General features: G+C 59.2%; 42 protein-coding genes (1 of these 42 running past the window's edge). 9 read left to right on the top strand and 33 right to left on the bottom strand.

Annotated elements, in window-relative coordinates; genetic code table 11:
• From gltA to ACZO0A_RS01390, 3 genes are all read left to right on the top strand, one after another.
• A protein-coding gene (gene gltA / locus ACZO0A_RS01400; protein ID WP_302375690.1) for an NADPH-dependent glutamate synthase crosses the window boundary here: on the top strand, positions 1-374 show its 3' end. Its footprint begins 1024 nt before the window's first position; the window shows 374 of its 1398 coding nt (coding positions 1025-1398); its start codon lies beyond the left edge, outside the window; the stop codon is at positions 372-374.
• Between the two features lie 284 nt (positions 375-658).
• A complete protein-coding gene (locus ACZO0A_RS01395; RefSeq protein WP_302375692.1) occupies positions 659-1798 on the top strand; it encodes a metallophosphoesterase in 1140 nt (379 codons plus the stop codon).
• The gene (locus ACZO0A_RS01390; protein ID WP_302375694.1) at positions 1795-3132 is read left to right on the top strand and encodes a sodium-dependent transporter; all 1338 of its coding nucleotides are present in this window, start codon (positions 1795-1797) and stop codon (positions 3130-3132) included. The genes ACZO0A_RS01395 and ACZO0A_RS01390 overlap by 4 nt, the downstream gene beginning before the upstream one ends.
• Before the next feature lie 68 nt (positions 3133-3200).
• On the opposite strand, the gene ACZO0A_RS01385 is transcribed toward ACZO0A_RS01390, so the two are convergent.
• A complete protein-coding gene (locus ACZO0A_RS01385; protein WP_302375696.1) occupies positions 3201-6233 on the bottom strand; it encodes an AAA domain-containing protein in 3033 nt (1010 codons plus the stop codon).
• A gap of 314 nt (positions 6234-6547) precedes the next feature.
• On the opposite strand from ACZO0A_RS01385, the gene ACZO0A_RS01380 reads away from it, so the two are divergent.
• Together ACZO0A_RS01380 and ACZO0A_RS01375 are read left to right on the top strand one after the other, a co-directional pair.
• The gene (locus tag ACZO0A_RS01380; RefSeq protein ID WP_215691812.1) at positions 6548-7369 is read left to right on the top strand and encodes a substrate-binding periplasmic protein; all 822 of its coding nucleotides are present in this window, start codon (positions 6548-6550) and stop codon (positions 7367-7369) included.
• Positions 7359-9533: an ATP-binding protein gene (locus tag ACZO0A_RS01375; RefSeq protein WP_302375698.1), complete on the top strand. Its 2175-nt coding sequence runs from the start codon at positions 7359-7361 to the stop codon at positions 9531-9533. Before ACZO0A_RS01380 ends, ACZO0A_RS01375 begins: the two co-directional genes overlap by 11 nt.
• Before the next feature lie 87 nt (positions 9534-9620).
• On the opposite strand, the gene ACZO0A_RS01370 is transcribed toward ACZO0A_RS01375, so the two are convergent.
• The 3 genes from ACZO0A_RS01370 to ACZO0A_RS01360 are packed head-to-tail and all read right to left on the bottom strand — an operon-like array spanning position 9621 to position 14981.
• Complete coding sequence (locus ACZO0A_RS01370; RefSeq protein WP_215691814.1) at positions 9621-10208, bottom strand: TetR/AcrR family transcriptional regulator; 588 nt, start codon at positions 10206-10208, stop codon at positions 9621-9623.
• Entirely contained in the window at positions 10198-14661 is a 4464-nt protein-coding gene (locus ACZO0A_RS01365) for an efflux RND transporter permease subunit (RefSeq protein WP_302375700.1), read from the bottom strand. The genes ACZO0A_RS01370 and ACZO0A_RS01365 overlap by 11 nt, the downstream gene beginning before the upstream one ends.
• Before the next feature lie 35 nt (positions 14662-14696).
• Positions 14697-14981, bottom strand: a complete 285-nt coding sequence (locus ACZO0A_RS01360) for a hypothetical protein (protein WP_302375701.1) — start codon at positions 14979-14981, stop codon at positions 14697-14699.
• Positions 14982-15008: 27 nt separating this feature from the next.
• Here ACZO0A_RS01360 and ACZO0A_RS01355 point away from each other — a divergent pair, with 27 nt between their 5' ends.
• Positions 15009-15656 (top strand): LysR substrate-binding domain-containing protein, encoded by a 648-nt coding sequence (locus ACZO0A_RS01355; protein WP_302375703.1) that lies wholly within the window; start codon positions 15009-15011, stop codon positions 15654-15656.
• Positions 15657-15659: 3 nt separating this feature from the next.
• On the opposite strand, the gene ACZO0A_RS01350 is transcribed toward ACZO0A_RS01355, so the two are convergent.
• From ACZO0A_RS01350 to ACZO0A_RS01225, 26 genes are all read right to left on the bottom strand, one after another.
• Complete coding sequence (locus ACZO0A_RS01350) at positions 15660-16682, bottom strand: alpha/beta hydrolase family protein (protein WP_302375704.1); 1023 nt, start codon at positions 16680-16682, stop codon at positions 15660-15662.
• A 20-nt stretch (positions 16683-16702) separates the two neighbouring features.
• Positions 16703-17887, bottom strand: coding sequence for a hypothetical protein (locus ACZO0A_RS01345; protein ID WP_486845941.1), 1185 nt, complete (start codon positions 17885-17887; stop codon positions 16703-16705).
• Positions 17888-18050: 163 nt separating this feature from the next.
• Complete coding sequence (gene malQ, locus ACZO0A_RS01340; protein WP_365946726.1) at positions 18051-19535, bottom strand: 4-alpha-glucanotransferase; 1485 nt, start codon at positions 19533-19535, stop codon at positions 18051-18053.
• Between the two features lie 225 nt (positions 19536-19760).
• Entirely contained in the window at positions 19761-20765 is a 1005-nt protein-coding gene (locus ACZO0A_RS01335) for a LacI family DNA-binding transcriptional regulator (RefSeq protein ID WP_215691821.1), read from the bottom strand.
• Positions 20766-20797: 32 nt separating this feature from the next.
• The gene (locus ACZO0A_RS01330; RefSeq protein WP_294719693.1) at positions 20798-21646 is read right to left on the bottom strand and encodes a carbohydrate ABC transporter permease; all 849 of its coding nucleotides are present in this window, start codon (positions 21644-21646) and stop codon (positions 20798-20800) included.
• A complete protein-coding gene (locus tag ACZO0A_RS01325; RefSeq protein WP_291210497.1) occupies positions 21646-22497 on the bottom strand; it encodes a carbohydrate ABC transporter permease in 852 nt (283 codons plus the stop codon). Before ACZO0A_RS01325 ends, ACZO0A_RS01330 begins: the two co-directional genes overlap by 1 nt.
• Positions 22498-22693: 196 nt before the next feature.
• Complete coding sequence (locus ACZO0A_RS01320) at positions 22694-24064, bottom strand: ABC transporter substrate-binding protein (protein WP_417336538.1); 1371 nt, start codon at positions 24062-24064, stop codon at positions 22694-22696.
• Positions 24065-24532: 468 nt separating this feature from the next.
• On the bottom strand, positions 24533-25549 hold the full coding sequence (locus tag ACZO0A_RS01315) for a LacI family DNA-binding transcriptional regulator (RefSeq protein ID WP_294779608.1): 1017 nt from the start codon (positions 25547-25549) through the stop codon (positions 24533-24535).
• Positions 25550-25666: 117 nt separating this feature from the next.
• Positions 25667-28756, bottom strand: coding sequence for a transglutaminase domain-containing protein (locus tag ACZO0A_RS01310; protein ID WP_486845940.1), 3090 nt, complete (start codon positions 28754-28756; stop codon positions 25667-25669).
• Positions 28746-29702 (bottom strand): AAA family ATPase, encoded by a 957-nt coding sequence (locus ACZO0A_RS01305; RefSeq protein ID WP_486845938.1) that lies wholly within the window; start codon positions 29700-29702, stop codon positions 28746-28748. The genes ACZO0A_RS01310 and ACZO0A_RS01305 overlap by 11 nt, the downstream gene beginning before the upstream one ends.
• 3 nt (positions 29703-29705) lie before the next feature.
• Positions 29706-30710 carry a class C sortase gene (locus tag ACZO0A_RS01300; RefSeq protein WP_302149391.1) on the bottom strand — a complete coding sequence of 335 codons (1005 nt, stop codon included), beginning with the start codon at positions 30708-30710 and terminating at the stop codon, positions 29706-29708.
• Positions 30710-31588, bottom strand: a complete 879-nt coding sequence (locus tag ACZO0A_RS01295) for a class C sortase (RefSeq protein ID WP_486845936.1) — start codon at positions 31586-31588, stop codon at positions 30710-30712. Before ACZO0A_RS01295 ends, ACZO0A_RS01300 begins: the two co-directional genes overlap by 1 nt.
• 348 nt (positions 31589-31936) lie before the next feature.
• Entirely contained in the window at positions 31937-34006 is a 2070-nt protein-coding gene (locus ACZO0A_RS01290; RefSeq protein WP_302375716.1) for a SpaH/EbpB family LPXTG-anchored major pilin, read from the bottom strand.
• Between the two features lie 55 nt (positions 34007-34061).
• Positions 34062-39056 (bottom strand): SpaA isopeptide-forming pilin-related protein, encoded by a 4995-nt coding sequence (locus ACZO0A_RS01285; RefSeq protein ID WP_486845934.1) that lies wholly within the window; start codon positions 39054-39056, stop codon positions 34062-34064.
• 516 nt (positions 39057-39572) lie between these two features.
• Entirely contained in the window at positions 39573-40739 is a 1167-nt protein-coding gene (gene cytX, locus ACZO0A_RS01280) for a putative hydroxymethylpyrimidine transporter CytX (protein ID WP_486845932.1), read from the bottom strand.
• The gene (gene thiD / locus ACZO0A_RS01275) at positions 40736-41533 is read right to left on the bottom strand and encodes a bifunctional hydroxymethylpyrimidine kinase/phosphomethylpyrimidine kinase (RefSeq protein WP_215692321.1); all 798 of its coding nucleotides are present in this window, start codon (positions 41531-41533) and stop codon (positions 40736-40738) included. Before thiD ends, cytX begins: the two co-directional genes overlap by 4 nt.
• Positions 41534-41648: 115 nt before the next feature.
• Positions 41649-42293, bottom strand: coding sequence for an HAD family hydrolase (locus ACZO0A_RS01270; protein ID WP_291209397.1), 645 nt, complete (start codon positions 42291-42293; stop codon positions 41649-41651).
• Complete coding sequence (gene thiE, locus ACZO0A_RS01265; RefSeq protein WP_215692323.1) at positions 42286-42927, bottom strand: thiamine phosphate synthase; 642 nt, start codon at positions 42925-42927, stop codon at positions 42286-42288. Before thiE ends, ACZO0A_RS01270 begins: the two co-directional genes overlap by 8 nt.
• Positions 42914-43735 (bottom strand): hydroxyethylthiazole kinase, encoded by an 822-nt coding sequence (thiM, locus tag ACZO0A_RS01260; RefSeq protein ID WP_215692324.1) that lies wholly within the window; start codon positions 43733-43735, stop codon positions 42914-42916. Before thiM ends, thiE begins: the two co-directional genes overlap by 14 nt.
• Positions 43736-44013: 278 nt before the next feature.
• Positions 44014-45441 (bottom strand): serine hydrolase domain-containing protein, encoded by a 1428-nt coding sequence (locus tag ACZO0A_RS01255; RefSeq protein ID WP_302375722.1) that lies wholly within the window; start codon positions 45439-45441, stop codon positions 44014-44016.
• A 5-nt stretch (positions 45442-45446) separates the two neighbouring features.
• Positions 45447-46664, bottom strand: coding sequence for a glycoside hydrolase family 88/105 protein (locus ACZO0A_RS01250; RefSeq protein WP_484083459.1), 1218 nt, complete (start codon positions 46662-46664; stop codon positions 45447-45449).
• 25 nt (positions 46665-46689) lie between these two features.
• Positions 46690-48702, bottom strand: a complete 2013-nt coding sequence (locus tag ACZO0A_RS01245; protein WP_291209394.1) for a 3-keto-alpha-glucoside-1,2-lyase-like domain-containing protein — start codon at positions 48700-48702, stop codon at positions 46690-46692.
• Positions 48703-48783: 81 nt separating this feature from the next.
• A complete protein-coding gene (locus ACZO0A_RS01240; protein ID WP_215692328.1) occupies positions 48784-50172 on the bottom strand; it encodes an ABC transporter substrate-binding protein in 1389 nt (462 codons plus the stop codon).
• 39 nt (positions 50173-50211) lie between these two features.
• Positions 50212-51057: a carbohydrate ABC transporter permease gene (locus ACZO0A_RS01235; RefSeq protein WP_215692329.1), complete on the bottom strand. Its 846-nt coding sequence runs from the start codon at positions 51055-51057 to the stop codon at positions 50212-50214.
• A 12-nt stretch (positions 51058-51069) separates the two neighbouring features.
• On the bottom strand, positions 51070-52005 hold the full coding sequence (locus ACZO0A_RS01230) for a carbohydrate ABC transporter permease (protein WP_291232288.1): 936 nt from the start codon (positions 52003-52005) through the stop codon (positions 51070-51072).
• A 16-nt stretch (positions 52006-52021) separates the two neighbouring features.
• Positions 52022-53047, bottom strand: coding sequence for a zinc-binding alcohol dehydrogenase family protein (locus tag ACZO0A_RS01225; RefSeq protein ID WP_302375726.1), 1026 nt, complete (start codon positions 53045-53047; stop codon positions 52022-52024).
• Positions 53048-53262: 215 nt separating this feature from the next.
• Here ACZO0A_RS01225 and ACZO0A_RS01220 point away from each other — a divergent pair, with 215 nt between their 5' ends.
• On the top strand, positions 53263-54228 hold the full coding sequence (locus ACZO0A_RS01220; RefSeq protein ID WP_486845930.1) for a LysR family transcriptional regulator: 966 nt from the start codon (positions 53263-53265) through the stop codon (positions 54226-54228).
• A gap of 143 nt (positions 54229-54371) precedes the next feature.
• Here ACZO0A_RS01220 and ACZO0A_RS01215 read toward each other — a convergent pair whose 3' ends face one another.
• Positions 54372-54614 carry a hypothetical protein gene (locus tag ACZO0A_RS01215; protein ID WP_302375731.1) on the bottom strand — a complete coding sequence of 81 codons (243 nt, stop codon included), beginning with the start codon at positions 54612-54614 and terminating at the stop codon, positions 54372-54374.
• Positions 54615-54643: 29 nt separating this feature from the next.
• Between ACZO0A_RS01215 and ACZO0A_RS01210 the strand changes: the two genes are divergently transcribed.
• Both ACZO0A_RS01210 and ACZO0A_RS01205 read left to right on the top strand, forming a co-directional pair.
• Positions 54644-54814, top strand: a complete 171-nt coding sequence (locus ACZO0A_RS01210; protein ID WP_302375732.1) for a hypothetical protein — start codon at positions 54644-54646, stop codon at positions 54812-54814.
• 15 nt (positions 54815-54829) lie between these two features.
• On the top strand, positions 54830-55174 hold the full coding sequence (locus tag ACZO0A_RS01205) for a cupin domain-containing protein (protein ID WP_302375734.1): 345 nt from the start codon (positions 54830-54832) through the stop codon (positions 55172-55174).
• A 422-nt stretch (positions 55175-55596) separates the two neighbouring features.
• On the opposite strand, the gene eutH is transcribed toward ACZO0A_RS01205, so the two are convergent.
• Positions 55597-56655: an ethanolamine utilization protein EutH gene (gene eutH, locus ACZO0A_RS01200; RefSeq protein ID WP_302375737.1), complete on the bottom strand. Its 1059-nt coding sequence runs from the start codon at positions 56653-56655 to the stop codon at positions 55597-55599.
• Between the two features lie 5 nt (positions 56656-56660).
• Positions 56661-57671, bottom strand: a 1011-nt coding sequence (locus ACZO0A_RS01195) for an SIS domain-containing protein (RefSeq protein ID WP_486845929.1), incomplete at its 5' end; no start/stop codon positions are given.

The following is a 57671-nucleotide window of genomic DNA, read 5'->3' as shown; positions in this document are numbered from 1 at the left end:
CGGAGGTGCTGGGTGACGAGAACGGCTGGGTCAAGGGTATGACCTGCGTCGAAATGGAACTGGGTGAGCCGGACGCCTCCGGTCGCCGCCGCCCCCTCGTCAAGGAAGGCAGCGAGTTCGTTCTGGACGTTGATACGATGATCATGGCGCTGGGTACCAGCCCCAACCCGCTGATCCGCTCCACCACGCCGGGTCTGGACGCCGACAAGCACGGCTGCCTGATCACCAACGGTCCCGACGGCCTGACGAGCCGCCCGATGGTCTACGCCGGCGGCGACGCTGTCACCGGTGCCGCCACGGTCATTCTGGCCATGGGTGCCGGTAAAGAGGCTGCAAGAGCGATTGATGCGGCGATTAAGGCGAAGGAACAGTAAAAAGTAAAATTCAGCCCCCGTACCGCGAGGTGCGGGGGAATTTTTGTTAAAAAGGCTTCCCCGTGGGGCTGCGCCCGCAGGCGCGTGTCGGAGTGCAACCGCCGTAGGCGGCACTTGGCACGGAGACTGAAGCTGGCCGCGAAGCGGACTGATGAGGGGCGAACTTTGCCATACTATCCCCTGTATGGGTAATCACGGTATCTCCGCCCCTCATCCGTCTGCGGGCGGGACCGCAGACACCTTCCCCCAAGGGGGAAGGCATTCTCACAACAAAGGCTGACACCATGTATCATCCATTCTTTCAATTTGTCCTTCCCCGCTTGGGCCAGGCGGCGCTGGATATTTTGCTGTATCTCAACTTTTTACAGCTGCCGCCGTTGCAGCTTGTGGCCCAGTGGCCGGTGCTGTACTACGGCCTGCCGCTGGTGCTGATGGCGCTGCTGGCTTATATCAGCCGGGACCCGCTGGGCCTTGGCATCGTCTTTGTCGGGCATCTCGTCACCTTCTACTGCATCGGCACCGGCATCGGGCTGGTGCTGCGGCGTGTCGGCGGTGCGCCGCTGACTGTTTGGCATATTTTTTGGCTGGGCGGCATAACGCCGTGGCTGCTGACCGGGTTTATCATGTGGTGGGGCCGCCGCCGGGCGCTGCGGCTGTGTACCACAAAATATAACCTGACAACGCAGAAAGCCTTGCCCAATGGTCAGCTGCGTATCGTACAGATCAGCGACGTACACCCCCGGGCCTGCGCGGCCATGGACCGCACCCGCATCCCGGAACTGCGGGAGAAAGTCGCGGCCTGCCAGCCGGATCTGCTGGTGCTGACCGGCGACATCTTCGACGAGTACACCGAGAAAGAGGATTTCGACGCCTTCTGCCAGTTCTTCGGCGAGATCGATGCCCCCTTGGGCAAATACTATGTGCTGGGCAACCACGACCTGTTTCACCACTGGCGGGAGCCGAGTTTTGGCCGCGCCGAGCTGGAGCGCGCCTTTGCCGCAGCGGGTGTCCGCATTCTGGAGGACACCGCCATCACGCTGTCCTGCGGCGTGCGCATCGTAGGCCGCAAGGATCACCTATACACCAACGGCAGCCGCTTTACGGCTGCGCAGCTGATGCCCACCGGCCCGGACGACCGCTACACGGTCTGGCTTGACCACGAGCCGCGGGACTTTAAGAACGCCGCCGCAGCGGGGGCCGATCTGATCCTGAGCGGCCACACCCACGGCGGGCAGGTCTGGCCTGCGGGTGCGGTGGGCATGGCTGCCAAAAACGAGCGCAACTACGGCAGAAAACATATCACAGACCGCTGCGATGCCATCGTCAGCGGCGGCACCGGCACCTGGGGCTACAAGTTCCGCACCCAGGGCCGCACCGAGATCGTCTGCATAACCATCACGACCGAAAAGGAAACGAGCCAATGAACAAACGCGAGCGCCTGGGCAGCCGCCTGGGCTTTATCATGCTGTCCGCCGGGTGCGCCATCGGCTGCGGCAATGTATGGAAATTTCCCTGGATGTGCGGCCAGAACGGCGGCGGCAGCTTTATGCTGCTGTACATCCTCTGCCTTTTGGTGCTGGGCCTGCCCGCCATGGTCATGGAGCTGGCCGTGGGCCGCGCGGCGCAGGCAAGCCCCATTTATATGTACCAGCGGCTGGAAAAGCCCGGCCACAAGTGGGGCGTGTTCGGCGTATTCAGCCTGATTGGCAACATTGCCATCATGGCGTTTTACACGGTCGTCACCGGCTGGATTTTGTACTATTTTGTCAAATTTCTGACTGGGGACAACGCCGATTTCGGCTTTGCGCAGATGCTCGCCGACCCGAAAGTCAACGTGACCTATCTGTTTGCGGTGGTCGTGGCGGCGTTCGTACTGCTCAGCTTCAACTTGCAGGGCGGGTTGGAACGCGTGACCAAGTACATGATGACAGCGCTGCTGGTGCTGATGCTGGTGCTGGCCATCCACAGCCTGACCTTTGCCGGAGCCGCCGAGGGGCTGCGGTTCTACCTTGTGCCGGATTTTTCCAAAATCGACGGCAGCGTCATCGTGGCGGCCATGAACCAGGCGTTTTTTTCGCTGTCCGTCGGCATGGGCGGCATGGCAATCTTCGGCAGCTACATCGGCAAGGAGCGCTCCCTCATGGGCGAGTCGCTGCACATCATCGCGCTGGACACCTTTGTGGCGGTGCTGGCGGGCATCATCATCTTCCCGGCCTGCTTCACCTACGGGCTGGAAGTCACTGCCGGGCCAAGCCTGCTGTTTGACACGATGGCCGGTGTTTTCAACAACATGGCCGGGGGCCGCTGGTGGGGCGCACTGTTCTTTCTGTTCATGGTGTTTGCGGCGCTGTCTACCGTGCTGGGCGTCTGCGAGAACATCCTGGCCATGGTGCGCGAGCTGACCGGCTGGACACGCCCGAAAGGCTGTGTGGTCTGCGGCGCGGGCATCTTTCTGTTGGCGCTGACGACAGCGCTGGGGTACAGCGTACTGCACTTCCAGCCTTTTGCGCCGGGCAGCGCATGGCTGGATTTCTGGGATTTCATCGTCAGCAACAACGTTCTGCCGCTGGGAACGCTGGTTTTAGCTCTCTTCTGCTGCAACCGCTTCGGCTGGGGCTGGGAGAATTTTGTAAACGAGGCCAACACCGGCAAAGGGCTGAAAGTGCAGCCCTGGATGAAACCTGTGTTCCGGTATTTTGTGCCCTGTGCCATTGCGTTTATTTATGTGTACGGCATGGTCACGTTTCATTGGCGGTAAGCCGCAGCAAAAAAGACCTGCGTCCTGATGGGATGCAGGTCTTTTTTGTGCAGGGCTGGGGGCGGGCGTTACGGCACTTTCCTGAAGTAATTTATCAAAATACTTTTAATATAATTATACCGTCTCGCATAGCTGTTCTCCACGCGGATCAGCTCAAACCCGTGCTCACGGCAGATCTGCTCCTTCTTGCGGTCACGGCGCTGGACGGCGGGGTCGTCGCGGTGCTCGCGGCCGTCCAGCTCAATGGCTAGGATCGGCATCAGGCGGCGGCCCTCCCGCTGGTAGACGACAAAATCAAACCGCCCGGTGTAAAACAGATCTGTGTAGCTGGGGTTATTCTCAAACACCTGGGCAATGGGGACTTCCTTGCGCACGGTGCAGCGGCTGCCGTCCAGGAAAGCGTTGTCCAGCGCGTGGTTCAGGTTCTCCAAAAAGGCGTCCTCGGTCCTGGTGCTGTACGGCTTGATGCCCAGTGCCCGGCTGGCGGCGGGCTTCTCGGTCACGTCAGACACGCCGTTGGTGCGCACGTACTGCACCAACTCGTAGATATCATCATCCACCGCGCCCGCGTGCAGGCGGTCCAGTTCCTTCTGGCTGGACAGGATGACAAGCTGATCCCGCGCACGGGAGGTCGCCACGTTGATAAGCTCCTTGTTGGTTTTCAGCCAGGCGTAGGTCTTTTCCCGGGTCTGGTCGGTCAGCGCCAGTGAGAAGATGACCACATCCTTCTCGTCGCCCTGGAATGCGTGTACTGTGCCGCAGCTGGCGTTGTCGTAGTGGTTGGCCCGCAGCATCGCCTCAATGGCGGCACGCTGCCGCGCAAACGGCGTGATGATGCCCACCTGCTTATCCGGGTGGCGGCTCAAGTAGGCGTCGATGCGGCGCACCTCCTGCGGGGCAGTGTTGCGCTCGTCGGTGGTGTTGTCGGGCACATCCACATAGACCAGCGGCTCGGGGTTGTGCTCCTGGCTGGCAATGTGCAGCTTGTGGTTGTAGTATTTGCGGTTGTTGAACTCAATGATGCGCGGGCTGCACCGGTAGTGGTAGCTTAACAGCGTCTCGTCACTGACGGCGTCGCAGGCCAGGAAACACTTGTAAATCGAGTTTTCGATGTAGTCGTATTCCTCGGTCACGCTGTACTTGCGGCGCAGGGCCTTGTTGTCGGCGGGGTCCAGCAGAATAACCGGGGAAAGCTGCTGCGGGTCGCCGACAAGCATCAGCGACCGGCCGCGCAGAATCGGCACCAGCGACATGGCCGTGTTGCACTGGCTGGCTTCGTCCATAATGACCATATCAAAGCTCGGCTCGGGGTCGCCCAGGCGGTGGGCGGAGATACAGGTCGTTGCCACGATGGGGAAAACGCGCAGCAGCTTTTTCAGGTTTTCCGGCTCGGAGATGTACTTGTTGAAAGTCGCTGCCTTCTCCTTATCGTTGTCGGCGCTGCGGACAATCTCCATCAAATCCTCATATTTCGGTTCGGCCAGGCGGCGGATGTACTGCACCGACGTGTAGTAGAGGTAGCGCAAAAGTTCGCCCTCGTTGCGGTCCAGCAGGGCCATGGCGTCGGCGGTGTCAATATCGCCGTAGACGGCCAGCTCGCGGTTGACTTGGGGCAGCTGCCCGGCCTCCAGCTCAAAGCGGAAGTTCATCTGGCTGCGGGCTTCCAGCAGGCGCTCGATGGTCTCCTTGCGCTCCCGCAGGTCAAGCACCCGCTCATAGCGTTCCAGCAGCTCGGTCAGCTGTTTGGCGCGGGCTGTGCGGTCGGCGTGGTTTTTGTCCAGCAGCTTTTCCGGCACCGGGAGCTGGATGCACTGGTCATACAATTTGGCGATGGTCCGCAGCGCTTCGGCGGTCTTTTCGGCGTTGCCAAGCCGCAGAATCGGGAAGGGCACCGTATGGCCGTGGTAGTCGATCTGCTGCAATTTTTCCACCACGCCGTCAATCGGGTGATTGTTGTAACTGGCAAAAAGCACCGTGCGCTCGTTGAAAAACGCCGTAGTCAGCGTGTTGACGATGGTGTTGGTCTTGCCGGTGCCCGGCGGCCCCTGCACATAGGCCAGGGGATAGCGCATGGCATTGTTGATGGCAAGCAGCTGGTCCAGGTTGACTTTGTTGTTCAGCAGCGCCAGCGGGTAGGATTTGCGGCGTCGGGGCCGGGCCGTCATCTCGCCAAAGAAAGCCCGCAGCGGTGCGGTGACCGTCTCGCCGGAGGGATCCTCGAACATATTGAGGATGCCGCGGTACTCGTGCTCCAAATCCACCGGGCAGTCGCGCCCAATGGCGATCAGGTAGGGCATATCGTCCACGCCGCGCACCTGCGGGTTGCCCCGGGTGATACGATCCTTGATGGTCTCCTGATTTTTGTAAAAGTCGTCCAGCAGCGCGTGGTCGTCGGCGTCCAGAAATTGATGGATGCTCAGCTTTGCGCCGTTGATGGTGAACTCCCGGCAGATGACCGGGTCGGCGTCGGCCCGCAGCGTGCGGCGGCGCACATCCAGCCGCAGCGGGCGATAAGCCAGCACATACAGCCCTTTGTTGGTGTTTATGCTGATAAGGTTCAGCCCCAGCTGCGGCAGACTGGGCCGGGCGGCGTTCTGCCTGCGGTCATCCACCCGGCGCTGGAACCGCTGCACCAGCTCCCGGAACTGGTCGTCCCCCAGCTCGATGGCGTCCTCGGTCCCCTCGTCAAATCGATCCGCGTCGATGGCGTGGACGAGGCTGTAATTGGTCTGGTAGGGCGTGGCATCCAGCCGGTTGCAGGCGGCCAGGTAGTCCAGCACCCGCAGATTGGCCGAGTTTGCGAACAGCGCTGTGTATTTGCCGGGATTATCCCGGATATCGGCAACGAGGGTCTCATTCACCGGGCACCAGGAGCCGTCCACAACTTCGGCTGCCTGGATGCGGTCAATGTGGATGGTCAGGTCCTGGACGGTCAGCAGTTTCAGGTGCAGGCCGTCCACCGTCAGCGTGCGGGTGCGGGGGTTCAGCCCCTTGACGGCGACCCAGTATTTTGTCTGCTGGGTCTGCTGGTTTTTGTACTCGATGCTGAGCCACTTGCCCTCATGGATGGCGCGGAAAATGCTGCGTGTGACGTTGTTCATCTTCCGCTCCTTTCCGCTGTGATGGCAAAATTTTACATTGTTATTGCTATTATAACATCACACCCGCACCGGGGCAACTGTTTTGCCGAAACAAACGCGGCTGATCGGCACAGGCGACGCATATCCTGGTATGATGTGGTTTGCAAAGGCTGCAGGGCGGCCAGTCCCCTGGCCGCCGTAAAGTTTCTTCTATTTTTTGTCAAATCATGCAGCTGCCTTTCTTGACTGTATCGGCGTCCGATGCTACAATAAATATTATTTTCCCAAAGTGTTACTCTCTGTAATATTCCAACCAATATAGAGGATCTTTGCGTATGAAGCACCACCGCCCCAGACTGCTGTTTTTGCTGGCCGTGCTCTGCCTGGCCGTCTGCCTGCTGGCGGGCTGCGCCGCGCGGGCCGCCACAGCCGACCCGGATGCTGACCTGCCCACCATCGTCATCGGCAGTGACAGCTACCCGCCCTTCAACTACCTGAGCGCCGACGGCCAACCCACCGGCATCGATGTGGAGCTTGCCACCGAGGCATTCCGCCGCATGGGCTATAAGGCGCAGTTCGTCACCATCGACTGGGTCGACAAAAAAGAGTTGGTAGAGAATGGCACCGTCGACTGCCTGTGGGGCAGCTTTTCCATCGACGGGCGCGAGGATGAGTACCGCTGGGCCGGGCCGTACATGGTCAGCCGCCAGGTCGTGGCCGTCATGCCGGGCAGTGATATTGAAACCCTGGCCGACCTGGCGGGCAAGACTGTCGCCGTGCAGGCCACCACCAAGCCGGAAGCGCTGTTTCTGGATGGCGGCGATCCCCGCATCCCCGAGATCCGCGCCCTGCTCTCGATGCAGAAACGCGAGCTGATCTACGCCTATCTGAGCAAGGGCTACGCCGACGCTGTGGCCGCCCATGAGACCTCGATTTTGCAGTTCATGTCGGATTTCGGCATCGAGTACCGCATCCTGGACGAGCCTTTGCAGGTGGTGGGGCTGGGCGTGGCCTTTGCCCTGAACGATGACCGCGGGCTGGATACCGCGCTGAACGCTGCCCTGGCCGATATGCGCACCGACGGCACGACCCGGGCTATCCTGGCTAAGTACCTGCCCGACCCGGACAAATATCTGGAGGTGGACTATGGCCGCTAAACGTCTGCCCCGTCTCAATGGGTTCTGGCTGCTGTCCGTGCTGATCGGGGTGCTGCTGCTCGTCTCCATCTCTTTTTACTCGGCCAACACCGACATCGCCACAGCCGAGGATGCGCTGTCCACCCGCGTGGATTACATCAAGGAACAGTGTGCCGATTACAGCAGCCTGAATCTGGCATCCGAGGCCAAGAGCCTGCTGCGCGTGACCGAAAGCGCCCAGCAGTGCGCCCGGGATATCTGGTACCTCACCGAAAAGCCCGACGACCTTTACCCCGCTGCAGAGGACGTCTTACCGCACTTCGTCGAGAACCACTACCTGACCGGGCTGCTGCTTCTCTCCCGGGATGGACAGATCACCAAAAGCTACTGCAAGGAGGAGGCCCTGCTGCCCCTGTTGAACAAGGTGCTGACGACCGATTCCCTTTTGGATGTGGCCGACCACCCGAAAAAGACCTACGCTGTGCGCCTCGTCTGCGGGGATGACTCCTTTTTGGATATTGCCGCCTCAGCCCGCGAGGGGGCCGACTGCATCATTGTTGCGTTCTACCACACCCCCGCCGAGTATGTCCACACTTACAAATTGTCATACCAGCATTTGGTTTCCGGCTTCCATATCGCTACGGACGGCACGCTGGCCGTGGCCAGCGGCAATAAAATCATTGCCGCCAACGATGAAAGCCTGCTGGGGCTTTCCACCGACGAGGTCGCACCGCTGCAGCTCATCAAGCAGCGCGGCGTCTATGACAGGATGGTCTATGTACGTGACACCGGCATGGGCACCAGCGGCTACTTCGGCTACACCGAGAAGGGCCTCGACTACTACGTCTACGCCTTTTTGCCGGAGGCCGCCGTCTTTACCACAACGCCCAAGAACATCATCTTTGTAGTGATTTCCTACACCCTCATTATTCTTTTGATTGAATTGGTGCGCCGCCGCACGATGCACTCCTATCAGGAGGAAAAGCTTCTGCAGGAGAAAGCCTACCAAAAATCGCTGGAAAAGGCCGCCCGCAAGGCTGAGGCCGCCAACGTTGCCAAGACCGAGTTCTTGCAGCGGATGAGCCATGACATCCGCACGCCCATCAACGGCATCCGGGGCATGGTGGAGATTGGCGACCACTACGCCGACGATATGGCCAAACAGGCCGAGTGCCGCCGCAAAATCTGGGACGCCTCGGGCTTTTTGCTGGAGCTCGTCAATGAAGTTTTGGACATGGGCAAGCTGGAATCCGGTGAGGTCGTGCTCGAACACCGGCCTTTCAACATGGTCAAGCTGCTGACCGGGTTGCAGGATGTGCTGGAAAAGCAGGCCGCCGGGCGCGGCATCCGCATACTCTGCGACGACATCGATCTGCCCCACCCCGATCTCATCGGCAGCCCGATCCACGTAAAGCGGCTGATGATGAACATTATGAGCAACGCCGTCAAGTACAACAAGGACAACGGCACCATCACTATGACCCTGCGGGAGGAACGCTGCGACGGCAAGACCGCCTGGGTCAAGTTCACTTGCGCCGACACCGGCATCGGCATGAGCGAGGAATTCCAGAAGCACATCTTTGAGCCGTTCACCCAGGAGGTTCTGGACGCCCGCTCGACCTACGGCGGCACCGGACTGGGTATGCCCATCGCCAAGAGCCTGGCGGACAAGATGGGCGGCACCATCACGTTTGAGAGCCGGCAGGGCGTCGGTACGACCTACTACATCACGCTGCCGCTGGAAATCGACCCCAGCGCCGCGCCCCAGCCCGAGACGGAAAAGCTCGCCGACGACGCCACCTTGCAGGGTGTGAACATCCTGCTGGCCGAGGACAACGACCTGAACCTGGAAATTGCCCAGTTCCTATTGGAAAACGCCGGGGCCACCGTCACTGCTGCCCGCAATGGGCAGGAGGCCGTGGACATTTTTGCCGCATCCCGGCCCGGCGAGTTTGACGCGATTTTAATGGATGTGATGATGCCGGTGATGGACGGCTACACAGCGACGCGAACCATTCGCAGGCTGGATCGCCCCGACGCCGGGCGCATCCCGATTTTAGCTACGACTGCCAACGCCTTTGCCGAGGACCGCCGCCGTGCCTACGAGGCCGGTATGAACGAGCACCTGACCAAGCCCCTGGAAACCGAGCTGGTCATAAAAACGCTGGCGAAATATCGCAAATAATCCAAAACGCCTGTGCACCGCGCTTTGCTATGCGGTACACAGGCGTTTTTAGGTAAGGCTTCCCCCCGAGGGGGAAGGCTGCAGTTTTTATTTTCCTAAGGTCCTTCGTATCATCAGCCGCAGGTTATCCATCAGGTCTTCCACGGTGCGGTCGTGGTCAGCGGCATAGCACAGGCCCATCAGGCCGCCTACAACGGCGGAAAGCAGCGACATATAGCAATACTCCATGCCAAGCTCCGGGGCGATTTCCCCCGCCGCCTGCAGCCGCGCCAGCAGTTCACTTACGATTTCTTTCAGTTCGGCCATGCAGGCGGGCATAGCACCCGTCCTGCGGGGCATTCCCAGCGTCTCGGCGATCATCTTGTAGCTGCCCATCCGGCTGGCGGCAATGTCCTGTAAATAGCCGGTAATGCGTTCTTCCAGCCCGGCCAGCGTCGTGCAGTCGGCGAACATGGCACGGACACGCTCGTTTTCCCGGGCAAAGCAGTACTCGGCCAAGCCCTGCAAAATTTCCTCTTTGGAGGAAAAATACTCGTACACCGTGCCCTTGCCGATACCGGCGGCATCGGCAAGCTGCTGTATTTTCAGCGCGGCAGGGCTGACGCCCTGGCCGATAAGCTGCAGCGCAGCCTCATACACGGCGGCCTTGCGGGCGGCTTGCTGGTCATTCTGCATCGTGGTCCGCCTCCTTTTCCTCGTTGGGCGTCTCGTTTTCCGCCGGGGCGTGGGCCGCGCGGCTCAGATCCGGGCGGCGCTTTTCTTCGGCGGGCGCTTTGGCCGCATTCTCGGCGGCACGGCGGGCGGCGAATTCGGCCGCAAACTCAGCGGCATCGTCGGGCAGGTCATCCATGCCGTCATCACCGACGTCGATATTCACCGGCGGCTTGCGGTAGAACAGATCATACAGCACAGGCACGATGAACAGCGTCATCAGCGTGGCGTAGCTCAGACCGCCAATAATGACGATAGCCATGCCGGTGCTCATCTCGCTGGCCATATCGGTGCCGAACAGCATCGTGACCATGGCAAGCACGGTGGTCAGCGTCGTCATCAGGATCGGGCGCATACGGGTCCGGCCGGTAGCGACAAGGGCATCGCTGCGCTCCAACCCGCCGATGCGCAGCTGGTTGGCGTAGTCAACGAACACAATTCCGTTGTTGACGACGACACCCATCAATACCAGAAAGCCCATCAGCGAAATGAGCGACAGCTGCTCGCCGGTGGCCATCAGGCCCAGCATACCGCCGGTGAAGGCCAGCGGAATCGTGAACAGAACGATGAACGGCGACAGCAGGCTTTGGAACTGCGCGACCATGACAAAGTAGACGAATAGCAGCGCCAGCGCCAGCATCTTCGCCATCTGGCCCAGCATCTCGGTGACCTGGGTCGTCTCGCCCGCCAGCTCGGCGGTCACACCGTCGGGCAGCTGCAATTCGGCCAGCTTGGGTTCCAGCTCGCGGGAAATCAGCGTTGTGTTGTACCCTTCCGCCGTCTCGCTGGTGATGGACAGCTGACGGGAGCCGTTCTCGCGGCTGATCTCAGTGTAGCCCGCCGTGGTGGTACGGGTGGCGAACTCGCCCAGGGTGTGGGTCTCCTTTACGGTGTTGCCATCCTCGTCGGTGGTGGTCGTCTCAAACTCCATGTTGAAGATATCGTCCAGCGTCGGCGTGTCGGTCTTGTCCACAATGGTCACGGTGTAGCTGGTGCCGCCCGCTTTCAAGGTCGTGGCGGTGGTGTCGGTGGTCAGCTTGGCGGCGATCTGCTGGTAGACCTGCGCCACGGTCAGGCCCATGCGCATGGCCTTGTCCTTGTCAATGGTGATGTTCACCTCGGCATCGCTGGCGTCCTGGCCATCGGTAGGGTTGACGATGCCGTCGATGCCGTTCATGACCTCGATGACCTGTTTGCCTGCGGCGCTCAGATCATCCAGGTCGTTGCCGTAGAGATCGACCTCGATGCCGGAGCCGGACAGGGCGCTCATATCCATCAAGCCGTTGGAATTCACGTCGATCTCACAGTTCAGATCGGCCGTCTTGTCGTAGATTTCCTGCTCCACGACCTTGGCCTTCGGGGCCTTGTCGCCCAGCAGGACATAGTAAGTAAACGCCGTGTTGTCGGTAGCGGCGCTGCTGCCCGCCATCATGACCATGCTGTTGGGGCTGCCGGACATTGCGCCCACGGTGTCCACGCCGTCCACCGTCATGATGGCGTCCATGACGCTGTCCGCCGTTGTGAAGGCATCCTCCTTGGCGGTGTCGTCGGGCACGTTGACCGTGACGGTCAGCTGGTTGCTGCTCATATCCGGGATCATGACAACGCCCATCGTCGCCACGCGCCAGATGGAGACACCCAGCAGCACGATTGCCAGCGTCAGCGGCACAGCCTTGCGGCGCAGGCAGAAGCGCAGCAGCTTTTCATAGCCGTTCAGCGCCTTGTCGAACCAGGGGTGCTTGATATCCTTCTGCTTTTTCAGCACCGTGGAACCCGCGCAGGGCACGACGGTCAGCGCCACGATAAGGGACGCCAGCAAACTGAAGGTAATCGTCCATGCCATATCGCTGAGCAGTTCGCGCACCATGCCGGTGGTGAACACCAGCGGCAGGAATACGCAGATGGTCGTCAGCGTACTGGACACGATGGACCCGGCCACCTGCCGTGCGCCCTGCACCGACGCGCGGGGGGCAGGCACGCCGCGCCCGCGCAGGCGGTAGATGTTCTCGATGACAACGACCGAGTTATCGACAAGCATACCGACGCCCAGCGCCAGGCCGGACAGGGACAGAATATTAAACGTGATGCCGGTAAAGTACATCCATACGATGGCAAACAGCACGCTCAGCGGCATACTGATGGCGACAACGATGGTGGGGCGCAGGTCTTTCAGGAACAGCGCCAGCACGATGATCGCGAGGATCGCGCCCTCGATAAGGTTCGAGAGCACGCTGTTGACGATAAGCTTGATGTAGTCGCCCTGGTCCATGATGGGCGTCAGGTGCAGACCCTCGGTCTCGGCCATCATTTCTTCCATGGCGGCGTTGGCCGCGTTGGAGACGGTGGAGGTGGAGGCCGTCGAGCTCTTGTAGATAGACAGCAATACCGCACGGTTTTTGTCCACCTTGGCGTAGGCGTCGTCGGCGTTGTCGGTCATTTCGACCTCGGCCACGTCGGCCAGGCGCACATCCCCGATGCCGTCAATATTGCACAGCACCATGTTTTTCAGCTCGTCGGCGTCGGCAAAGGCATCGCCCACTTTGATAATGTAGCGGTTGTCGTCCCCTGCGCCGCCGTCGATGTAACCGGCGGGCATCGAGAAGTTCTGGGCCGCAATCAGCTGGGTCAGTGTCGCCATGTTCAGCAGCTGATCCAGGTTCGCGTTTTTCAGCGCTTCCTCGCGGGCGGAGTCGTACTCCTCCTGCGCGGCTTCCAGCTGGGTCTTACCGGCTTCCAGCTGGGTACGGCCGCTGGATATCTGGAACTCGCCCAGCTGCAGCTGGGCCTCGCTGCCGCTCAAAAGCAGCTGCACGGCCACATCGGCCATGGCGGGGTCCACGGCGGGGTCACCCAGGCTTGCCAGCGCGGATTCCATCTTGGCGCGCTGGTCGTTGAGCTGGGTCAGTATTTCCTGGGCTTTGGTCAGCTGGTCATTCAGCGCCTGCACGGTCTCGTTCAAGGCCTGCTGCAGCGGCTTCATGCCCTCGTTCAGCCCGGCCTCCGCCTGCTGGCGGGCCTGCAGCAATACCGTCGCGTTATTCAGCGCCGTGCTGGTCGTGGACAGGGTCGTCAGGCAGCCGTTCAGTTCGGTCAGGCGGGCGCGGCGGGGGGCATTTTCGTCCAGAATTTTCTGGTAGCCCGCCTGCTCGGCGCGCTTGGCGTCGATTTGCGCCTGGATCACCTGCTGCTGGGCCTCGTCGCCCTCGGCGGCGGCCTTGTCATCCTCCAGCCCGGCGATTTCCGCATCCAACGCCTGGATGCGCCCGGTCAGCGCCGTGTACTGGGCGTCAAGGTAGGCCGCGCTCTGGGCCACGTCCATGCCGGATTCCAACAGGTTTTCCGCGGCAGCGGTGCTGTTGATGTTCTGTGTGGCGCGCTCGATGGCGTTGACCATTGCGCCCATCTTGGCCGTGCTGCCCTTGGCCTCGGCCAGGTTGGCGGGCAGATCATTGGCGTTATATTGGGGGTCCCACGCAGCCAAAATCTGCTTGCAGCTGGCAAACAGCGCGTCGTCGATGGGCAGCGTGACCTCCGGCAGGGTGGTGTCGGCGTTCTTGGCGTCCTCGAGCTTGCGGTTCGCGTCGTCGATATCGGTTTTCAAATCGGCGATTTTCTTTTCCAGCTCAGGGATTTGTTTGTCCAGTTCGGTGATGGCGTCCCGCAGCTGGGTCGTCACGTCGGCTTTCTGAGTGTTCAGCTCGGATTTGCCCGCGTCCAGCTGGGCCTGGGCGTCGTCGAGTTCTTTCAGGCCGTCGTTGATTTTCTTCTTGTTATCGTCCAGTTCTTTTTTCGCGTCGGCCAGGCGGTCACTGACCTTGACCAGCAGTTTGTCATTCACTGCGTCGATTTTATCCTGGTCCAGCGTGATTTGCACAGACTTTTCCACAAGTCCTGTGGTTGAAACACTCGCCACGCCGTCCACGCGTTCCAGCTGGGGCAGCACGTTCTCGCTGACATAGTCGGACAACTCGTAGATATCCATGTCGTCATAATCGACCGCCACATACTGGGTCGCCATCATGTCAGGGCTGATTTCCATAAGCGTCGGAGTGGACGCCATATCCGGAAGGGCGTCGCCCAGCTGGTTCACGGCCGTGCTGGCCTTGACCATGGCGCTGTCCATGTCGGTATCATCCTGGTATTCCAGGAAGATCAGGCTGTAATTCTCGTTGCTTTGGCTCGTGACATTCTTGACGCCGTTGAGCACCGAGAGGGCGTTTTCCAGCGGCTGGGTCACGTCGGCCTCGACCTGCTCAGGGCTGGCACCGGGGTAGGTGGTCATGACCAGCAGGTAGGGCAGGTTCATCGCGGGGAGCAGGTCGGTCTGGATGCCGGTCAGGCTGACAAAGCCCAGCACCAGCACCAGTATGACCGCCACCAGTATCGTAAATGGTTTTTTTACACTGTATTTCGGCATAGCTGCGTTCCCTTTCATTCTGACCGACCGGTCGGTCAGAAATAGTATAGCACAATTTCAGGGCAGTGTAAATATGTCGTCAGCGGATTTTCCATTCCCCTTGCAGGGGCCGCTGTGCGCATCGGCCTGCCCAGGATGCGGCAGGCCATCTGCGCACCGTAGGTGTCAATGAGCCACTGGGCAATGGGCGACATGATGAAGGGGCCGCAGGATGCGCCCGCCTGCACAAGGCCGGAGATAGAACCGGCCTTGTCGGGGAACCACTTGAGGGCCGTAGGCAGGCAGGCCGGGTAGATCGTGCCTGCGCCCGCGCCCGCCATGACGCCGGAACGCAGGATTTACAGGAGATGGGCCGCGGCGGCGGGCTGGTGCTGTTGGGCGACATCCGCAAGCTGGCGGCCCAGACTGTGCCGGACTTGATGCAAAAATTTCTTGCCACATCCGGCAACGAACATACCCGCTTTGAGCTGCACACCGAGAGCAGCTTCACCGCCGATCTTCTGCAAGCCGTGGCCGAGGAACGGCTCGACATGGCTTTCGTCAGCCACCCCGGCGACGACACGGTGTTTGAAAACGTCGCCTTTGCCCGGTCGCCCTTCGTCGTCGTGGCACCGCCAAACCACCCGCTGGCACAAAAAAGCAGCGTCACCCTGCGGGAGACGCTGCCCTATCCGTTTGTGTATTTTTCCAAGCGCGGCGGCCTGCGCCGCCCCATCGATGCCCTGTTCCAAAAAATCGGCGCAACGCCAAAAATTGCCTACGAGACGGAGGAAGATACCGTCGTAGCCGGTATGGCGGCGGCGGGCTTTGGCATTGCCATCGTGCCCGACCACCCTGTTCTGCGCTGCATGGATTTAAAGATCATTCCGCTGACCGACCCCGACCCGGGGCGCACGGCCTATCTCTGCCGCAAGCGCGGGGCCTTGCAGCCTGCGGCGGCGCAGCGGTTCTTCGCCTTCTGCCAGGCGCAGCTCAGCCAGGGCGCGGCACTGTAACGGTCAGCGCAGGGCCGAAACCAAAAACTCTGCCGTGGCGTTTTCAATGCGGGCGGCAATTTCCGCATCACTGGCGTCGCTGCCCTCGGCGGCCTGGTAGTTGTGGTTGGCGTCGGGGAAATCGTTTGTCATATCGACAAACGGCAGGTCCCGCGTTGCCAGGGTGTTTTGCACCAGGGCCACGGTATCCTCGCTCAACAGCTCGGCGTCACCGCCGGTGAATGCCGCCAGCAGCGCCCCCGGATACCCGGCCAGCACGCCGCAGGGGTCGCTGGCGGCCATCTCGTCAAACAGGGCCGCACCGGCGGCCACGCCCCACTGGGGCAGCTCGACGCTGCCGTTTTCGTCGGCGGTCTGGCGCAGGGCCGCCCGCTCGTCGGCATCATGGGCCAGAAATTCCAGCCCATCCAGCCCGGTATTGTCCGCCGGGCTCCACAGGGCAGCGGCGGTCACAGGGTAGTCCCGGCCGTCCAGGTACAGGCTGACGGCGCGGCCGCCCATGCTGTGGCCCACCAGCCCCAGCCGGTTCGTGTCCGCACCGTAGGTCACCCCCATATAGGCAATGGCGGCGGTCATGTCAGCGCGGATGTTCGTAAGGGTGTAGGCCGTGAACGGTTCCTCGCTCTCGCCGCAGCCGGGAAAGTCCATGGCGATGCTGGCAATGCCTGCATGGGCCAGCCGTGCGGCCAGCGGGCCAAAGTGGCCGTCGCCGCCCCGGCTGCCGGTAAAGCCGTGGCAGAGCACCACCAGCGGCCAGCCCGCGCCCTCGGCAGGCGTGGTCACGGTAGCGTGTACCGTCACTTCCGTGCCGTCGTGCCGGGCGCGGAACGTCTCGTCCCGCTGGTCATAGCTCTCGGGCGGGATCGGCTCCGGCGTGGCGGCTGGGGCTTCGGTCACTGCCGGGGCCGCCGTGGGGGCCAAGGCTGCGGCGGGCGTCGGCTGCGGTTCCACCGTGGCCGATGCGCCGCAGCCCGCCAGCAGCAGGGCCAGCGACACCGCCGCGAGTTTCAACTTCGTATTTTTCATGCGTACCTTCTATGGGATGGTTACGGCAGGGGCGCGTAGGTGGTGGCGCTGTACGCGCCGTCGGGCAGCAGCGAAAAGGCGTCCACTTTCCAGATGCCGTCCTCCCACACAAGGCGCAGCGTGCGGTGATGGTCCGCCGTGTAGCTGCTGCCGCTGTCCGTGTAGTTGGCAACAAAGTGGCCGTTGTAGATGACCTGGCCATCGGTGTATTTGATGGAGGCCGGGTCACTGACAGCCTGGAAGTTGCCCAGGTCGTAGGTGTTGCCGGTGTAGTTGCGAATCTCCGCAGCACAGCGGGTCGAGTTGTCCGCCGTGGAATAGCGCAGCAGCGAGGAATTTCCATCGTTGATGGCTTCCTGGAAGGAGCGGTAGAACGCCCAGGTCAGCACATCCACGACCTTGTCGCCGGGCTTTGCCAGGCCGGTGGCGTCGCAGTCGGTGTAAGCGCCGTAGTCTGCGCCGAAGGTCAGCTCATTGCCGTAGTCCTTGTTGTACCAGACGGCGGCGGTCTGGTAGCCGCCGTTGCCGTTGTCGGCCACGATGCGCACCTGGCAGACGTCGGACAGGCTACTGCGGGGGATGACCGCGTCGTTGCCCACGTACGCAAAGTCCACCGCCTTACCGTCCACCGTAATGGTGCCGTTGGCCGCCGCGTTGCGCAGCACAACCTGGGTATCGGTGGCGACCGCCGCCGCAGGGGCCGGGGTCTGGGCAGGCTGGGGCGTAACAGCGGGCGCGGGTGTCTGGGCTGCTGCGGCGCTGTCCGCCGGGGCGGGCGTCTGGGGCGTCGCCGCGTCGGCAGCTTCGGTGGCGACCGGCTCGGCGGCAGGCAGGGTGGCTGCATTGTCCTTGCTGCCGCGCAGGAAGAACACCGCCGCAGCGGCAGCCACAACAACTACGACCACGACTGCCGCAATAATGATGGGCAGCTTGCTCTTTTTCGGCTGCCCGGGCTGTTCGGGCTGCGGGGCCGCTGCGCCGAAGGGGTTCTGCGGCTGTTGGGCGTAGGGCTGCACCGGAGGCTGGACAGGCGGCTGCACCGGGGCCTGGGGCGCGGGCTGCACCGGCTGGGCCGGCTGGGCCGGCTGCCGGGCCGGGGCGGCGGGTTCCGCGGGCGTCATATCCGGGAACGGCGTGCCGCAGACCGAGCAGAATTTCTGCGTATCATACCTGGCAGGCGTATGGCATTTCTGACACACTTTCATCGGGAAAACACCTCTTTAGAATTTATACTACTAATAGAATACTGTATCCGGCCTGTAAGGTCAATGGGAAAATATTGTATTTGTGGCCACACTGCATAAAGCCTCCCCTCGGGAGGGCAAAAAAACGCCGCGGCGCTTTTCACGCGCTGCGGCGGTCGTTTGTTTATTCGGGCAGTCTGCCGTACAGTTCCATCAGGTCGTGCAGGCGGCGGGCCAGGCGGGAGTTGAACACCCCCGGCTCGGCGCGCCAGCACCAGTTGCCGCCCAAAGTCGACGGCGTGTTCATGCGGGACTCATGCCCAAGGCCCAGCACATCCTGCGCCTGCACAACGGCCAAGTCGGCCACGCTCGACCAGACGCCGCGCATCATGCCCCAGTGGTAGCCCTCTTTCTTCGTCAGGTTCAGGTAGCGCACGGCGCGCTCCACATCCTCGGGCGCGGCGGTCTCCATCCAGCCGTTGACCGGCTCGTTGTCGTGGGTACCCACGTAGGCGATGCAGTTGTTCGGGTAGCTGTGGGGGCGGTAGTCGCCGCCGTCGCGGCTGTCAAAGGCGAACTCCAACACTTTCATGCCGGGGTAGCCGCACTCTTTCAGCAGGGCGTTGACATCCTCGGTCAAAAAGCCCAGATCCTCCGCGATAATGCGGGGGCTGCCCAACTTTTTCTTGATGGCGGCAAACAGCGCATAGCCGGGGCCTTCGCGCCAGCGGCCATGCTCGGCGGTCTTGTCGCCGTAGGGGATGGCGTAATATCCCGCGAACCCGCGGAAGTGGTCGATGCGCACCACATCATAGATGCTGCACATATGGCGGATGCGGCGCACCCACCAGGCATAGCCGGTCTTGGCCATGGCGTCCCAGTCAAACAACGGGTTGCCCCACAGCTGGCCGGTGGCCGAGAAGCCGTCTGGCGGGCAGCCTGCCACCTCGGTGGGCAGCAGGTTTTCGTCCAGCTGGAACTCCTGCGGGCAGCTCCACACATCGACACTGTCCAGCGCGACGTAAATCGGCAGATCGCCGATAATGTCGATCTTCATGCGGTTGGCGTAGCCTTTCAGCGCGTTCCACTGGGCGTAGAACAGGTACTGCACCACCTGCCAAAAAGCCACATCGTCGGCGTACTGCTCGCGGGCCGCTTTCAGGGCCTCCGGCTCGCGGCGGCGCAGCGGCTCTTCCCACTCAAGCCAGCAGGCCCCGCCGTGGGCGTCCTTCAGTGCCATGAACAGCGCGTAGTCCGGCAGCCAGAAGGCGTTTTCCTTCACGAACTTGCGGTAGGCGGCGTTGGGCTTTGCCAGCAAACGGTTTGCCGCGCAGCGCAGCACCTTGTAACGTTTTTCGTACAGAGCACCGTAGTTGATGGTATCGGGGGCGGATTCCCAATCGATGTTCTCATATTCCTCAGGCAGAAGCAGGCCGCGTTTGGCAAGCTCGTCGAGATCGATAAAATACGGGTTGCCCGCAAACGTCGAGAAGGACTGATAGGGGCTGTCGCCGTAGCTGGTGGGGCAGATGGGTAAGATCTGCCAATATGCCTGCCCGGCCTTGGAGAGGAACTCCACAAATCGGCGTGCCTCCGCACCCATAGCGCCAATACCATGGGCCGAGGGCAGGCTGGAAATAGGCATCAGAATGCCGCTTGCTCTCATCAGAGAAAACCTCTTTCTTTTGAATGTAAACGCGGGGTGGGTGCCGGGGACGCCGCCCCCCTGCAACGATGCCGTACGCAGGGCGATGCCAGGCATCGCCCCCTACAACAAGCACCACAGGGGCCGGGTATGCCCGGCCCTCAGCCTTCCGGCAAACGCGCACCTACAGCAAGGCCGCGGGCCGCACATGTGCGGCCCCTACATGGCGGCGCTGTTTTTGCAAAGTCGTCAAACCTTGCCCACGCTCTCCCCTTCGATCAAATCAAAGGGGACGACTTCGTGTACGGCGCGGCCGGGTTCTTCAATGCAGTGCAGCAAAATTTTTGCACTGCGCTGGGCCAGCTGCTCCATATCCTGCCGGATGGTCGTCAGGCGCGGGATGCTGTACTGCCCCAGGGCAATGCCGTCGTACCCGGCTACCGAGATATCCTGCGGCACCCGCAGCCCGTGATCCTGCAAAGCGCGGATGGCTCCCAGCGCCATCAGGTCCGACATGGCGAACACTGTCGTGATATCGGGGCTGTGGTCCAGCAGATACTCCATCGCCTCGTACCCGCTGCGCAGCGAGAACCGTGCGTAGGCGTACTGCTTTTCCATCTCAAAGGGCAGGCCCAGCCGCAGCATGGCGCTCTGGCAGCCTGCCAGACGCGCAAGGCTCGGGCGGGACAGGTTCGGCTTGCCGCCGATGATGCCGATGCGCCGATGGCCCTGTTTGTACAGGTACTCGATCATCCGGTCGGACGCCGCCATATCATCGACCGACACGCTGGAAAGGTTGGCGATGCGCAGCGTGGCCGCGCTGTTGGTCAGCAGCAGGCAGGGGATGCCCAAATCTTCCAGATCAGGGGTGAAATACTCCAGGTTCGACCCCAGAAACAGGATGCCGTAGGGCTTGCGCTCCGCACAGATGCGCCGGGCCTGGGCGACCTCGTTGGCTTCCTCGTCGATGTAATAGACGGTCGCCACGTAGCCGCTCTCTTCAATCACGCTCTGCAGCTGCTCTAAAATATCGGCGAACAGCATATTCTGCGTGCCTTTGACAATCAGGGCAATGCCGTCATTGGCCTGCTGTTTTAAATGCTTTGCGTTTGCGTTGGGTTCATAGTTGTGGCGGTTCACGACTTCCAGGATCTTCTGCCGCGTCTCGGCGCTGACGCCGGGGGCGTTGTTCAGCGCCCGCGACACCGTACCGATGGCAAAGCCGGATTCCCGCGCAATATCTTTGATGGTCATAAAACCGGACCTCTTTTCTGGTTCGGCTGAGTTTACCCCTTGACCGCACCGGCCACAACGCCGTCAATGATATATTTCTGGCAGAGCAGGTACAGCACGATGACCGGCAGCACCGTAATCATGATGCAGGCCATCATGGGGGCCATTTCCACCTTACCGTAGCTGCCGCGGAAATACTGGATCGCCATGGGGATGGTGCGGTAGGTCTTGATATCCAGCACCAACGTGGGCAGCAGGTAGTCGTTCCAGACCCACATCGTTTCCAAGATGGCGGTGGAGATCATCGTTGGCTTCAGAATCGGGCAGACGACCTTGAAGAAGATCTGGAGGGGATTGCAGCCGTCGATCATGGCGGCCTCCTCAATGGCGATGGGCATGCTCTTGACAAAGCCGGTGAACATGAACACTGCCAGGCCCGCGCCGAAGCCAAGATAGATGATGCAGATGTTGTAGGGGTTATTCAGCTTTAAAGTATCCGCGGTCTTGGCCAGCGTGAACATGACCATCTGGAAGGGAACGATCATGCTGAACACGCACAGGTAGTACATACCCTTGCCGAGCACGCCCTGCACGCGGGTGATATACCATGCGCACATCGAACAGCACAGCAGAATCAGTGCGACGGACGAGACCGTGATGACTAAGCTATACCAGAAAGAGGACAAAAAGTCCATTTCCTGAATGCCGTAAATGTAGTTTTTCAGCCCGACGAAGGTTTCGGCGTTCGGCAGTTCAAAGGCGTGGGTCGTGGTGATGGCACGCTCTGTCTTTAAGGAGTTCATCAGGATCATGAACACCGGGTACATCCAGGCAATGCACAGGATGGTCAGCAGGACGGACAGCACCGCATTGATGCGGCGGTCTTTTTTGGTAGCACCCATTATGCCTGCACCTCCTTAGAGCGGGTAAAATGCAGCTGCAGCAGCGAGATGACAACCACAAACAGGAAGAATACGACGGCCTTCGCCTGGCCGATGCCCTTCCACTGAGGTCCAGAGCGGGCATAGAAGGTATCGTAGATGTTGTAGGCCAGCATCATGGACTGTTTGGCGGGCTCGCCTGCCGTCAGGGACAGGTTCTGGTCAAACAGCTTGAAAGAGTTGGTCAGCGTCAGGAACGTGCAAATCGTCACGCTGGGCATGACCATGGGGATCTTGATTTTAAAGAGAGTCTGGCTGGAGGTCGCACCGTCGATGCGTGCGGCCTCGATGAGGTCGGTGGGCACGTTCTGTAAGCCGGCGATGTAAATGATCATCATGTAGCCGATCTGCTGCCAGCACATCAGGATGATAAGGCCCCAGAAGCCGTAGGTGGCGTTCAACGCCAGCAGCGACTTGCCCCAGGCGGACAGCAGGCCGTTGAGCAGGATCTGCCAGATGTAGCCCAGCACGATGCCGCCGATGAGGTTCGGCAGGAAGAAGATGGTACGGAACGCGTTGGTACCGCGCATACCGCGGGTGAGCAGCAGCGCAATGGCGAATGCCAGCACATTGACGAGCACGGTGGATACAACGGTGAACGCCGCCGTGAACCAGAATGCATGGGTGAAGGTGTCATCCATAAGAATCATCTTGTAGTTGCTCAGCCCCGCGAACTGGACGTTTTTGACCGTCGTGAATTTGCAGAACGACAGCCCGGTGCCCCAGATAAAAGGCCACACAAAGCCGATGATAAAGGCAATGAGGGTGGGCAGTACAAAGACTGGCCAATAGCGCTTAATGGCTTTTTCCATGGAAAAGCCCCCCTTTGTTTAGATTTCCTGTTGCAAAAATGGAGCGGGGCGGGCGAATCCGCCCGCCCCGCTGACCGGTGATGAAAGAGGATAAGGAGAAAAACTGGAGAAAACAGTTTAAGAGAAATGTTTAGGAGATTTTAGGAGAAAAACGTTTGCAAAGAATTGTAATGCGTTACAGTTGCGTACCCACTACTTACGCAGCTGCGTTCAGGGCAGCCTCAGAAGCCCAGCCATCGACAAAGGCGGTGACAACGTCATCCCAGCTGCCGGTACCGGCGGCGTAGGCGGTCAGAGCAGAGCCGACACCGTTCTTCCAGTTCTCGGAAGGCATGGTGGAGAAGTTCCAGGCCACAGGGGTCTTGCCGGCGGCGGTCATTTCCTTATCGGCCTTGACGAAGACGTTGGGGGACTCGACAGCATTCTTGAAGGGGATAACGAAGCCCATGTCGTTAGCCATGGCCTTGGTGCCCTCGTCAGAGGAAACGCACCAGTACATGAAGTCGAGCGTTGCGTTGATGTCGTCCTCGCTGGCTTCTTTGTTGACGCACCAGTAGTTCTCGGTGCCGGTGCACAGGCCCTGGTTGGCTTCATCGCCGACGCCAATGTAGATGGGCAGCATGGTCAGATCGTCATCGGTGAAGGGCTTGCCGTCGCCGACGAGGTTGGTGTACTCCCAAGAACCGTTCTGGTAGAAAACGGCCTCTTCGTTCAGGAACTCGTTGCGGCTGTCGTCGCCGGTCTTGCCAGCCAGTTCAGTAGGATCGCAGGTGGAGTTGTTGATGTACAGGTCGAAGATATTCTTGTAGTTGTCGAGATAGGTGCCCTTGATGGCGTCGGTGTTGTCGATGCCGTCCTCCTGATACTCGAAGTAGATGGGCAGGTTGGCCAGATGGGTCTTGTAGCGCCAGTCAGAGGAGCCGTCCATACCGGCGGAGGTGAAGGCAGAGAAGCCCAACTCGTCCTTGCGGGCGGTGATGTCCTCGGCCACCTTCTTCAGGTCGTCGAAGCTCTTGATGTCGTCAACGGTGTAGCCGGCCTTCTCCAGCAGGGTCTTATTGGTGATCAGGCCGTAGCTCTCGATAACGTAACCGATGCCCAGCATCTGGTCGCCGTCTTTCAGGGCGTAGGTGTCGCTGGTCAGATCACCGGCGATCTTGGTGCCGGACAGGTCGTAGCAGTAGTCCTTCCAGTTGGCCAAGCCGACAGGGCCGTTGACCTGGAACAGGGTGGGCGCATCGCTCTTGGCCATCTCGCTCATCAGGGTGGTCTCGTACTGGCCGGAAGCGGCGGTCACGACGGTGACGGGAACACCGGTCTCCTCGGTGTACTTCTTGGCCAGATCTTGCCAGGCTTCATCCTGCTCGGGCTTGAAGTTCAGGTAGTAGACCTTGCCGGCTGCTGCGGGGGCCTCAGCCTCGGTAGAAGCAGCAGTAGAGGTGGAGTCCGCGGTAGAAGCGGCCTCTGCGGTAGAGGTGGCCGTGGAGGCGCTGCCGCCGCAGCCCACCAGCAGACCGGCTGCCATCGCGGCGGCCAGGGTCACGGAGAGAGTCTTTTTCGCTTTCATGTTTTTTCCTCCTTCTAAAGAAAAACAAGAGTTGCAGTAGTGATTGCGTTTTCTTTTTCGGAAACGTTTCCGTTTCGGATTGATATTATAATACACCATAAATAGCGAAAAATCAATCGTTTTTTGGTGATTTTATCCAAGATTGGAACCTTGCACAAATTAGAATACCTGTTTTTGTGGAAATATTTCAAAAAACAGGTCGCTTTTTGTCGGAAACGGTTCCTTTGTTGCGCAACCGTTTCCATATGTTGCGCAGTTTTCACGGCAAATCGCACCACCATCCGCCTCTATTTTTCTTGACTCTATCCCCATGTGGGGGGAGGGATTCATCCCTCCCGGTGCGTTTGCCGCCATTACGCGATTCATTTTTTTGTGGAGTTGTAGGGGCGGCATATATGCCGCCCCTACAAAAAGGCAGCGCACCGTTTCCACGGCGTGCTGCCTAATATACTTATTATATACCCTATCTCAGGTTTTCGTCGATTCCCGCATACTGACCTGGTAGCCCAGTTCCACGCGGGTCTCCACCTCGCGGCCTTTGAGCGCCTGCAAAAGCTGCTGGGTCGCTTTGCGGCCCAGGGCGTAGGCGTCAAACTGCACCGCCGTGATGGCGGGCGACGACTCAGCCAGCGCGCTGCTGTCATACAGCGACGCCACGCGGATATCCTGCGGCACCCGCACACCCTGCTGCTTGAGCATATTCATCGCCAACAGGGTCAGCCGGTCGTCCATGCACAGGATACAGTCCGGCTTGCGCTCCAACGCCTGGCTCACGGCCTGCATCCGCAGGTCGTCGGTTTCCAGCTCCAAAAACAGCAGGCTCTCGTCGATTTTCTGGTCCATCATGTCATAGGCCTGCTTGAAACCTTCCAGGCGCGACATATTGACGGTGTACAGCATCGTGCCGCCCAGCAGGGCGATCCGCTTCATGCCCTTCATCAGCAGCAGGCTGGTCAGCTCCCGGCAGCCGCCGACCTGGTCATGATCCACCGACATCACGGTCGGATCCTCGGGGCGGCCGATGGCTACAAAGGGCAGCTTGCGGCTTTTCAGCAGCGGGATCAGCGGGTCGCGTTCCAGCGTGCGGGTCAGAATCAGGCCGTCGATCTTGCGGTTGTCCAAAAGACGCTCCACCGGGCGTGTCTCGTTCTCGCCTACCAGGGTCAGCAGCACATCGTAATCGCAATCCTCCGCCGCCTGATAGACCGAACGCATCGTCTTGCGCAAAAACGGCATCTCAAAATCAGAGAACTGCTTGGAGATCACCAGCGAAATGTTGTACGAGCAGCGCATTGCCAGCCCGCGTGCCATCACGCTGGGGGTGTAGTTATGCTCCTTCACGTAGTCCTGTACGCGCTGACGGGTCGCTGCGCCCACACGGCCATTGCCGGATATTGCCCGGGATACCGTTGTTTTTGATACTCCCAAAGCCGCAGCGATCGTTCCAATGTCCACAACTTTGTCATTTTTCGGCAATCGCGCCATGATTTCATCTCCCTATTGCATTTCACTACTATAATAATAGGTTTGAAGCGCCGCGTCAAGGCGTTATTTGCTCTTGTTACTTCTCCCCCCTGGAGAATATCACATATTTTCCGGCAATTACCTGTGTAAATTTTTGCGCAGTATGCGGCACAAGCCGCGTACCTGTTGCGCGGTTTGCGCGCTGACCGGCTCCGGCGCAAACTGCGCCGTCTGCACAAGCGCCAGCAGCGTTTCCACATCCTGCGGGGCCGCCGTTTTGGTGTGTTCCCATAAAAATTGTTTAAACCCTTCCTGATCAGAGGATACCCCTTCGCTCAGGCCGCAGCGGCACATCTTTTTGTACAGCGCGCGGAACTCCGCCCGCACAGTATCGGCCGGGGTGCGCCGTGCACGGGCAATGCCCCACACGGCCAGCGCGGCCAGCACCGCCGCCAGCGGCAGCAGCCACCAAAAAGCTCGGGCCTGCGGGGCGGTCGGGTCCGCCTCCGGCGCGGGCGTTGCGGCGGGCAGCGGGGTCTCGGCATCATCGGCAGTCGGCACAGCGTTCGCGTTGGCGGCCAGCTGATCCTCGGTCAGTTCGCTGACCATGCCGGGGGTCGTTTCCAGCGGGGTCCAGCCCTGCCCGGCAAGGTACACCTCGGCCCAGGCGTGGGCGTTGTCGTCCTGCAAAACGGCCTGCCAGCCGCCGTCACTCTCGACAAACAGGCTTTGGGGGGCGGCATAGCCCACCACATAGCGGGCGGGCAGGCCCAGCATCCGGCAGAGCACCACCGCCGCCGACGCAAACTGCGTGCTGCTGCCCGCATGGCTCTCGTTCAGAAAATACAACACCGGGTCGGCCCCGTCGGCTGGCTGGGGCGGGTCACTGGTGTAGGTGCAGTGCTCGTTCAGGTAGCTGCGCACAAAGGTTCGTATCGCGTCGGCGTCGCCGGTCAGTTTGTGTTCTTTTTCCGCTGCATCGCAAAATTCTTGCAGTGTGCCGTAGTCTGCGCCGTCGGGCGTCGCCAGGTAGCGGCTCTCGGCGTAGGCCGCGTAGGCGCTTTCCAGCCGGTCCAGCACACTGGGATCCGCGTCGGCACGGGCGGTCAGCAGCGTTTTTGCCTCCCCGCGCGGGAAGTAGTAGAACGTGTCGTCCTGCGCGGTCTGGCCTGCTGCCGCGCCGTCGCCGTCCAGGCGGTAGTAGTCGTTAAAATAGGCGTTATAGGGTGCAAAAGTGTAGGTATCGCCGGCGTGCAGCCGCTGCACGGTCATCTGCTGCGGTGCGGCACCATCGTAAGCGGCCCGCAGAAACGGCAGGTTCGCGATTGCCAAACGGCTGTCACCGTCGGTCTTCCAGCTGGCGGCGGCATTGTCGAACTGCTCGGCGTCCGCAGGCTGCCAGCTATGCCCATCGTATTCCGCGCCGATAAACCCGCGCAGGTAGACCGTCTCCGTCGGCTTCTCATCGGTCGTGACGAGTAAATCCTCCAGCCCTTGCAGGGCCAGGCCGTCGCTCTGGGTCAGGCTGCCGTCCTCGACGCCGCCCGCCGCCGCGCTGACGTGAAAGTTCAACGCCCCGCCGCTGATTTTTGGCAGCCACTCGATGGCCGCCCCCAGAGCCGCCGCCCGGGCGCGCTCCGTCACCGGCTGCAGAGCATCCAGAGGCAGGGCCAGCACCGGGCGCAGTACCAGCGCAGGCAGGAACAGCACCGCGCAGACCAACATCATCCCGGCGGCGGTGGTTTTCTGGGTCGTGAGGAAGTTTTCCACATTCGCAGTGTAAACGGTGGAATCTTTTTTGCCCCACAGCCGCCTGCGCCGCACCGACCGCGCCGCCGCCCACGCGCCGACGCAGCCCAGGAGCAGCAGCAGCCAGCCCACAGCTCCGCCGCCAGCGCCCGCCAGCAGCACAAGCACCACGGCAGGCAGCAATACCAAATCCAAAAGCAGCGCGTCGCTGCGCCAAACCGTCACAGCGGCAAAAAACGCCGTGATGGGCACAAGCGCCAGCAGCACAAACAGCCCGCACGCACCCGCTTCACCCACGGCAAAATCCGCGTTGAAACGTGTATTCAAGCATAGCTTCACGGCGTTGGCAAAGACATCCATGCCGCGCAGGAAGTCCCGCTGCACCAAAAACAGCAGCACCAGATACCCCACGGCCAGCGCCAGCACAGCCCCGCGCTTGGCAGCGGCAGGCAGCGGCGCATAGCACAGCGCCAGCCACAAGGCGCACAGCGCCGCCGCGCCGGACCAGATCCAGGCGGGCAGCGCCAGCGAAAACGCGCTGTTCACCGCCGCCAGCAGCCCCAGCGTCAGCAGCAAAAGTATCGAGAAATCAACGCAGCCACGCAGAACAGGCCGTGCCGCCGCCCCCTGCTGGGGCAGCAGCACGCGGTCCACAAATTCCAGCCCGGTGTCCGGGTCGGCGGCCTTGCGGCGGGTCAGGGTGCGCAGCCGGGTCACAGCCGCCCGCCCAAAATGCAGCACGGGCGGCGGGGTGCCGCCATCCTCGGCCAGCAGCGTGCCGGCCGGGTCGGCACGGTAGGTCGTGCCCAGCGGCTCCCGCACGGTCAGCTCGTCCACCTTGGCCGTCAATTTCCAGTGGATTTGTTTTAAGGGATCCCCCACACGGTAGGGGCGCAGGTCGTAGACGCCGTCGGCAATGTCCTGTCCCGCGCGGCTCTCCTGCTCGGCGCGGTTCTGCGGGGTATTGCCCGCGCCGTCGGCCTCTCCCTCGGCGGGCGGCAGCACGCACAGCTCCCACGTTTGGCCGTCCGGCGGGCAGTCCGCCGCAAACAGGCCCAAGTGGTCCCGCACCGTCAGCCTTTGCAGCTTGAACCGCCACAGCCCGCTTTTGGCGGCCCGCAGCGTCACCCGCAGGTCGGCGCGGCCGCCCGGGGCCAGCATGGCGGCACAGGGCAGCTCGATGGCCGTACCGCTCTCGGCATCCTCGGCCCGCAGCACGGCCCGCAGTTCAGGCACGGTGCGCCGCCCGGCGTTTTGCAGGTGCATGGTCGCGGCAAATGCCTCGCCGGGGCGCACCGGTTTGGCGGGCAGCTGCAAGGCCGCCGTCACCTGCCGCCGCAGCGTGCGGGCGTCCCACCACAAAAACGCGGTGAACACCATCGCCAGCGCCAGCAGGAACACCACAAACGGCGCACGGCTGACCGCGGCGGCGCAAAACAGCACGGCCAGCAGCAGGCCGCAGCCCACCTTACCTGCCATGGGTCGGTTTCTCCGGGCGGGGGCGCGGCACAGTGTGCAGCACGTCGGCGATCACGTTTTCCACCGTCTCCCCGCCGGTGCGGGCCTGCTCGGTCAGGCTCAGGCGGTGGTGCGCGGTGTCGGCAAAAATCGCGGTCACATCCTGGGGCACGACAAACTCCCGCCCCGAGAGGTACGCCGCGGCCCGCGCCATGCCGGCCACAGCCAGCGACGCACGGGGGCTAAGCCCCAGCGCCAGGCGTGCGTCCTTGCGGGTCGCCTGGGAAAGCTCTACGATATACCGCAAAATTTCATTGCTCATATAAATGTTGTCCACCTCGGCCTGCATGGTCAGCAGGTCGTTCTGGTCCATGACCGGCTGCACGCGGTCCAACAGACCGTGGCGCGGCTGGCGGGTCAAAATCTCCATTTCGGCCTCGGTGTCGGGGTAGCCCATGACCACGCAGACCATAAAACGGTCGAGCTGCGACTCCGGCAGCATCTGCGTACCGATCGAGCCAACCGGGTTTTCCGTCGCCATGACGGTGAAGGGCTGGGGCAGCTTGCGGGTCACGCCGTCCACCGTCACCGCACCTTCCTCCATGACTTCCAGCAGGGCGGATTGGGTGCGGGCGCTGGTACGGTTGATCTCATCGGCCAAAAACAGGTTGCAGGCCACCGCGCCGGGGTGGTAAACGAACTTGCCGGTCTCTTTTTGGTACAGCGAAAACCCCACAATATCAGACGGTAATACGTCCGGTGTGAACTGCACGCGGTTCTGGGTCAGCTGCATAGCGCGGGCAAACGCCTGGGCCAGTGTGGTTTTGCCCACGCCGGGGATATCCTCCACCAGCACATGGCCGCGGGCCAGCATTGCCATCATGATTTTCAAAATTGCTTCGGGCTTGCCCAGTACGGCCTTGCCCACCTCGGCCGTCACGGCCAGCGCTTTTTCTCGTGTCTGCATCGGTCAGTCCTTTCTGTGGCGGCGCAGGATCAGCCCGCATCCCACCACGGCGGCAATCAGCACAATTCCTGCCCACAGGGCGTTGTTTTCCAGCCAGATCATCCAGTTGGAGTACGCCCCGCCCGCATCCTCGCCGCTGCCCTCGTTCGGCAGCGGGCTGATGCTCTCGGGCGCGATTTCCTCCACGGCGGCGGTGCCGTCGGGGCTTTCCACTGTCACCTGGCGGGGCGCGGCGTCCCAGCTGCCCGCGCACTCGGCCAAATCTTCCTCATGGGTGGCGGGGGCGGCGTCGGGGTCGCGCTCGGCAATGACCAGGTAGCGCTGGGTGTTCTGGGTGTAGGGGTGGCAGGTCGTCAAGGTCAACAGATCCCGTCCCGGCTGTATCAGTATCGCATTTATGTCGTCCGGCTGTATAATTTTCAGTTCACACACGCGGTAGGTCAGAGTCTCCCACGGCGTGGTCAGGGTGATTTTGTCGCCGATCTGTATCTGCTGCACGTTGCGCAGCATCTCCGCGCCGTAGTAGCCGCGGTGGGCGGCAATGACCGTGTTGGTGTTCGCGCCGCCCAGCGGCATCGAGGTCTGCCCCAGCAGTGCGCCGCCCCGGGCCATGTTTTCGGTGCTGGCCCCCAGATACACCGGCAAATCTAAATCCAGGCGCGGCACCCACAGCGCGGCGATCATATCATCGGGCAGGCCGTAGGCCGTCAGGTCAAAGGCGGGCGTCTCGTAGGCAAAGGGGTCCTTCAGCCCGCTTTGGCCCGCGGCGTAGATTTCCGCGTTGTAGGCTTGCAGGGCGTCGTATAAATCTGCGTAGGGGCGCGTGTTTTCGGCAGCAGGGTCGTCAGCGGCCACGGCGGCGGACTCGGCGGCAGACTGCACAAAGGTTTCCACGGCGGCGGTGCTTTTGCGGCGGGTCAGGTATTGGCTGACCGTCGGCTGCAGCATCAGCCCCGCGCCCACCAGTATGGCAAGCCACGCAAAAATTTGCAGCAGCAGGCGTTTCATCAGTCTTCCTCCTCGCGCTTTTTGCAGCGGTGCAGCAGCAAAAGCAGCAGCAGCGCCTCGCCGCCGATGATAATACTGCCGGTCACGCTGATCCACGGCCAGGCGTCCACCACGCGCTTGACGATGTTGCCGGTGTTCAATGCCTGGTACTGCACGGCCTGTGGGGTGTCGGCGTCCTCGTCCTCGCCGTTGTAGGGCACGCGCACGCCGCGCACCAGCATACGGTGGGTGTTGATGGCATAGGGCGTGCAGGTGACAAGGGTGCAGTAGTCCCCGCCGGGGATGATTTCCAAATCCTCGGTGTGTTCCGGCTCTACGACCTTGACCTGGTCGACCTGGTAGGCTAGGACTTCGTCCATGACGTGCAGGTAAAATTTGTCACCTTCCTGCATTTTGTCCAAATCGGTAAACAGGACGGCCTCGGCCAGGCCGCGGTGGCCTGTCAGCACGCTGTGGGTGCTGTCGCCGCCAAGCGGATAGCTCGACCCTTCCAGATGGCCAATGCCCTTGAGCAGCACCTCGTCGCTGGTGCCCTCATAAATCGGCAGATTGACGTCTATTTTGGGGATTTTTATGTAACCCAGGCTCTCGCCCACGTCCATCAGGTCCACATAGCTTGTGCCGGTGTCGGCGGCTTCGCCCGCCGCGTCGCGGCCCACGGCATTGCTGAGCTGTTCGTTGTAGCTGCGGGCCGCTTCTTTTGCAGCATCGAGCTTTTCTGTATCCATGGATTGGACGGTATCGTCGTAGCTGTCAATGACCGCCGACGCATGGCGCTGTGCCACCGCGTTGCTGACGACCGGGTACATCGCCACGCCGATGCCCGACAGAATCATCAGCGCCGCAAATCCAAGTTTTAATTTGCCTGTGGTATCCATAGGTGTGCCTTTCTGTTCGTGGGGGGAAAAATATCTGTGGCAATTTGCAGGGGCCGATGCCTGCATCGGCCCGCAAGCCGCCCTTGTCAAAGACAGACTCCCCCGGGACGGGGGAGGTGGCGCGAAGCGCCAGAAGGGGAGCGGTGGCCGCCATCGGCGGCCAGAGGGATTCTGCCTCCCTTGTCAAAGGGAGGTGGCCGCCATCGGCGGCCGGAGGGATTTCTCCCCGCCATATCCCCTTTGCCTTATATTATACCCCCATAACCACCATAGGGGAAGAGCCAATCCCGGCCCTTCCCCTATGGGTTTACCCTTCTAATTATCTTTTGGTGTTTGCATCATGCGGTTTTAAGCGCGGTCGTTCTTCTTTTTCATGCTGAACAGCACCGCCACACCGGCCAGCACCAGCAGCACGCCGATACCGCTGAACAGGAGTGTGCCAAAACCACCGGTGACAGGCAGCTGGAAGCCCTTACGGTTGACAATGTTTTTCAGAACATACGAATTGTTGCCTTCGCCGCCATTATACGTTGTTGACGTCACTTTGCCATGCTTGGTTACATTTCCGTTTTCGTCAACGGTCGTCTCGCTCCAAGTTTCAGTTGCCTTGATGTTCAGCTCAAGTTTAACCGGCCCATTCAGCAGATTATAGCCATTAACAGTTTTCGTTTCAACCAACCAATATTCGCCATTTGCCAAACCTGCAATATAGTTCGTATTACGGCCATCACCATAATCTGCTGTATCGATTTTTCCATCTTTACCCGATGTCAAAGTCTGTACAAAGACCCACTTCATGCCGTCGCCGGGAGCCTCAAGCCCAACCTTTTTGTATGTTTCTGCATCGACCGCTGTGCCTGCGCCAGTCGTACTAACTTTTTTGTACAGGTCAAACGTAACACCGCTCAATCCATTGCCGTCTTCATTCGTCTTGTTGATTTGAATGCTAAACGTGTAAACCGCTGCACTATCCTCAATGTGATTTTCCTTGCCAGTAACCGGAATACCGTTCTCGTCGATTTCGTTCGTGTAAACCAGCTTTGCTTTATTGGCGTTGCCGTTGCCGCCAATCGTAAGCTCATTGCCTTCAGCCAATGTAGCGTTATAAGTAATTTCAACTTTCTTCCCTGCGAAATCTCCCATTTGGTCCGGCTTAAACTCAATAACAAAGCCGTTCGCATTGTCAGCATTATCCTTCACTTCATAGTGTGTATTTGCTGTCAGATTTGCAATCGAGATGCTACTCTTATTATCCTTCAAGCCCTTCGGAGAGTCACTGACCGTAAATACGCCCAGCTTATCAATATTTTGGGGGATAGTCACTGTGATTTTGTAAGGAATCACATCGTCCTTGCCATATTGCGCTACATTTCCCCAAGCCGAAGGCGTTCCAGCTACCGGAACTTCCTTTTTCAGGTCAGGTTTATGGTTTGCTAAAGTGAGTGTCAGGCTGGTATCGGTCTTACCATTGTACTTGATTTTGCTGTCCTGCGTGACTTCAAATTCATACTTTGCTCCATCCAGGATGTAGCCGCCCTTTTTGCTGTCGCCCGTATACTCTTTCTCAAAAACCCGATATACACCTACCGGCAAGTGCTCAATAACAAGTTTGCCAGTGCTATCCGTAGTCAACGTATAAGCCTTTTTTTCTTCATCATCATATGTAACGTCAATCCACGTTTTATTGTCCTGCTGCTTCTGCAATCCGAAGCTGACCCCTGCTAAAGCGTTCTGCTTATCGTTTCCTACATAGAACTCTTTCTGAATCGTCACTGTACCCATGGCAGTGCTGTTTTTCGGATAAACGTGTACATCATACAGCCAGTCGGCATTTGCTTCGGAAACCTTAGAATCTTTGGTATAGTCTACCGTCCGCGTCATCGGGACAGAAACCAAAAACGGATCCGTGCGCTTGGTAACCTTCTTCGGCGCTTTTGTCTCAACAACCAAGTACAGACCATATTCCAAACCACTAAATGTTGCCGAACCATCTGCAGTAGTCTCTTTCGATTTCTTGTCTTCAGCCGTCACACCCGTTTTAAAAGTAACTTTATCGTTTTCATAGTCTATCGATTCGTAGTAGTCACTTGGGTCTAGCTTACTAAGGTCTTTATCTTCAACCGTACCTTCACCGCTGTAATACGCCTTTAGCCACTCTACATCCTGCACTTTATATACATGGAACGTGACGCCGCCAAGCGCAGTTGCTCCCTGCGGTACTGCTTGATCCGGGTTGCCGTTAGCTGTATTTCCAGAACCTGTAAAATCATACTTATGAATTGTAATACTGCCAGTGCCTGTTTTCCAGACAGGCGTATTATCCTTGGTGGTTGCGCCTTCCGCGGCGGCGGGGAGGGCGCAGACGCTGAGGGCCATTACGGCGCTGAGGACGCCGGTAAGGAAACGTTTTAGTTTCATCTGTCATAACCTCTTTCTTTTTAAGATTATCGTAGCGGGGAAATCGGGGGCCATATCAGGAACGCTTGCCCCCTTTCCGATTGTAGCGGAATACCAGCACCAGCAGCCCGGCCACCAGCAGCGGCAGGCCGATCAGCAGCCACAGGCTGGGGGCGTCCGCGCCGGTGTGCGGCAGCGTAAAGCCCTTGCGGTTGTTGATGGTCAAACTCACCGTGTAGCCGCTTGCGGCGTTGCCTGTAACCATTTTTTCTTGCACCGTGTTGTTTATCCGGCATTCGTCTTTTTGCAGGGTAAACTCGATTGGTGCGGCCAGCAGGTTGTAGCCGTCCACGGTTTTCAGCTCCGTCAAACGGTAGCTGCCCTCAGACAGTTTTTTAAAACTGCACTTGCCCGCGTTGCCGTCAACACTCTCGGTCGTCCCGGTCATGGAACCCTTGCCGTCATTAAACGTCGTATCAACGCCGTTGTCGTTCAGCTTTTCCAGCTTGAACTCCACGCCGTTCAGCGGCTCGGTTTTGCCGTTCTCGTCAAGGCCCTGCTTGGTGATAGCCAGCTCATACACCGGCGGCACCTGCTTATTGGTCAGGGTAAGCGATACCGAATCATCGTTGTTCGTTATGATTCTCGTTTTGCTGTCAACTTGGTAATTATAGTCACCCAGTTTCAGCGTGCCGTCGGCTTTGTAATCGCCAGTTTTCGCATCTGATTCCACCACGCGGTACTCATAATAGGTAGGGCCGATGATGTCATAGGCATCCATGCCGGGGAACGTGTGTGTCCACTTTCCAGCGTCGTCCTTCGTCAGTTCAACTGCCGTGTCCGGCACATATGTCCAGTCCGTATCCTTCGTACTGCCCGCATGGCGGCGCTGCAATTTGATCCAAATCGATGTCGGCAGGCCGGTGATAAGCTCCTCACCTTTGGCATTCTGCCATGTCTTTTTTACATCAATCGTGATCGGCTTGCGTGCCGTGTTGGTGAACACCACCCGAACGCCGGGTGTCGTGTTGCTGCTGTCGCTCGTGTCCGGCGTGTCTGCAACAATATTGACGCAGGCTTTGTCGCCGTCTGCCGACGGTTCGCCGTTCACGGTGACGCTCTTGATATACTGATTCGCCGGGGTGTTTTCTGTGATTGTAACCTTCGTGCCAATCGGTATCTTGTCCAGCGTACGGATTTGGCCGACTGGAACTTCAACTGTTTCGGTTACTACCTTGTCGCCGCCCAGGCCGCCGATGTTCGAGTACTGCACGGTAAAGGTGTACGTTTTCCCCAAAAAAGTCGTTTCCTCGTCCGGCGGCACCTGTTTGGCGATGCTCAGCGAGCCGGTTTTGACTTTGTTGATGAATTTCACCTTCAACTTGGTGAACTGGTCTGTACGCTCCGGGTTACTGTACGAGCGGAACACGATGGAGTTTTCCGGCTTTTGGGTTACTTTGTAGCCGGTGTTATCGAACGGCTGTCCGTCTTCGTCGTTGCCCCCTTTGTACACTTCCATACGGCCATCATCCGGGGTTGTGCCATCGCCCTGCATTTTCTGCGGAGCATCCTTTACAAGGTCAACTGCGCCATCGTTCACGCTTTTCGTGACGAGCTTGCCGTTCTCGTAGATTTCCCAGGTGGTGTCATACAGTTTCTGGTCGGCGTCCTTTTGCAGATCCTCTTGCAGCGAGATATAACTGCCGCGCCGGAACTGGTCCGCAAAGGTGACGGTTTCGCCGTTTTGCAGGTCAAACGTGCCGTCGCTGTTCACCACCGTGTGGGTCTTATCGTCCTTGCTGGTGGTATACTGCGCCCCGACCGCTTCCTTCAGACCGCCCGCCGCTACCGAGCCGTAGTCCGGGATGGTATACTGCTTGGTCGTAAAGCCGATGCCGGAGCTGCCGCCTGCATCCGTTGTTGCCGTCGGGTTCAGTGCGGCATAATGGGTCGCCCAGTTTTTGATGCCGACCTTGAACTGGAGGGTGGAATCCGCGAAGTAGGATTTCAGCGAGTTACGAACCCCGGTCGCATCGACCTGTTTTTCCACCTGCAGCTCGTTATGGTCCGGGAAGTTGAACGCCACCGCCATGTTGGACTCCCACATACCGCGCTCCATGTAGTACATGGTAAGGGTGTGCTTGGTGTTCTTGGGGAGCGTCATCGGCTTGTTGCTCTTCCATTTGAACTGATAATTCGTCTTATTAAACTTTACGTTTTTGTAGTTGTTTCCCAGCGACTCATAATATAGGTTGTTGCTCTCTTTGTTGTTGCGCTCTTTGTTGTTGCTGGCTTTGATGTCGCTGACGTAGGATGTAACGGTGTTGTTTTCGCCGTCCTCGCCAAACTCCAGCAGACCTTGCGCTTTTGCATGGGCACCGCCGACATCCAGCACCAGCTGGTCATCAATGAACACCCACACATCATCATCGCCGGAGAAGAAGAACTTGATGGGGACTTTCTTGCTCTCATCTTTTCCTACTACGACCTTGCCGTCCTCTGTCAACGTAAAGTCAAATTGCAGTTTAGCACCGTAACCGTAGTTGTACCGGTTGACATGATTGCCTTCATATTGGTTGAAGGGGAAGAAGCCGTAGCCGTCTTCCTCACCATTTACTGTATTACGATTTCGAGAGTGGTTTTTTTCCTCATCATTTATAGGGCTGTCAAGGTAATAGCCGCCTTCTTTGCTTGTATCTTTTTTCAAATACAGCGGCGTCTCGTTGCTATCATAGTACCAATACTGCGCTTCGCCTTCCTTGGAATCGCCGTTTGTCCCATTAAAAACGTTCTTCTGCTTAAAAGGGAACGCAACATCTTTGTAGACCTTGCCCAGTACAGCCTTTGCAGAGTTTTCTCCGGTCAGAAATTTTTCATTAAAGTGCGGTTCTGCCAAATTTGTTCCGTACAGGGTCGGGTTATGATTTCCGTCGCGCTTATCGCTTACCAAGCCTTGGAAGGTACTCGAATCAAGGCTATGATTATTGTTAGTATTACCATCTACATCAACGTTTGCATTGTTGACTGCCATAAACGTATTATACAAGCTATCGCTGTTGCCCCATCCATACAGGTCAAGATTAGCAGCAATCTTGCTAAACCAGTCCCAGTCCATTTCATTTGGCTGGAAATGCCCTGTATACAATGGATACTGAACCTTTTTCTCTGGCGACGACGGCACATAATCCTTGTAATAATCGCTCAATGCGCGGTCAAATTGCTCAAATTCAACATATGCTCGATGTGTTCGAGTGTCTTGGTAATCATTTTCTTTACGTGTTTTTCCGTTCAGCTCGTAGTCCGAGTAGTAGTCATACAGGGTACTGTCGATATACTTCACATCGTTTTGCGGCGTAAAGATACCGGTATCCAGCTTTACTATCTCAGCTTTCTTGCCCTCAGCCTTCTTGCCCGCTTCCGCATCGCGGATATCAGATTTTTTACCCCAATAGCCATCCCGATAATCGCCGCCGTAGGTAATGTCATCGCCGGTGTCCGCATAGAAGCACGGCTCTTCCAGGTTCCCCCATGTCAGCGTGTCCGTTGCACGGCCATTGATATTGTCCTTCGGCGGGGTTGCTGTATCGGAGAACTGTACTTTCGTGTAGCCTTCCGGGACATTTACATACCAAAGGTGTCTTGACTCGGAACTATCCTCCAGCCGGATCATCTCACCTTTCAACGTATCATCTTTGTCGGTTCCGGTCAGGATATAGTAGAGCTTTCCGTCGTTTCCCGGCATTCCGTCTGTCGTTGCGGAATCTCTACTATACGACATATCCGAGAACGTCGCGTCAAAGTAAATGCGTGTTTTGTTGGGCTCGCCCCACTGGACGTCAGACGACCCTTTGTAGATAAAGCAGTAATTCGTTTCGGCGTTATACTGGAATGTACCTACCTCATCCGAAGCAACGTCATCGTTGTAGAAGTTATAGTACGTTTTGCCGATGGGGTGGTTGTTTTCATCGGTGAAGCCGACATAGCGGCAAGAATCACTCGGAATCTTGATTCCCTTAAAAACTTCGCCTGCTGCAAGCGATTCAATGGTCTTTGTCTTGCCGACTGCCTTGTATTCATCATCGACTTTTTCGTAGAACGTCACTTTGATACCGGTGAGAGTGCTCCCCGTTTTGTTTTGAAACGAGATTTCCTGGTCGGTGTAGGGAATCTGCTGGGCGACCTCGGCGTAGGGTTTCAGGCGACTGCCGTCCCATGTTATGGTTGTTCCATCACTCAGCCCGCCTGCGTCAAAGATATGGTCCCCCATGGCATCAATAGACAGCCAGTTGTTAGGCCCATTCATTTGAATGGTATGCTCACCTGATTTTGATGTAAACTTTATATATACATAACCGCCCCATGAACATTCTGCCGATCCATCGCCATTTTTGTATCGCAGACGCACGAAATAAATTGGGCGTTTTGTACCATCATTGGTCCTATAGCCTGTGACTCGGTTCATTGTGCAGAATATCTCAGTATCCCTGTCATCATTACCCGAGCCGCGCTTGCCTCTGAATTCAACCTCTTCGCCCCAGTCGGTAGGCGGGGCAAAGTAGAAGGTGTACGTCGTGCCGTCTACCGGTTTGCCGCCCTCCGCAACTGCATTGACTGCCGCGAAGGTTACAAATTTTTCTTTGCTTTCGCCGTTCTCCTCGTCATCCGGTATCGGCGTCACGGTGGGCGTCGGTTTCGGGGTGGGGGTCGCCGTGGGGGTCGCCGTCGGCACGGGGGTTGGGGTCGCGGTAGACGCTGCCGTCGGCGTGGGGGTCGGGGTCGCGGCGGGCGTTGCCGTCGGCGTGGGGGTCGGGGTCGCGGTGGGCGTTGCCGTCGGCGTGGGGGTTGGGGTCGCGGCAGCCGCGCCGTCCGGGGCGGTCTTGTCCTCGTCGGTCTGCTCATCCGGCAGGATTTCGGCGGTGGGGTCGTTTCCTTGCTGCATCGTTTCCACATTCTGCACAGAAAGGGCGTCGGCGGCACCCTCCGCGCAGACGGGCAGAGCCAAGCCCGCCAGCAGGCACAGAGCGGCCAGCAATGCCGCTGTGCGCTGCAGTACAGAAAATTTCTTTGTCATCTGCTTGCCCTCCCTTGCCTGACAGAGCTTTTTATTCCACAGCCCGCTGTGGAATAGAAAGGGGCTGGCCCCTTTCTCGTTGCGCAACCGCTGGTGCGCAACCTAGTTAAAAATACGCAGCAGCCTTTTTCTGCCGCCGCCTACCTGGTTTTTACATTTCTTATATAAAAGAATAGCACTCTTGTTGCAAAATCGCAATATATCCAGCTTGATTTGCTTAATTTCGGCGTTTTGCAAAAAGAGTCAGTCATATTTTTGTACACTTCGTCAGTTGGTCTTGTACAACTCGTGTCGAATCAGTTGCGCAGTTAGGCAAACTTGGCAGGTTTTGTCGGATTTATTGCGCATTTGTTGCGCGAGTGTTGCGCAAGAATTGTTCGGTGGGGGGCTTAGCGGGGAAAGCGGGCAAGTAAGGCACGGCGGCAGAGCCCCCTCCGGCCTTCGCTTTGCCTGGGATACGCAAAAAAGCGTGGGCGTTCTGATGGACAGAACCCCCACGCACTATAAACTATGGATTTACGCCTTCGTCGGCTTGACCTTCTCGGCAATAACGCAAATTGCCACGGTCAGCAGCATATCGGGCAGGGTGTAGCCTACCGGGGTGTCAACGCCCATCAGCAGGCGGTAGGCGATGAAGCCCACCAGCCAGATGACCAGATTGCGCGCGTCGGCGGCCACGGCAAAGCGGTCGCGCTTTAAGACAAAGTGGTCGGCGATCTGCACCGCGATCATCGGCGCAAAGACCGAGCCGATCAGGTACAAAAAGCCCGTGATATCGTCCATCGGGAACAGAATAGCCCCCAGCGTGCCGATGACCGTCACGACGATGGCCGTTTTTTTGCCGTCCAGTTTGGCAGACAGGCTCTCGGCGGAAATGCCCGCGCTCCACGCATCCAAAAATGTCGTGGTAACGGTGGAAAACACCAGAATGACCAGTGCGGCAATACCCAGCCCCGCCTTGACCATGATGACGGCAATGTCATACTCGCCGGTGAAAATCGCCGCACCCATGCCGATGACGTACATCCAGCAGGACACCGCGCCGTAGACCAGCACGCTGACCCAGGTGGCCTGGGTGGGCTTTTCGGCGTCGCGGGTGTAGTCGCTGATAAGCGGCAGCCAGGACAGCGGCATCGCCACGGCCAGCTCCACCGCCGCGCCGAAGGTCAGGCTCTCGCCGCCGACGCCGACCATGGCGTTGCCGGAGAAGAAGATGACCTTGCACAAAACCAACGTCAAAATAAACAAAGCAGCCATCGTAATTTTGTTGATCCAGCCCAAATCGGTGATGCCTACGGCGATCCACAGCACGATCAGCGCCCCGATGACCAGGCACCACACCCAGCGGCCGATCGCAAAAATGCCGCCGACCGCCAGTGCGCCGTCGTAAATCATGATGGCCGTCCAGCCGACGAGCTGCAGGACGTTCAGGAACGCGAACAGCAGGCCGCCCTTCTGGCCGAAGCTCATCTTGACGGTCTCCATGGCGCTGCGGCCGGTGCGGCCGCCGATGAGGCCCGCCAGCAGCATCATGGCACAGCCGATGATGTGGCCGATGAGGATAGCTGCAAAGCCCTTTGCCATGCCCAGCGGTGCAAAGGACGTACCTGTGAGGATTTCTGCCAGCGAGACGCCCGCGCCGAACCAAATCAGGCCGTTTTGGAAAGTGGAAGTCTTTTTCATTCGGTGAACTCCCCTTTCAGCGCAAACATATGGTCCATCGGGCCGGAGCCGCGGCCCAGGTCCAGCATGGCGGCCAGTGCGCCGGAGATATAGGCCTTTGCGCGCTCGACCGAAGCGTCGAGGTCATAGCCTTTTGCCAGGTTGGACGCAATGGCGCTGGACAACGTGCAGCCGGTGCCGTGGGTGTTGGGGTTATCGATGCGCTTGCCGCGGAACCATTTGCCCGCGCCGCCGCGCCAAAGCAGGTCGTCGGCGTCGTTGATCTGGTGGCCGCCCTTGCAGAGCACCGCACAGCCGTATTTTTCGCTGATGGTCTGCGCAGCCTTTTCCATATCGGCGGCGTTTTTGATCGGCATATCGGCCAGGATCTCGGCTTCGGGGATGTTGGGCGTCAGGACCTCGGCCATCGGCAGCAGGTTTGCGCACAGGGCGCTGACGGCGTCGTCCCGCAGGAGTTTGGAACCAGACGTTGCGACCATGACGGGGTCCACGACGATATGCTTTGCGCCGTACTGTTTCAGCTTGGCGGCGATCGTCTCGATGAGCTCTGCCGAGGAGACCATCCCGATCTTGACGGCGTCGGGGGTGATATCGGTGAACACCGCGTCGAGCTGTTCCGCCAGAAAATGCGGGGTCGATTCAAGGATGTCCGTCACGCCGGTAGTGTTCTGGGCGGTCAGGGCCGTGATCGCACTCATGGCGTAAACGCCGTTGGCGGTCATGGTCTTGATGTCTGCCTGGATACCGGCGCCTCCGCAGGAATCACTGCCTGCAATGGTCAATGCTGTTTTCATAATGATACTTCCTTCCTATATATACAGCAATGTTTTATTGCGCGATACAAGGTGGTGCCCCCGGTGTACCGCGTTTTTGTTAGGTGGCAGGGCGAGTTTACGAGGCCGAGGGGCTTTACCACCTCCCGGCAGCCTCCCCCAGCTCCTTCACATACAAATCTGCCGCAGCTTTCAGCCCGGCCTGGTCGCTTTCGCCGTCGGCGTCATAGACACCGACCGTGTAAAACCCTGCGGCTTTGGCGGTTTTCAGCGCGTAGAGACTGTCCTCAAACACGATCGTCTCCCCCGGTGCGCTGCCCAGGGCCTGCGCGGCCAGCAGGTAAATCGTCGGCTCGTGCTTGCTGACGCCGATCTCACCGGTGGTGAAGATCTGCGCAAAATAGCCGAGCAGCCCCAGCCGCTGCAAAGCGTGGGTCACATGCCCGCGCGGGCTGGAGGTCGCCGCCGCCATCGGGATGCCCTTTGCCGCCAGCGCGGCCAGCAGCGCCGCCGCGCCGGGTTTGGCGGGGACCTCGTTGTAGTAAAAATCGCGCAGCATCGTCTCAATGCCCGCTTCAATTTCGGCGGCGGACTGGGCCAGCGGGTAGTGGGTGTGCAGGTATTCCGCGCCCTGCTCCATGCTCATCGAGAACAAAATCTCGTTGAGGCCCGGCTCGGGCATCAGGCCCCGGCTGCGCAGATACCGCGCACCCAGGTCGTTCCAGATGCCCATGGAGTCGAGCAGCACGCCGTCCAAATCAAAAATTGCGCCCTTAGTCATGCAGCATTTTCTCCGTGGCAGCTTTCAGATCCTTCGATGCCTGCCCGATGTTTTTGGCCGCGTAGATGGCGCTGATGACCGCCACGCCGCAGATGCCGCTGCCCGCCAGCTTTTCAACGTTCTGCTGTGTAATACCGCCGATGGCAACGACTGGGATGGAGACAGCTTGGCAGATGGCTTTCAGCGTGTCGTAGCTCACGTCGTCGGCATCGTCCTTGGAGCCGGTCGGGAACACCGCGCCGACGCCAAGGTAGTCCGCGCCGTGCTTTTCGGCCAGGACGGCCTGTTCAACAGTCTGCGCAGACACGCCGAGGATCTTGTCGGGGCCGAGAATGGCGCGGACGTCCAGTGCCTCCATATCGCTCTGGCCGACGTGGACGCCGTCGGCGTTCATCTCGCGGGCAATTTCCACGTTGTCATTCACAAGGAACGGCACGCCGCGTTCGCGGCAAAGCGCCTGCAATTCCTTCGCTTCTTCGAGGAATTTTTCCTCTTCCAGCGTTTTCTCCCGCAGCTGCACCATCGTCACGCCGCCGTCCAGGCTCTCGCGCACAACATTGATGAGCCTGCGGCCGTCCAGCCAATGGCGGTCGGTGACGGCGTAGAGCAGCAGGTCCTTTTTATCGCAGTTCATACTTTGCGCCCCCGTCCAGCGTTGCGCCGTCCATGTTGTAGATGGCGTCGATAATGCGGTTGCGGTAGGTGGAGTTGCCGTCGCCGTCCTGCATACGGCTCCAGCCGATCTCGCCCGCCAGGCCCATGGCGCAGACGGCAGCGGCGGCGGCCTCAAGCCGGTTGTCGGGGTTGGCGACGACGAAAGCCGTCATCATGCCGGAGAGCTGGCAGCCCGTGCCGGTGATCTTGCCCATCTCGGGGCGGCCATTGCGGATGACATAGCAGGTCTTGCCGTCGCTGACCAGGTCGATTGCCCCGGTCACAGCAACGATGGCCCCGCTCTTGGCGGCGAAATCCTTGACAAATGCAACGGCATTGTCCAGGTTTGCATCGGTCACAGCGTCGGCCACGTCGGCGTCCACGCCCTTGGTCGTGCCGCTGCCCAACGCCAGCGTCTTGATCTCGGAAATATTCCCGCGGATAACGGTGAACTTGACCTTTTCCATCAGCTCCACAGCCGTGTTGGTGCGCAGAGCCGACGCGCCCGCGCCGACGGGGTCCAGCAGCACGACATGGCCCAGGGCGTTGGCCTTGGCCCCGGCGCGGAACATCCCCGCGATGCTGCGCTGGTTCAGCGTGCCGATGTTGATGTTCAGCCCGCCGCAGATGGTGGTGATATCCTCGACATCCTCCGGCTCGTCGGACATGATGGGGCTGCCGCCGCAGGCCAGCAGGATGTTCGCCACATCATTGACGGTGACATAATTCGTGATGTTATGCACCAATGGCACGTTCTTCCGTACATTTTCAATACAGGTACCCAGCATACAAAAAACACTCCTTGCAAGTAAAATGCGGATACGCCTGCAAAGACATATCCGCATAAAAACTCACAAAGAGTGGTCGTGCGCGTATCTCCCTACGTTGGCATTATCCAAATCAGGTTACGGGTCAGGGCGATACAGCCCACTCTCAGCCCGCTTGACGCAAGCTCCCCTTTTGTACAAAAATAGCATAGCACATTCCGCCGCACTTTGCAAGGGCCGTGCCTGTAAAAATAACGCGAGCCGCCCGCTGCGCATGGCAGCAGGCGGCCCGCTTGGGCTCACACTGCGGTTACACCTTCCGCAGTGCCGCTGAAATCGGGGTCGGGGTGTTCCTCATGGCTGCACAGAGCCAGGGTCGCACCGCCGGGGCGCAGCTTTAGCTGCAAACTCAGGCTGCCCAGTCGCTCGCCCAGCAGATGCACCCGGACAAGGAGGGAGTCCGGAGCACGCCAGCCGGCGGCGATAACACAGGGCAGCGCGGGGTCGTCCCACAGATGGCTTTGCACCAATGCCCCCGTCCGGAAAGGCAGCGTGCAGGTCTTGCCGCCGTAGTGCAGCACCAGTGCGTTTTCTTGCAGCTGCAGGGCCGTCAGGCCGGGAGCATTGAGGCCCATCTGCACCGTCGCACAGCAAAGCTCGGTGTCGGGGGCCGCCAGGTTTTCCACAATCGGAAGCTGCATGGTGGATAACTTTTTCGTCAGTTCGGCATAAGCCGCAGGGTTTGCGGGCAGCGCAGCATCGGCCACGCCGGGCAGCAGGCAGTTCCAGAAGGCATCCAGAATCGTCTGCACGCCGCCCGCCAGGGGCTGGGTATCGGCCGTCGTCACAAGGAGCATATCCTGATCCGGCAGGCAGATGGCCAGCTGGCCGCCCATACCATACATAGACCATGCGTTATGGGTCAGCCGCCAGAACTGGTAGCCGTAGCCTTGGGCAAAATCCCAGCCGCCGCTGCCGCCGTTCTCAGCATTGTCGATTTGCCAGGCCGTGGCAGCCTGCAAATAGTCTCGGGGTAAAAGCTGTTGGCCATCCCACTGCCCACCCTGCGCAACAAGGCGGAGCAGCGCCAGCATATCCCGGGGGGTAGCCATCAGGCCGGACCCGCCCTGGCTTATGCCCATGGGATCCCGGATGCAATAGCTTTGCTCTGAAAAGCCGATGGCATCCAGTGCCTCACGGCGCAGCACATCCAGTAGGGGGCGGCCCATCCGCTTTTCCACCAGGGCGCACAACGTATGGCTGCTGCTGGTATCATAGCAGAAGAAACTGCCCGGCTCGTGGTCGGTCCGCGCGGTGAAGAACGACCCCACCCAATCCTGAGTTGGCCGCCGTTTGTAGGTCGTGCCGTTGTACGGCGTTGCCATGCGCAGCATATCCCGGATGGTCAGCCGTGCCAGCTCGGGGCTAGGGCCGCCCAGGGGGAGCTTTTCGGCAAAGTGATCCACGATATGGTCGTCCAAATCGAGATACCCTTTGGCGCACATAACGCCGACAGCCAGCGACACAAGGCTTTTCGTCTCGCTGTACATACGATGCAGCGTATCTTTTGTGAATGGTGCCGCGTACCCTTCGCAGATCAGCGCGTCATGCCGCATGACCAGCAGGCTGTGCAGCGCCACCCGACGCTGAGCCAGATAATCAAGCGTTTGGCTGAGGGCCGCACTGGACACGCCAACTTCCTCCGGCTTTGCTATGGAAAACTGCATACAGCTCACCCTGTTTTGCCCACACGGTTCTTCTCAAAGGCGATAAACGCCGGGTCGCCGGGCATGATGGGGTCGTACCCCTTGTTGAAAATCTCCACTTTGGGGAAGTCGTCGGTCAGCGCACCGGCCTGTTTGGCCTGCAGATACTCGGCGTAGGCCATCATGCAGACGCCGACGCCCTTCTGCTCGTCGTGGACCACATCCTCGGACAGGTAGTATTCCACGGTGCCGTTTCGGCGCAGGTTGCCCGCCGGGCCCAAGCCCGCACCCTTGCAGATGCCGTGCAGCTCGACCTTACCGTCGTGGACGGTGAACTGCCGCAGCTCGATGCCGACCAAAATCTTCTCCCCCGCCGTACGGTATTTCGGCTCGGCCAGCACGCCTAGGCGCGCGCCCTTCAGCAGGCTGTACGCCACCATCAGGGAGCCGCTGGTCTCCAGGTAGTTTCCCTTCACATCGGGCAGGGCAGGCAGCTGGTAGAACAGGCCGCTGTCCGGCTCCTGCCAGCGCAACATGCCGTCGATGGCCTCTTTCCAGAGGGCGGCCAGCTCCTTTTGCAGGTCGGCGCGGCTATCGGGCAGCATGGCGTAGATATCCGCCATCGCCATCAAATACCAGCCGATGGACCGTGTCCAGAAATTTTGGGACAGGCCGGTCTTGGGGTCAGCCCAGAACACATCCTTTGTCTCGTTCCAGGCGTGGTAGTATAGACCCGTCTTTCCGTCGTAGAGATACTTGCGTGCGTTGCGGAATTGCAGCATGATGTCATCCAGCGTGGCCGCATCGCCAAACCGCAGGGCGTAAGCCGCATGGAACGGCAGACCCATGTACAGACCATCGAGCCAGACCTGGTTGGGGTAGATGCCCTTGTGCCAGAAACTGCCGCAGGGGGTGCGCGGCTGGTGGCGCAGCTGTTCTTCCAGCGTTTCAATGGCCTTGCGGTAGCGCGACTCGCCGGTCTCGTCATACAGGGTATACAGCGCGCAGCCCGCCGGGATGTAGTCCAGGTTGTATTCCTCGGCCACATAGCGGCGAATGGTACCGTCCGGCTCGATGTATCGCTCCATAAAGCTGTTCAGCACATCAAAGTAAAACGCATCACCGGTCGCCTGGTACAGCGCACGCAGGCCGATCAGCACGCAGCCATCCTCGTAGTTCCACATATTCCGGTCTGTCTTGCGGAATTGCTCTGCGTAGGCCCGCAGGTATCGTTCGTATAACATAGTAGGCTCCTAAGTAGAAGTAATATCAATCCCCGGCCTTGTCCCAGTGCGCAAAGGAGAACTCGCCCCGGTAGTTGGAGGCACTGTACTCGGGGTATTTTTCCGGGTGATAGACCGGCCCATCGGGTGCGGGGCGGTCCTGGGTATAAATGTACATCTTGTGGGCATCCCACAGGATGATTTCATCCCGCGGGTCGCCGGTCAGGTTCAGCACCTCGGCGCACTGGTCGGGGTGGCCGTCGTCGGGGAAGAGCACGACCCGGTCGCCGTCACCGTCCAGCATGCCGCCGTACTTGACGTTGCCGTTGAGCAAAATCAGCTCGGTACCGTCGCCCTTCCAGTTGACAGGCGCCACAACATTACCGTTGGAGGAAGGCTCCATGTGCCAAATCTCATGGCCCTTGCAGTCGTACAGGTAGATGATGCCCTGGTTCTCCCAGTAGGTGGTGGTGGCAATCTGCAGACCGCGCATATTCGGGCAGTAGTTGGCTACGCTGATGCGCTGGCCGTGGCCGTTGATATCCCGGGCCAGGATGTGACCGTGCTTGTCCACGATCATGAAACCCTCCCAGCCGGAGACAATAGCCAGCAGCTCCTCATCGATATCGGGGTCAAACTTGCCAATGACGATTTCATCCGTGTGATCGGTGTCGATGGGCAGCTCCCACTGCAATTTGCCGTCGCTGCTGATCATGTTGTAGCAGCTGAAAATTTCATCCTTGCCGTCGCCGTTGAAGTCGTAGGCATAGGGGAAGTGGCCGGTGTTGTTGTGGGTGAACTTCCACAGCAGGTTGAAGTTCTCGTCGTACACCCACAGGCGGGCGTAACGGTCCTTGATGAGGATATCGCTGGCATGCTCCTTGCCGGAGACGTTCACAATGCGGATAGCATCAACGTTCAGCCGGTCAAATGCGTGCTTCTGGAACTCGATGCCCAGAATCTCATCCGCCGGGTCGTCGTTGTAGGGCGTATCCATGCTGCGCAGCAGCTTACCGGTGCGGCCGTCCAGGATCATGACCTTGAAATCTCGGGCAAAAATGACCTCGTCGTAGCCATCATTGTTGATATCGTAGATTTGGAACGGCAGGTCGCAGGTCGTGTCCTGGTTCACCGCCAGGGTCGAAGGCTCACCCACCTGCCACAGCACCTCGCCGGTCTCGACATTGACGGCTGTCAGGCAGCTGATGTTGCAGTAGCGCTCCTTGAACACGCGCTTCTGGTGTTGTGCCATGACGAAGTACCAGTCGTCGCCGCCCATCAGATGGCCGAAGCGAATCTGTCGCGACGCTCCGAAGTCCTTGAGGTCGATGACCTTGTACAGCTTGGGGCGGGGGTAGTGGCTGCGCTTTTCGGCCAGGCGGGCCTGCTCGGCATCCTCGCACTCGACGATGCGGGCGGCCTCCTCCGGCGTGGTGGTGATGAGCACGTTCGTGTACTGGGTGGGCATAAAGGCCGCCAGCGCCACCTTGCCGTAGGTGTAGCGGTCGTCCTGCACAGTCAGCAGCTTTTCGCCGTTGATGGATCCGGTGAAGGTATTGCCCTTACAGGTCACGCGCATCGTGTAGTACTGGTCGCAGTTGTACTCGTAGGGGGCCTCGGCCAGCATCGTGCGCTCTTTTTTCTCGATGCGCCAGAACTGCACCTTGTTGTCATTCATAAAGAAGGCGTAGTGCATCAGCGACGTCTGGTAGCGGAACAGCACACCGGCTTCCTCGTTGCTGCAAAGGGTGCGCAGTGTGACAGTGAAGGTGTAGTCCTGCCAGCGCTCCTCGCCGGTAGCCAGCACCGGGCAGACGCCGTGGGTCAGCGGATTGCGCACGCGGGTCTGCTCCATGTAGTGTACGCCGTCGGTGGCGGTGACGAGCCAGCTGGGGCCGCGATAGTTGCAGTTTGCGATGGGGTCATACCACTGCCCTCGGTAACCTGGCAGCGGGCTGTAATGATACTCACCCATTGCGGAATGTTCGCGGTCAAAGGGCAGCGGACCGATCGGGAAAGACTGGAAATCATCCTGGAATAAAATAACGGTATCTGCCATGGCAACCTCCCTATTGATTTTCTCTAAAAAAGCCGCAAATAAAGGCTTTTTCATGCTCCTTTACTTGCGGCTGATGTTCAATTATGCCTGTGCTTCGTAGGCAGCCTGATACTCGTCGATCTTGGCGGCCCAACCGGAGACGCAATCCTGAGCGGTCATGTTGCCCATCAGAACGGCCTGGAAGTCAGCGGTCATATCGTCGGAGATGAAGGTGGAGAACTCAGTCAGCCAGTACGGGTTCTGGATCTGCTTGTAGTTTTCGTCCTCCAGGTAGCTGGCGTACAGCATCATCTCGGGGTCATTCTTGTACCAATCCTGCTCTTCAACGTCCTTGTTGCAGGGCACACGGCCGATAGCCTGGCACATGCCGCCCTCGCACTCGGCGTCCAGCAGCACGTTCATCAGCCAAACAGCACCGGAGTAGTCGTGGTCGTCGCCCTGGTTGGTGATGCAATAGACGTTGGGCTGCAGACCGGAAGCGAAGTAGTGGCCCTCATCGTTGGCCAGCACGCGGGCGGCTGCGAAGTTGCCCTCACCCAAGTTGGTCAGGTGGGTAGACTCGGAAGAAGAGTTGTGGATGATGTACATGGAGACGCCGGAACCGAACTCTGCAACGATCTGGGAGAAGTTGTTGTTGATGGAGTCGCCGGAGACTTCGTTGTTCTTGTAGAGGTTGGCGTAGGTGTCCAGGGCTTCGGCGAACTTGGCGTCGCCCAGGATGCACTTGCCGTTCTCGTCGAACCAGGAGCCGTCATAGCCCAGGCCGTCGGTGTAGGTCCACAGCCAGGCAACCAGGCTGTCGTAAGGACGCACGCCGCGCAGAGAGTAGAAGTAAGAGGAGTTTGCGGGGTCAGCATACTTCTCGCAGTCCTCCAGGAACTCCTTCTGGGTAGCGGGCGGAGCATCGATGCCCTTCTCCTTGAACTTGGCGGTATTGTACCAGGCAACCTCCTGGTTGTATGCATAGGGGATGCCGTACAGCGTGCCGCCGCCGATGTTGCGCATACTGTCTACCATGCTGCTGTCGATTTTGTCGAGGGTCTCGATCTGGTCGAGGTAATCATCCAGCGGCAGCAGGGAATCCTGTGCGGTGAAGGTCGCCACGTTGGAGAAGCCCAGGCTGACGACGTCGGGCATCGTATCGGTGGAGACAGCCATCTGGAACTTCTCCTGGAAGTCGGCGAAGGAGAAGCTGGTGTACTTGATCTCGTACTGGTCCTGCTCGGCGTTGATTTTGTCGAAATAATCCTCAAAATAAGCGTCGGTCACAGGGTCAGCGGAGTGATACCAATACTCCAGGGTCTGTTTCTCGCCGGTGGGGGCAGCCGCAGCGGTAGAGGTGCTTTCGGCAGTGCTCTCGGTCGAGGTCGAGGCGGCGGTGCTAGTGGCGGAGCTTCCGCCGCAGCCGGCCAGCAGGGTAGCGGCCATGGCAGCGCTCAGGACCGCAGCGGTGGTACGGGTTGCTTTCATTTGTGTTTTCCTCCTATAAATGAAATCTAATTCTACGCCTTATCCCTTGACCGCACCGGAGGTCGCGCCGCCGGAGAGGTGCTTCTGGATGAAGGCAAAAATTACAACAACGGGGATCAGTGCGATGACGCATCCGGCGGCGAGCTTGCCGTAGTCGGTGCCGTATTCGCCCTGGAAGACGTTCAGCGCCAGGGGCAGGGTGTACTTGGCTTTATCGGTGATGAACGCGGTGGCGTAGACGTAAACGTTCCACGCATTGATGAATGCGTATGCACCGGTGGCGACGATGCTGGGCAGCATGACCGGGATCAGGACGCGGAACACCGCCCCCAGCAGGGTGCAGCCGTCCACTTGGGCGGCCTCTTCCAGTTCACGCGGGACTGAGCTGTAATAACCCATCATCATGAACATACAGAAGGGAAGGTTCGTGCAGGTGCAGATCAGCACCAGGCTCCACAGGCTGTTGATGAGGTGCAGCTTGACCATCGTCTGGAACAGGGGGATCATCAGGACGACGGCGGGCAGCATTTGGGTCGCCAGCATCAGCACGTAGATGAAGGTTTTGCCGTAGAAGCGGTAGCGGCTCATCGCGTAACCGGAGAGCAGGCTCAGCAGCGTGACCAGAACCGTGGTCAGTGCGGCGACGAAGGCGGTGTTGGCAACGTTGTTGCCAAAGCCCATCTTCTCAAACAGGTAGGAGTAGTTGCTCAGCGTGGGATTGTCGGGCCAGTATTTGATGGGCAGGCTCAAAACCTCAACGCTGTCTTTCAGAGAGGTGTTGACGATCCAGTAGAAGGGGAACAGCGTCCCGATCAGGAAGAGGATCAGCGGCAGATACAAAGTCAGGCAACGCCAACCCAGATCTTTTGCTTCACGTTTTGTCATGGGTTTGCCTCCTTAGTTGTCAGTCTGGCCCATTTTGCCAAATCGGATGTAGACGAACGCAACGACCATCATGATCAGCGTGGAGATAACTGCCAGCGCCGAGGCGTAGCCGTAATCATAGCTGCCGGTGAAGGTATTCATAATGTACAGCGCCAGCGTGGTGGTGCCGCGGTTCGGGCCGCCGTCCGTCAGGGAGACGATCAGGTCAACAGCGTTGAAGGTCCAAATCGCACGCAGCAGCGTGGTAAAGATGATGGTGTCTTTAATCATCGGCAGCGTAATGCGGAACAACGTGACCGCCGAGTTGGCACCGTCGATCTTGGCGGACTCGTACAGATCATCGGAGATACCGGACAGCGCCGACATATAGCTGATGGTGAAGAAGGGGATGCCGCGCCAGATGTTGGCAATGACGGCCGCGAGCATGGCGCTGCTGCCGTTGGAGAACCAGGAAATGTTCATTTCAATGATGCCCGCGCGGCGCAGCAGGTCATTGATGACGCCGTAGGTCTGGCCCAGCATCAGGTTCCAGATGATACCGACCATCAAACCGGCAACGGCCCAGGGCACCAGAGCCAGTGCGCGGATAACGCCGCGGCCCTTGAACTTGCGGGTCAGCAGCCATGCCAGCCAGAAACCCAGCACGGTCTGGAACACGACGCTCAGAATCACGTAGACGGCGGTGTTGCCCAGCGTCTTTAAGAAGATCTGGTCTTTGGTGAAGACGGTCACAAAGTTTTCCAGGCCGATAAAGTGGCGGTCGTTGGGTTTCGTGACCTTGTAGGACTCTGTACTCATCATAAACACGTTGATGATGGGCCAGATCATAAAGCACATTACAAACGCCAGCATGGGTGCCAGCAGCAGGTACGGTGTTGCCAAGCGCCGATAGTGCATCATTGAACCTTTTTTGCTCAACTGCAATTCCGCTCCGTTGTTTTTGCTCATGGCTTTCTCCTTAGTGTTATTCAGCCGCTTTCAGCACGACCTTCATCAGGTTGCCGCTGTTGTGGCGCAGGGCCTCAAAGGCCTCGCCCGCCTGGTCCAGCGGGTATTCGGCGCTGACCAGTGCCTCCACATCGACCTTGCCGCTTGCCAGGATGTCAATGACCTGCTCAAAGTCAGAGTTGTAAGCGTTGCGGCTGCCGAAAACGTTCAGTTCCTTTTTCAATAAGATAGAATGCACAAAGGTCGTCTCGCGCTTGCCGTTGCCGATCAGGATGATCTTGCCGGCGAAGGCGGCCTGGTCGATGCAGGTCAGGAAGGTTTCGGGTGCGCCGCAGCACTCTACGCAGACGTCGAAACCGTCACCGTTCGTGACCTTCTGGTTCAGGTCCTTCAATGCCTCGGGGTCCTTGCCGTTGGCCACGCCGTCCGCGCCCATCTGGGCTGCTTTTTCCAGGCGGCCGTCCAGCAGGTCGATCATGTAGACCTCGGCGCCGATGGCCTTGGCGCTGAGCATCGCAAACATACCGATAGGACCTGCGCCGACGATGAGGACTTTATCGCCCTTTTGCACATTACCGCGGGTGATGCCGTGGTGGCCGATGCAGAACGGCTCTACCAGCGCCAGCTGGCGTGCGGTCAGACCTTTGCCGGAGAAGATACGCTGAACCGGCATCGTGATGTACTCCTGGAAGGAGCCGTCGCGCTGGACGCCCATCGTTTGGTTGTCCGTACAGCAGTTTACGAAACCGCGACGGCAGGAGTAGCACTTGCCGCAGTTAAAGTAGGGGTTGCAGGTGACGATATCACCGGGCTTGAGGCCCTTGTCATTTTCGGGGATATCCACGATGCGGGCGCTGAACTCATGGCCCGGCACACGGGGGTAGGTGGTGAACGGCTGGTTTCCGGTGTAGCTTGCCAGGTCAGCGCCGCAGATACCGCAATACATAACCTGCAGCAGGGCCTCACCTACCTTGGGGGTGGGAACCTCTGCGTCCTGGCGTACACGAACCTTGAACGGCTCTTCAATCAATACCTGTTTCATATGGATTAGAACCTCCTCCACACTATTCACAGAAGTTGTTCTGCTTGGCCGATTTATTTTGTGCTTTTATCATATCAGCCTTTTTTGCGAAGTTCCAATACCAAAGCAGATATTGCCCCATAATGTCAATGTTATGGATTTTCTTGATTCTCTTTACAACGTCATTTTTTTATGTTACCATATTGTCATTCCACAAACTTTTGGGGGCTTTTTTGGTGAAAAATACCTTATCTGACCGTTTGAACTACTTAACTACCCTGGCCGAGGAGCAGAGTATTACCCGCGCGGCAGCGCGTCTGTTTATCTCCCAGCCTGCCCTGACGGCGTTTTTGAACCGCACCGAGGAGGAACTGGGCGTACGTCTGTTTGACCGCTCCACCACGCCCATCCGCATCACCAAGGCCGGGGCCTACTACCTGTCCGAGCTGGAAAAGATTTGTGTCATGCAGGACCGGCTGCACCAGGAGCTTTCGGATTTTTCCTCCCATGATCCGGAACTGCGGATCAACATCGGCATCGGGCGCAACCGCGGCAGCATCTGGCTTTCCTCTGTCATGCCGGAGTTGAACCGCCTCTACCCTGATATGCGGCTGACCATCTTTGAGGACCGCGACATCAATATGTTGGACAAGGTGCTCAACGGTGTGCTGGACATCGCCATCGTCGAGAGCTACGCCTACCATTCCTCGTTGCACTATCTGCGGCTGCCATCCGAGCAGTATATGTTCATCACCAGCTGCGAAAACCCACGGATGGCCGCCTACAGGGACGCCGCCTGCAGCCCGGAAGCGCCGCTGGATATCGACGCCGACTGGCTGGCGGACGATCTGTTCATCTGCCCCAGCGTCAAAGGCCGCATGAACCGCCAGACCCAGTGGATGTGCTCAACCTACAATTTCCAGCCCAAGCGCACGCTGTTTTTGGCCAGCGGCATGACCGCCTACCGCATGGCCGTGAGCGGCATGGGGCTGACCTTCCAGAATGCCGCCTACTCAACCTTTGTCAAGACGAAGGAGCGGCCGCTGTTTATCATGCCGGGCGGCAAGGCGACCCAGCACCACGTTTTTGCACTGTTCAAGGGCGAGCCAAGGCCCGGCCTGCAGCAAGATTTCATGCGGCTGCTGCACGACCGCATGAGCACCGCCATCTACGGCGAAGTCACCCCGATGGAGTATATGTAAGGTAAAATTTTGAACACATCCACCATCATTATATAAATTTTTCAGTAACAATTCAAAAGATTGCAAAAGAACTCCTCATTTTCAAGCCCGGGGACACCGGGTCAAAAATGGGGAGTTTTAATGATTTTTCCTTATGTCAGTGCTTATCCCGCAGGCAGAGCAACCCGGTCAGCGCCAGCATCCCGGCGTAAGGCAGGATATCGGCGGCCATACCGGCCGCCCAACCCCGCAGCGGTCAGGATGCCACTGTCCTTAAAATAGGTCACCAGCCAACCGGTCACACTGTTTTCGGCGGCGTTCCGGCAGAAGAGCAGCGCCGTGAAGAACGCCCCCAAAAACAGGACGATACGTTCCTTCAGGGTCATATGCCGTTGGAAAAAGTTCATGCGGGGCGCTCCTTTCCGGTGAAATTTTCATGATTTTATTACATCGCCTTGGCGAAATCTTGGCAAGACCGGTCAAAGCTTTTGCCGAAATACGCTTGCACCCTGCCACGCACCGTGCTATGATGGGGAAAGTGCAACGCGCGAAAGGGAAATTCGTGCAGGAAAAGCTGCCCGCCGAAAAGCAGCACACCGCAAAATAAAGGAGCGAAGTATCCATGGAGAAAAAGCATGAAAATACCGTATGGGTCCCCCATGCCGAGACCCTGCCCGAGCCTGCAGGCCCCGGCGTGACCCGCCGCGTGCTGGCCTATAACAAAGGCCTGATGTGCGTGGAAAACACCTTTGAAAAAGGCGCAGTGGGTACGCTGCACAGCCATCCCCACACCCAGATCACCTATGTCGTGTCGGGCCGTTTCCGCTTTACCATCGGCGACGAAGTGCGCGAAGTGACCGCCGGGGACACGATGCTGAAAACCGACGGCATCATCCACGGCTGCGAGGCCTTGGAGCCAGGCGTCCTGCTGGACATCTTCACCCCCATGCGGGAGGATTTCGTCTGACCACCCGCAAAAGTCAGCCAAAAAATAAAGGCCCAATCAAAACCGGGCATCTGACAGTAAAGCAGGAAATTTTCTAAGGCAATACCGCATAATTCTAAGTGCCGATACGGCGAGCGAGGTGCGGCAGCTGCTAAGCCAAAAGCGCAGATAATACTTTGTGTATTATCGAGCATTTTGGCAACGCAGATGCCGTGCCGCAGCCGCCGGAGCGGTGCTTAAGCCGTAAGGCGGGAATTGTGCGGTGTTGCCCTAAGGCATCGCCGCACAATTCTCGCTTTGTTGGCGTGCGTGCCGCTGACAGGATATATCCTTCGACAAAGGGACCGCCAAGGCGGTCCCTTTGTCATTGGTGCTGCCATGGAACGATATAGGAAAACACCAACACCCCCAACGGGCTTTGGCTGCCCGTTGGGGGTGTTGATTCAGGTGGTTTTGGGTGTTGTTTTCAAGCAGAGCACTACTGCCAGCAAGCCGCTTAAAAGGCGGCCTGCCATCATCGGCAGTGCGTGTGCAGGGCTGAATTGCAGGGTAAATGCCAGAAAATCGCCGACGCTGTAAGCAGCTACCACGGCATAGGCCGTGTTCAGTGTGATGCCGCGTTCCTCCAACGTATCAAGACTCAGCAATGTGGGGATGCAGTTGGCGGAGGTCACAACCAGACCGGTGATGGAGGCAGGCTCCAGCTGCAGCCGTGCGGCCAGCTTGGCCAGCGGTGCGGTCAACAGACGCTGCACAAAGGCGAAAAACGGCAGGATCCCGGCAAGAAACGCACCGATACTGCATATGACCGGGTAGATTTCCGCCAAGGGGGTCAGCCCCTCCAGCAGCACAATACCGGTCGTTTCCTGCAAAACGGAGATGCAAAAGCCGAACAGGGTCAGACCGCGCACGGCCAGAGAGATGCCGTTGAAGATCGGACCGATCGCGCTGCTGCCGGATTTGAAAAGCAGCAGCAACAGAACCGCGACAGCCAGTACCGGCCAGGTGTTGTGCAGCAGAACTGACAAGGGGATGCCGCACAGCGCCCCGGTGAGCAGGCAGCCCACCGGCAGGACCAGAAAGCCGAGAAACAATCCGCGAACGGCGGCGGCTCGTTTGGTGCCTGTCAGCTGACCCAGCGCCAGCGGAATCGTACCGTTGATCGTGGAACCGAGAAAGGCCGCCACAATCAAACCATTGTACAGCCCGGCGGACGGTTCCTGTGCGATTTGTGCGGCCAGCACGGCGCCGCCTGCATCGCAGCTCAAAAACAGCGAGGCGAACAGGGAAGGGTCACAGCCCACGGCGGAAAACACCGGCGTGATAACCGGGGCCAGGTGGGTTCCCAGCCACGGTGCCAATGCCATAAAGCCGGTCATGAGCAGCAGCAGATCCACCACGGCGGCGAAGCCCTGCCGGAAGGCGCTGCCCAATCCCAGCCGATCACCCAACAAGGTATCCGCAGCACCCAGACAGAAAAATACAGCAGATATCCACGCCATCGCTCTTACGCGCGGCCCGGCGTGTCTTCACTGAAGGGGCTGTTGACATAGTTTGCGCTCTTGGAGGAAACGAACTTTTCCATCGCGCGCTGCAGCGGGTGCTTGTTCCAGCGGTCCAGGTCATCCGTCAGCTGGCAGGCAGTCATCTGGAAGAAGGGCAGCCAGCACAGCGGGGTGATTTCCTCCGGCACATCCATAGGCACATACATAACATTGTGCTCGTCCTTGTAATCGGCGCAGCGCGTCAGCAGGAAGGCGTTATCCGTCACGATTTTGGTACCCTCAAAGATGCGGTGGATGCGCTCCGTGCCTTCGCCGCCGTCAATCAGAAATACGCTGTAGCGGGGGGTCATCTGGATGTTGGGGCCGTGGATGTACTCCTCGACCTCGTAGACGGCGGTGGGGATGCTGACGGTCTCGCCGAATTTCAGCGCACCCTCGCTTGCGGTGCCAAGGTTGGCACCTACGCCGCAGACATAGGCGTTGGTCATGCCGGACAGCTGACGGTAATGCTCTTTAATAAAGGAAGGGGTCTGTGCCTGTACGGCGGCATTGATGTCTGCGGCCTTCAGCAGCTGCTGCTTGACAGCCTCGCCTTCGGCAGCGGTCTTGATGCCCAGGCGGACAGCAGCCTCCACGGCGAACAGCATAAAGAAGAGTGCCAGCGTGGTGACGCCGCGGGTGACATAGGCGACCGTTTCGCGCCCGACACCGTAGTTGGCGACAACATCGCACACCTTGCCCAGATCGCTGTTGACGTCGCCGGTCAGGCCGATGCAGCGGCGGCCCTTTGCCTCGATGACCTTGATGGCGTCCAGCGCGTTCAGGCTGTAGCCGCTTTGGCTGACAACAACGACCATATCCGTCTCGCCGAAATCATTCTCACTGGATACAAAATGAAACGGGGTGACGATCTTGACCTCGCACTTCAGGTGGCGGCGGATAAACTGCCGCGCGCAGAGTGAGCCGTTGGAGGAAGAACCGCACGCAACGATCCAGATGTTCTTGTAGCCGCC

The organism is Gemmiger sp., from assembly GCF_057431175.1.
The sequence above is the reverse complement of the archived record's forward strand: the minus strand, read 5'-3'. Positions and strand labels throughout refer to the sequence as shown.

Coding starts and splice junctions, on each gene's coding strand:
- ACZO0A_RS01395 (WP_302375692.1), top strand. CDS start 659: ATGTATCATCCATTCTTTCAATTTGTCCTTCCCCGCTTGGGCCAGGCG.
- ACZO0A_RS01390 (WP_302375694.1), top strand. CDS start 1,795: ATGAACAAACGCGAGCGCCTGGGCAGCCGCCTGGGCTTTATCATGCTG.
- ACZO0A_RS01385 (WP_302375696.1), bottom strand. CDS start 6,233: ATGAACAACGTCACACGCAGCATTTTCCGCGCCATCCATGAGGGCAAG.
- ACZO0A_RS01380 (WP_215691812.1), top strand. CDS start 6,548: ATGAAGCACCACCGCCCCAGACTGCTGTTTTTGCTGGCCGTGCTCTGC.
- ACZO0A_RS01375 (WP_302375698.1), top strand. CDS start 7,359: ATGGCCGCTAAACGTCTGCCCCGTCTCAATGGGTTCTGGCTGCTGTCC.
- ACZO0A_RS01370 (WP_215691814.1), bottom strand. CDS start 10,208: ATGCAGAATGACCAGCAAGCCGCCCGCAAGGCCGCCGTGTATGAGGCT.
- ACZO0A_RS01365 (WP_302375700.1), bottom strand. CDS start 14,661: ATGCCGAAATACAGTGTAAAAAAACCATTTACGATACTGGTGGCGGTC.
- ACZO0A_RS01360 (WP_302375701.1), bottom strand. CDS start 14,981: ATGGCGGGCGCGGGCGCAGGCACGATCTACCCGGCCTGCCTGCCTACG.
- ACZO0A_RS01355 (WP_302375703.1), top strand. CDS start 15,009: ATGGGCCGCGGCGGCGGGCTGGTGCTGTTGGGCGACATCCGCAAGCTG.
- ACZO0A_RS01350 (WP_302375704.1), bottom strand. CDS start 16,682: ATGAAAAATACGAAGTTGAAACTCGCGGCGGTGTCGCTGGCCCTGCTG.
- ACZO0A_RS01345 (WP_486845941.1), bottom strand. CDS start 17,887: ATGAAAGTGTGTCAGAAATGCCATACGCCTGCCAGGTATGATACGCAG.
- ACZO0A_RS01335 (WP_215691821.1), bottom strand. CDS start 20,765: ATGACCATCAAAGATATTGCGCGGGAATCCGGCTTTGCCATCGGTACG.
- ACZO0A_RS01330 (WP_294719693.1), bottom strand. CDS start 21,646: ATGGGTGCTACCAAAAAAGACCGCCGCATCAATGCGGTGCTGTCCGTC.
- ACZO0A_RS01325 (WP_291210497.1), bottom strand. CDS start 22,497: ATGGAAAAAGCCATTAAGCGCTATTGGCCAGTCTTTGTACTGCCCACC.
- ACZO0A_RS01320 (WP_417336538.1), bottom strand. CDS start 24,064: ATGAAAGCGAAAAAGACTCTCTCCGTGACCCTGGCCGCCGCGATGGCA.
- ACZO0A_RS01315 (WP_294779608.1), bottom strand. CDS start 25,549: ATGGCGCGATTGCCGAAAAATGACAAAGTTGTGGACATTGGAACGATC.
- ACZO0A_RS01310 (WP_486845940.1), bottom strand. CDS start 28,756: ATGGCAGGTAAGGTGGGCTGCGGCCTGCTGCTGGCCGTGCTGTTTTGC.
- ACZO0A_RS01305 (WP_486845938.1), bottom strand. CDS start 29,702: ATGCAGACACGAGAAAAAGCGCTGGCCGTGACGGCCGAGGTGGGCAAG.
- ACZO0A_RS01300 (WP_302149391.1), bottom strand. CDS start 30,710: ATGAAACGCCTGCTGCTGCAAATTTTTGCGTGGCTTGCCATACTGGTG.
- ACZO0A_RS01295 (WP_486845936.1), bottom strand. CDS start 31,588: ATGGATACCACAGGCAAATTAAAACTTGGATTTGCGGCGCTGATGATT.
- ACZO0A_RS01290 (WP_302375716.1), bottom strand. CDS start 34,006: ATGAAACTAAAACGTTTCCTTACCGGCGTCCTCAGCGCCGTAATGGCC.
- ACZO0A_RS01285 (WP_486845934.1), bottom strand. CDS start 39,056: ATGACAAAGAAATTTTCTGTACTGCAGCGCACAGCGGCATTGCTGGCC.
- cytX (WP_486845932.1), bottom strand. CDS start 40,739: ATGAAAAAGACTTCCACTTTCCAAAACGGCCTGATTTGGTTCGGCGCG.
- thiD (WP_215692321.1), bottom strand. CDS start 41,533: ATGAAAACAGCATTGACCATTGCAGGCAGTGATTCCTGCGGAGGCGCC.
- ACZO0A_RS01270 (WP_291209397.1), bottom strand. CDS start 42,293: ATGACTAAGGGCGCAATTTTTGATTTGGACGGCGTGCTGCTCGACTCC.
- thiE (WP_215692323.1), bottom strand. CDS start 42,927: ATGAACTGCGATAAAAAGGACCTGCTGCTCTACGCCGTCACCGACCGC.
- thiM (WP_215692324.1), bottom strand. CDS start 43,735: ATGCTGGGTACCTGTATTGAAAATGTACGGAAGAACGTGCCATTGGTG.
- ACZO0A_RS01255 (WP_302375722.1), bottom strand. CDS start 45,441: ATGCAGTTTTCCATAGCAAAGCCGGAGGAAGTTGGCGTGTCCAGTGCG.
- ACZO0A_RS01250 (WP_484083459.1), bottom strand. CDS start 46,664: ATGTTATACGAACGATACCTGCGGGCCTACGCAGAGCAATTCCGCAAG.
- ACZO0A_RS01245 (WP_291209394.1), bottom strand. CDS start 48,702: ATGGCAGATACCGTTATTTTATTCCAGGATGATTTCCAGTCTTTCCCG.
- ACZO0A_RS01240 (WP_215692328.1), bottom strand. CDS start 50,172: ATGAAAGCAACCCGTACCACCGCTGCGGTCCTGAGCGCTGCCATGGCC.
- ACZO0A_RS01235 (WP_215692329.1), bottom strand. CDS start 51,057: ATGACAAAACGTGAAGCAAAAGATCTGGGTTGGCGTTGCCTGACTTTG.
- ACZO0A_RS01230 (WP_291232288.1), bottom strand. CDS start 52,005: ATGAGCAAAAACAACGGAGCGGAATTGCAGTTGAGCAAAAAAGGTTCA.
- ACZO0A_RS01225 (WP_302375726.1), bottom strand. CDS start 53,047: ATGAAACAGGTATTGATTGAAGAGCCGTTCAAGGTTCGTGTACGCCAG.
- ACZO0A_RS01215 (WP_302375731.1), bottom strand. CDS start 54,614: ATGAACTTTTTCCAACGGCATATGACCCTGAAGGAACGTATCGTCCTG.
- ACZO0A_RS01210 (WP_302375732.1), top strand. CDS start 54,644: ATGATTTTATTACATCGCCTTGGCGAAATCTTGGCAAGACCGGTCAAA.
- ACZO0A_RS01205 (WP_302375734.1), top strand. CDS start 54,830: ATGGAGAAAAAGCATGAAAATACCGTATGGGTCCCCCATGCCGAGACC.
- eutH (WP_302375737.1), bottom strand. CDS start 56,655: ATGGCGTGGATATCTGCTGTATTTTTCTGTCTGGGTGCTGCGGATACC.